The organism is Thioalkalivibrio sp. AKL9 (assembly GCF_000377825.1).
Lineage (GTDB): Bacteria > Pseudomonadota > Gammaproteobacteria > Ectothiorhodospirales > Ectothiorhodospiraceae > Thioalkalivibrio > Thioalkalivibrio versutus.
In genome coordinates this window covers 1-54,073 of record NZ_KB905114.1, presented here as the reverse complement: position 1 = coordinate 54,073, position 54,073 = coordinate 1, and the positions used below count along the sequence as shown (strand labels likewise).

Sequence of the window (54,073 nt, the reverse complement as noted above, 5' to 3'; positions counted from 1 at the left end):
GCGGAGACGCTGATTGCCGCCAAGAACGACGATACCGACGCCCTGGTGTCGGAAATGGCCGACCTGTGGTTTCATGCCCTGGTGGTGCTCGCGGCCTGCGGACGGCACCCGGACGATGTCCTCGATGAACTGGGCCGGCGTTTCGGTCTGTCGGGCGTCGCCGAGAAGGCCGCGCGCGAAATCAGTGGTCGCCGGTCCGACCATTCGTAGTCTGTACATTGGTCGGTGTTTCCCCGGGGGCCGCATTGAGTCGCCGGCTGTAAAGCGTTCGTTCATGTGGCGCGGCTACACTGCAATCACTGCGCCCTGTCCGCGAAGAAACAGCGACTCCAGCACACCGCCCACAGTGGCCGGTGTGCCCCAGAGTTGATTATGGGCCTGGCGCCGTTCAGGCTAACCCCAAAGTTGTATGACTGGAGAACAGAGTCCATGGGTATTGGTGGTATCAGCATTTGGCAGCTCCTCATCGTCCTGCTCATCGTCGTGCTGCTGTTCGGCACGAAGAAGCTGCGCAACATGGGTGGGGATATCGGCTCGGCGATGAAAAACTTCCGCCAGGCGGTCAAAGATCCCGACGCCGAGAAGAAGGAAGGCGAAGAAGGCGAAGAGCCGCGCGAGGTCGAGAACCAGACCGACAGCGAAGGCCGGGTGGTCGACGCCGAGGTGAAGAAGAGCAGCGAAAAGGATTCCGACGCCTCGCAATCGGACAAGAAGTCCTGAGCCGCGCGCCCTGCGCGGCGGCCAGGCTCGAGCGATAGCCCATGTTCGACATCGGCTTCTGGGAAATCATCATCATCGTGCTGGTGGCGCTTCTGGTCGTGGGGCCGGAGCGGCTGCCCGGGCTTGCGCGCGAAATCGGGCGCTGGGTCGGCAAGACCCGGCGTTTCGTCCATAGCGTGCGATCGGACTTCGAGCAGGAGCTGCAGACCGACGAACTGCGCAACATGCTGAAGAGCCAGGATCGCGAGATCCGCCAGCTCAAGAACATGATGGACGAGACCGAGACCAGTCTGCGCGAGGATATCGAGGATACCGAGCGGGACCTGCGCGAAGATATCGAGGGCAAGCCGAAGACCCGCAAGGATCTCTCCGGCAAGGAGCAAAAGGCCCTGGCCGAGAACAAGGCCAAGCCTGCGGTGCGGGACAAGCCATCCATGCGCAGCCCGGATGCGTCGGCGCGTGCTTCGGACACGGGTGCGCCGGAGGCAGCCGACGACGCGGATGCGCCCGAGGTTCGGCGTGTGCCCACCCAGGGCGATCTGGATGGCAACTTGATGACCGACGACCCGGCGCTGGCCGCCGAGCAAAAGGCGCGCGCCTCCGATGGCCCGCGTCCGGAGCGGACGAAACCGGCGGTGCGCGAACGGCGTACCCCGGACCCTGCCGAGTCACGGGGGGGCGAGGCCTCTGATCCCGAAGCGGATACCACCCACAACGACCAGACCCCTGACAAGCACTCATGAGCAAGACCAAACCGGGGGTCGAGCCGAGTCCGGAAGCGACCGAGACCCTGCTCACGCACCTGATCGAGCTGCGCGACCGCATCCTCAGGATGTTCATTGCCATCCTGGTGATGTTCCTGATCCTGTTCCCGTTCGCCAACCCGATCTACACCTGGCTGGCCGGCCCGCTGATGCAGCACCTGCCGGAAGGCACCAGCATGATCGCGATCGACGTGGCCGCGCCGTTCCTGATCCCGTTCAAGCTGACCCTGCTGCTGGCGGTGGTGCTCAGCATCCCCTACCTGCTGTATCAGGTCTGGTCCTTCGTGGCGCCCGGGCTTTACTCGCACGAAAAGAGCATGGCGCTGCCGCTGGTGGCGTCGTCCACCGCGCTGTTCTATCTGGGGATGGCGTTCGCCTACTTCGTGGTCTTCCCGCTGATTTTCGCGTTCTTCACGGCCACGGCGCCCGAGGGCGTGGCCGTGATGACCGATATCTCGCGCTATCTGTCGTTCGTCATCATGCTGTTCATCGCCTTCGGCATTGCCTTCGAGGTGCCGGTGGCAACGATCCTGCTGGTCTCCATGGGGGCCACGACCCCGGCCAAGCTGTCGCAGAAGCGCCCCTATGTGATCGTCGGCGTGTTTCTGGTCGGCATGGTGCTGACCCCGCCGGACATCATCTCGCAGACCCTGCTGGCGCTACCGATGTGGCTGCTGTTCGAGATTGGCCTGATCCTGTCGCGCATCATGGAGCGCAAGAAGGCGCAACGCCGCGCGACTGCGGGCGGTGACGATGCGGCCGACGCCGATGATGGTCCGGACGACGATGGACCGGGTGGCGGCGGTGGTACGCCGCGCGGTGGCCCCGGTGGCTCGGGCAAGGCGTCCGGCACCACGCGGGCCACTTCGTCCACGGCGGCCGCATCCGCCGGCGGGGGCGCGAGCGCCGCCGCGCGCACCGGGTACACGCCGTTGACCGACGACGAGATGGACGCCGAGCTCGACCGCATCGAGGAAGAGCAGGCCGAACTGCGTCGCCAGCGCGGGTCCGCGAGCACACTCGCCACGGACGCCCCCGCCGATCCGGCGCCCGAGGCGGACGAAAGCCAGAGTGGCGAGCGCCTAGCTGACGACGGCCAGCCCGACGCGGACGCATCGCAGGAGGATGGCAATACGGGGCGCGATCGCTGAGTCACCGCGCCGGCGGCCGTATTTGTGCAGGCCTGCGCCCCCGCCAAGCATCGGAAGTTGCTAAAATACCCGGGTAACCCATTGACCCAGGTAATGATCCCGCGATGGCACACCCGCGTCCCACCCCCCGCCGCCCTGTCCTGCTGATCATCATGGACGGGGTGGGCGTGAACCCGTCCAAGCTGAACAATGCCTACGCCGAGGCCGATACGCCGCGCCTCGACGAGTACCTCTCCACTCATACCCACACGACACTGGACGCCTGTGGTCGCGCCGTCGGGCTGCCGGATGGGCAGATGGGCAACTCCGAGGTCGGGCATCTGACCCTGGGTGCGGGCACCGTGATCAACCAGGACCTGGTGCGTATCGACGACTCGATCACCGATGGCAGCTTCTACGAGAACGACGCCCTGGTCAGTGCTGCGCGCGCCGCGGCCGCGAAGGACCAGCCGTTGCATCTGATCGGTCTGGTGTCCGATGGTGGTGTGCACTCGCATATCCGCCACCTGCGCGCCCTGGTGGAGATCTGCCAGCGCGAGGGCGCGCGCCCGATGGTGCACATGATCACCGACGGCCGCGATACCGCACCCCGTTCCGCGCTCCACTACCTCGATCCGCTGGAGGAAGAGCTGGCGAACGCTGGCGGCGCCATCGCCACCGTGTGCGGGCGTTACTACGCGATGGACCGTGACAAGCGCTGGAAGCGCACGGAAAAGGCCTTCCGCGCGATGGCCTACGCCGAGGGGGAGGCCGCCGGTTCCGCGCGCGAGGCGATCGAGGCGGCCTATGCGGCGGGCGAGGACGACGAGTTCATCAACCCGCGCATCATCAACGGTGGCGAGCCGCTGGGGCAGGATGCGGTCTGCGTGCTGTTCAATTTCCGTAATGACCGTCCGCGTCAGCTGACCGCGGCCCTGGGCATGGACGACTTCGACGGCTTCGACCGCGGTGACTTTCACCCGGTCTCCGAGACCTGCCTGACCGAGTACGACCCGCGCTTCCTGTCGCCGATCGCGTTCCCGCCGGAACGCCCGTCGACGACTCTGGGCAGCACCATCGCCTCCGCCGGCATCCCGCAGTTCCACTGTGCGGAGACCGAGAAGTACGCCCACGTGACCTTCTTTTTCAACGGCGGCAAGGAAGAGCCCTACGCCGGCGAACAGCGCGTGATGGTCCCCTCGCCGTCGGTGGATACCTACGACGAGCAGCCGGAGATGAGCGCGGTCGAGGTCGCCGACCAGACCATCCAGGCGATGGAGAGCGGGCGCTACGGGTTCGTCCTGGTCAACTTCGCCAATGGCGACATGGTGGGTCATACGGCCAAGCGCGAGGCCCTGATCGAGGCCGTCCAGGTCCTGGATCGTGAGGTCGGGCGGGTGCTGGATGCGGCGAAGAAGCTCGAATATTCGGCGATCGTCACCGCGGACCATGGCAACTGCGACGAATACGTGGATCCGGTGACCGGGGCCCCGCACACCCAGCACACAATCTATCCGGTGATGTGCATGATTACCGACTCGCAGCGCTGGCGTCTGCGCACCGGCGGCGGCCTGGCCGATGTGGCCCCGACCGTGCTGGAGCTGATGGGCGTGCCCAAGCCCTCTGCAATGGGCGGGCGCAGCCTCCTGTTCGAGGAAGTGCCGGCCTCGGCCTGAGGGAGCGCGCCATGCATACACGCTACAGCGACACACCGGCCTACGACACGAAGGACGGCTCCGAGATCCGCGAGCTGATGCACCCTGACGTGCACGGCAATGCGGCCCAGAGCCTGGCCGAGGCGGTGGTCGAGCCGGGTGCCGTCACGCGCCTGCATCGCCATGCCCGCACCGAGGAGATCTATCACGTGACCCGCGGGCAGGGCGAGATGCGTCTGGGTGAGGAGACCTTCCCGGTGGCTGTGGGTGACACCGTCTGTATCCATCCCGGCACGCCGCACAACATCCTCAATACTGGCACCGAGCCGCTGCACATCCTCTGCAGCTGCTCCCCGGCCTACTCGCACGACGATACCGAACTGCTGTAGCGCCGATCGGCGCACATGTCGCCACCCTGCGTAAACCCCTGCCCCGGTCCGCGTCTCCTAAACGCCGTACTCGGCGCGGTACGCGCGCAGGGCCTCCAGGTGTTCGGGCGCGCGGCCCGTATCCTCCAGCATGGTCACGAGATCGGTCAGCCGCGCGACGCGGATGACCTGCAGGCCCAGGTCGGCTTCGACCTCCTGGATCGCCGAGCGCTCGCCGCGGCCGCGCTCCTCGCGGTCCAGGGCGATCGCCACGCCCACTGGCGTCGCCCCGGCTGCGCGGATCAGGTCCACCGATTCGCGGATGGCGGTGCCGGCGGTGATCACGTCGTCCACGATCAGCACCCGGCCCTGCAGCGGCGCACCGACGATGTTCCCGCCCTCGCCGTGGTCCTTCGCCTCCTTGCGGTTGAAGGCCCAGGGGCGGTCCATGCCGTGGTCGCGGAACAGCGCTTCGGTGACCGCCGCCGCCAGCGGGATGCCCTTGTAGGCCGGGCCGAACACCAGGTCGAATTCGATGCCGGAGTCTTTGATCGCACGGGCGTAGAACTCGCCCAGGCGGGCCAGGTCGGAGCCGCGGTTGAACAGGCCCGCGTTGAAGAAGTACGGACTGGTTCGCCCGGACTTCAGCGTGAACTCGCCAAAGCGCAGGACGTCGCGTTGCAGGGCGTATTCCAGGAAGGCGTGGGCGGTCATCGGGGTGCTCCGGTCGTAAAACGCCGTATTCTGACACAGGGACACGCGGATTCCGCAGCCAGGCCCTTTCCTGCGCGTGCGCGCGCCGGTATCGTTCCTCGCCATGCGCATACTCTCGATGAACGCCAACGGCATCCGTGCCGCCGCCCGCAAGGGTTTTTTCGACTGGCTCCCGGGGACCGAGGCCGACGTGGTCTGCATCCAGGAGACCAAGGCCCAGATTCATCAGATCCAGGGCGAGCCCTTCCATCCACCCGGTTACCACAGTGTCTATGTCGATGCGGTGAAGCCCGGCTACAGCGGTGTGGCCCTGTACAGCCGCCGCCAGCCGGACGAGGTCGTGACCCGCATCGGCTTCGAGGAGGCGGACAACGAGGGCCGCTATGCCGAGATGCGCTTCGGCAACCTGTCGGTGGTCTCGCTGTACCTGCCCTCGGGTTCCTCCGGCGACCATCGCCAGGATTCCAAGTGGCGTTTCCTGGAGTTCTTCCGGCCCTGGCTGACCGAGCGCATGCAGGACGGGCGCGAATGGGTCATCTGCGGCGACTGGAACATCGCCCACCGCGAGATTGACCTGACCAACTACAAGTCGAACCGCAAGAATTCGGGTTTCCTGCCGGAAGAACGGGCCTGGTTGGACCACCTGTTCGACGAGATTGGCATGGTGGACGTGTTCCGCCGACTGGACGAACGCCCGGAGCAGTACACCTGGTGGTCCAACCGCGGCCAGGCCTGGGCCAAGAACGTGGGCTGGCGCATCGACTATCAGATCGCCACGCCGGGCATCGCGGCCACCGCGCATGACCCGTACATCCATACCGACGATCGCTTCTCCGACCACGCGCCGTTCTGGATCGACTATGACTACCAGCCCTGATCGGGGCATGTTCCTCGCATTCGGTAACGTCGGCGCATGACCGGAGTCGCTGAAGCGCAGCGTCCCCCGAGCCGCGACTGGCGCGCGGCCCTGGCGGTCTACCGCCACCCACGGGTCATCGGGATGCTGTTCCTCGGCTTCGCCGCGGGGCTGCCGTTGCTGCTGACCGGCGGCACCTTCACCGCCTGGCTGCGCGATCTCGGGGTGGAGCTGGCCTCCATCGGCTTCCTGTCCTGGGTCGGCATGGCCTACAGCATCAAGGTGTTCTGGGCGCCGGTGGTCGACCGCCTGGCCCTGCCGCTCCTGACCCGGATATTCGGGCGCCGCCGTGCGTGGATGCTGTTCGCCCAGGCCGTGATCATCCTCGGGCTGGTCGGCATCGCCTTGACCGACCCGGTCGAACAGCTCTGGCTGGTTGCGGTCCTGGCCGTGCTCACCGCCTTTGGCGCCGCCACCCAGGACATCGCCATCGACGCCTATCGCATCGAGGCCGTTAGCCAGGAGCGCCAGGGCGCCATGGCGGCGGCCTACGTGTTCGGTTATCGCGTCGCACTGCTGACCGCGGGGGCCGGGGCGCTGCACATCGCCGCCGTCGGTAGCTGGAGCCTGTCCTATGCCGCCATGGCCGCGCTGATGCTGGTAGGTGTCGTCTGCACGTTGATCGTGCGCGAGCCCGAGGTCGCGAAACGCGATGCCGCCACGGCCCGGCTCGAGGATCGCGTGGTCCATTACCTCAACAACACCTCGGATACCGGCTGGTGGCGGGACCTCAAGGCCTGGGTCATCGGCGCGGTGGTCTGCCCCTTTGTCGAGTTCTGGCAGCGTTTCGGCCGCATCGCCCTCGTTGTTATCGCGTTTATCGCGGTCTTTCGCATCAGCGACATCTTCATGGGGGTGATGGCCAACCCGTTCTATCTGGACATCGGATTCACCAAGGAAGAGATCGCCAATATTGCGGCCGCCTTCGGCCTGGCCATGACCCTGACCGGTGCGGCCCTGGGCGGATTGCTGGTGGTGCGCTTCGGCATCATGCGCATGCTGATCGCGACCGCGATCCTGGCGCCGCTGACCAACCTCACCTTCTCCTGGCTGGCGACGCTCGGGCCCGAGACCTATGGGCTGGTGTTCGCGATCATGGCCGACAATCTATCGGGTGGCATGGCGATTTCGGTGTTCATCGCCTATCTCTCCAGTCTGACCAACAGCGCCTACACCGCCACCCAGTACGCCCTGTTCAGCTCCATCATGACCCTGCCGGGGCAATTCCTCGCCGGCTTCACCGGCATGCTGGCGGAGCACATCGGATGGGTCTGGTTCTTCGCCAGTTCGGCCCTGATCGGGATCCCCACCATCCTGCTGGCGCTTGCCCTGATGCGCTGGGCCAACCCCGACCAAATGCCCCAGCCCGGCCGGCCAGACACCTCGCCGGCGTCCGCTCGCGAGTAGCCGCACCGCACCTGATCCAAGTGGCTTTCGGCGGCCACAAAAAAGCCCGCACCAGACGGCACGGGCTTTGATGACCCTTCCGGGGTTCGCGTCCTGTCAGAAGCTGTAGTGCATACCCACCATGAAGACGTTGTTGCTGCCGTCACCGGGGCCAAAGCCGGCTGGATCACTACCGGTGTCGCGGGCCTTCAAGGCAGGCACGGCGCCGGTGGACTCTTCTTCGTAGTAGTACTCGGCGAACAGGGACAGCCCGTCCATCCAGTTGAAGGCGTAGCCTAGGTGGAAGACGTCTTCACCGTAGTTATCCACGTTGGCGTAGGTACCATGGAAAATATGCTGACCCATCGTGTAGGACGCGTAGATGTTGGCAGCGATATCGCCGTCGTCACCAAAGGCGCCGGCATCCTGGTCACTTTCGATGTACTCCACCTTCGCGCCCATGGACCACGGACCCATGCTGTGCATCGCTGAAACACCCCAGATCCTGGTGTTTGCTACGCCGTTGGCATCGTCGACCCCGATCGACAGCGTGGTGTCACCAAAGCTGTACGAACCGGTCAGCTGGTAGCGATCGTCTTGAGACCCTGATGCGTCTGCATATCCTGCATTCGCACTGTAGGAGGCAGCGAAGGAGAAGCCGTTAAAGTCCGGCGAGTAGTACATCAGGCTGTTGCTCTCGCGGAACGTGGTGTAGGTCGCGAAGCCACTCTGGTAGGAGTAGAACATATCCACCGGGAAGGCGATGGCGTTGTAGTACGGGAGCCAGTCGCGGCCGTATGCAACGGTACCGAAGGCCCCACTGAGCCCGACCTTGCCGATTCGGATATCTTCGTTTTCGCCGTTGAAGGGGTCCTGGATCTTGCCGTTAGCCAGATCGATCGGCACCTCCAGCTGCGCAAAGGCGTTGAGGTCCGAGTTGATCTCGTAGTTGGCGTTAAAGCCTAGGCGCGAATAGGCGTCACGGAAGCCGTCGTAGCTGTCGACGCCTTCCGGGTCGGCGGCTTCATACTGCAGGCGTAGAGAGCCGTAGAAATCAAACTCCACGCCGCCTGCGCCTTCTTGCTGCGCGAAAGCGGCATGCGGGCCCAGGAACAGGGCCAGGGCAACGGCACCGGAAAGGGGTGCCAGGGTCCAGCTCATCGTCTTCTTCATTGCGATCCTCTCTGGTCGGGCGGTTCGGGTGTCGCCAGAGGCCATCCTGGGCGGACACGGAATGTGCGTCTTTGCGTCTTGATCGTAGCCGGCAACGTTTATAAGCAGTTTCTAATGCGTTGTAAACAAGATACGCGAGCTCGGCGCATTGTGGTGTGACCACCACACCCGCCCCGTGTTCCTCCTTGTGGCGCCGAGGGTTCGGGGGCCTTCGGTCGCGCGTCTCGCACCCGGCGGGGAGGCGGGTTTCTCGCCGGGGCAGGTACCCCAACTCACTTGTTTAGAGCCCGTGGCGCGATTTCGCCAGTTCGACCTCGAGTTGCAATAAAACTATTTTTGTACAAAAATAAATAGACGAATGATTTATTGCGAGAAGTTTTCATGACCTCCACCCAAGCCGTGCACCAGGCACCCCAGGATGAATCCGGTACCCCTGCCGGTGCGCCGGCCGAGCCGGATGTCGCGCGGTCGGTGATCCGCCAGCTGCGTGTGATCATCCGCGCCCTGCAGGGGCATTCGCGGTCGGTGGAGCGCGCCTGCGGCATCAGCGCCTCGCAGCTGTGGGCGTTGTGGGAGTTGCAGCGCACGCCGGGACTGAACGTCAGCGACCTGTCGCGCCGGCTATCGGTGCATGCCTCCACCACGTCCAATCTTCTGGACAAGCTGGAACACCGGGGTCTGATCGAGCGCCGGCGCCCGGAAAAGGACCAGCGCATCGTCCGGCTCTACGTCACCGATGCGGGGCTGGAACTGCTGGAGAGGGCGCCGGCCGCCCCGCAGGGCGAACTGAACCGCGCTCTGCAGTCGTTGCCGAAGGGACGTCTCGTGGAGCTGGACCAGGGCCTGGACCTGCTGGTCGAGGCGATGAACACCACCGAGCCCAAGGCCGGCCTGCAGCCGTTCGACGGCAAGTCCTGAAACGTCCGACGCGGAGGCCCTGATGCGATTGTTTCGCGTGCTGCTGCCGTTTCTTCTCTGCCTTCCACTGGCGGCGGGCGCGCAGCCCACGTTTGATGCGCCACCCGAGCGCTCAACGGATGGCGGCTTCACCCTGGCGTGGGCGGCAGATGGGCCCGTGGTACTGGAGCAGGCCTCGGGTCCCGACCACGCGGATGCGCGCATCCTCTATCAGGGCGGCGATACCAGCACGGTCATCAGCGGCCTGCCCGATGGTGACTACCGGTTTCGCCTGCGCGCCGCGGATGCCGATCCGGACACCTGGGCCGATCAAGCCATGGTGTCGGTGGAACATCACAGCCTGGCCCGAGCTTTCGGTTTTTTTGCCGTGGGCGCGGTCGTCTTTCTGGTCCTGATCGGGGCCATCCTGCGCGGGCGTCCGCGCAGCTGATTCACTTGGTCCAGCCCTGCCGATCCGTGTCGAGCTAACGTTCTCGCGTGATCCGGGGTGGGCCCGCTTTCGGAGGTATCCATGACGGATCTCAAGATCAACATGCAGCGCCTGCAGCAGGACATCAACGATCTCGCGCAGATCGGCCGCGATGCCGACCGGGGCCTGCATCGTCGCGCATTCAGCGACGGCGACCGCGCCGGGCGCGAGTGGTTTCGTGGGCGCCTCGAGGCCGCCGGCCTGGATGTCTGGCAGGACGGTGCCGCCAACCTGCACGGGCGCCTCGACTACGACGGCAAGCGGCCCGTAGTGGCCATGGGCTCGCATCTGGATACTGTGCCCGGTGGGGGGCCGCTGGATGGGGCACTGGGCGTGCTGATCGGGCTGGAGGTGCTGCGCACCGCCAAGGAGAACGCGGTCGACCTCGCGTACCCGCTCGAGGTGATCGACTTCACCGACGAGGAGGGCCGCTTCGGCGGCATGTTCGGCTCGCAGGCGATGGCCGGCAAGCTCACCCCGGAGAGCATCAGCCATGCGCGTGATCTCGAAGGCGTGACCCTGGTCGAGGCCATGGCCAACTGGGGGCTGAACGCCGACGACGCGCTGGCCGCGCGGCGCGATCCGCACAGCCTGCATGCCTTCATCGAGACCCACATCGAGCAGGGCCCGGTGCTGGACCGGCGCGGCCTCAGTGTCGGGGTGGTCGAGGCGATCACCGGCTTGTTCAAGTGGGAGGTGCGCCTGAAGGGCCAGCCCAACCACGCCGGCACCACGCCGATGGACATGCGTATCGATCCCTTCCAGGGTCTGGCGGAGTTCGGCGGCGAGATCAATCGCCTGATCGAGGAGCACGGCAGTCCGAACTCGCGCGCCACCATCGGCCGCGTGGAGCTGGCACCGGGGGCGGCGAATACCGTGCCGGGCATGGCGACCTTCTCCTTCGAGGTGCGCGACACCGACGAGAAGGTCCTGACTGCGCTGGCCCATGCGGCCCGGCGCACCCTGTCCAGCCTGGCGCGCCGACGCGACCTGATGTTCGAGTTCGACGTCCTCTCCGAGATCGATCCGGTGCGCTGTGACCCCGGCGTCGTGCAGACCATCGAGGCGCAGGCCGAACGCATGGGGCTGGAGTACATCACCATGCCCAGCGGTGCAGCCCACGATACCCAGAGCATGAGCCGCATCACCCGCACCGGCATGATCTTCGTGCCGAGCCTGCAGGGGCGTAGCCATTCCGCCGCGGAATGGACAAACTGGGAAGACATCGAGACCGGCGCCAATCTGACCCTGCAAAGTGCCCTGGCGTTGGCCGCTCGGCAATAAATCGCGACGAGAGGAAGCGCCCGGAATGGCCGAACACGACAACGTCACCCAGTTGACCGACTACGACTCCCTGGATCCGCTGCGCGAGCAGTACCAGGAAAGCCTGATCACCACGCCGGTGCTGCGTAAGGAGTTGCGGGAGCACCATGTCGCCCTGCTGTGCATCGACTTGCAGTATCTGGATGCCGCGCGCGGCCACGGCGTGTTCGCGAACTCCGCCGACTCTGGCGTGCCGCTGGAGGCCCAGGAGTATTACTTCAATCGCCTGGAGCAGACGGTGCTGCCCAATGTGCGCCGCCTGCAGGACGCCTTCCGCGAAGAGGGGCTGGAGGTGATCCATACCCGCATCCGCTCGCTGACGCATGATGGCCGCGACCGCAGCCCGGGCCACAAGCGCCTGAACCTGCATGCGGCCCCCGGCTCCAAGGATGCCGAGTTCGTCGAGCAGGTGGCCCCGGTCGGGGACGAGATCGTGCTGGACAAGACCGCCAGCGGGGTCTTCAACTCCACCAACCTCCACTACATCCTGCGCAACCTGAACATCAGCGCGCTGTTCATCGTGGGCGTGTATTCCAACGAGTGCGTATCCACCGCCGTGCGGGATGCCTGTGACCTGGGCTTTTATGTCACCCTGATGGACGACGCCACGGCCACGGTGACGCCGGAGATGCAGAAGGCCACGCTCACGACCATCAAGGACCGCTACGCCCGCGTGATGACCACCGACGAGGCCATCCGCGAGATCAAGAAGGTGCAGGAGGCTTCGTGACCGGTCTCGACGACCCGATCCTCCCGACCTCCATCGCCTGGGGGCTGCTGGCGGCGTTCAGCGTCCTCTGGGTGGTGCTGGGCTGGTGGTTGGGTCGTCGCAACAAGACCGCCGAGGATCACATGCTGGCGGGGCGCAACGTTGGCCTGGCGCTGGCCACCGCCACCGCGATGGCCACCTGGGTCACCGCCAACACCACGATGACGGCCCCGCAGCTGGCGCTGCAACTGGGCGTCTGGGGCATGCTTGGCTACTCGCTGGGTGCGCTGGGCCTGATCCTGTTCGCGCCGCTGGCGCGGCGCATCCGCGAACTGATGCCCGAGGGCTTTACCTCCGGCGACTTTATCCGGCTGCGCTACGGCAAATTCACCTGGCGGGTGTTCTTGGTGGTGTCACTGATCTACGCCTTCGGCTGGCTGGTCTCGATGGCGATGGCCGGCGGTGTGCTGATCAACGCCCTGGCCGGCATCGACTACCGCGTGGGCATGACCGTGATTTTGACCGTCTGCGTGCTCTACACCCTGCTGGGCGGCCTGCGCGCGGTGATCGGGACCGACTTCATCCAGACCGTCATCATCATCGCCGGTGCGGCGTTCATCGCCTGGCTGACCATCGACAAGGTCGGCTTCGAGGCGATCCACTTCAACCTGATGGAAGAGCGCCCGGAGCTGCTGAACCTGCTGTTCCCGGCCGCGATCATGTTCCTGTTCAACAATCTGCTGTTTGGCGTCGGCGAGATCTTCCACTCCAATGTCTGGTGGTCGCGCGCCTTCGCCTTTGGCCGCAACGTGGGTTTCCGGGCCTACCTCTTTGGCGGCCTGCTGTGGCTGCCAATCCCGATCGTGGCCGGCTTCATCGCCCTGGCCACGCCAGCGCTGGGCCTCAACGTGCCCGCCGCGGACATGGTCGGGCCGCTGGTGGCCGCCGAGGTGCTGGGCCTGACCGGGGCGATCGTGGTGTTCATCGTGGTGTTCGCCGCGCTCGCCTCCAGTCTCGACTCGCTGCTGGCGGCCACCTCGGACCTGGTGACCCGCGACATCTACCGCGGCCACATCCGCCCGCAGGCCAGCGAACAGCACCAGTTCCACGCGACCAAGGTGATCGTGGTGCTTCTGGGCCTTGTGACCTGGCTGGCGGCCAGTTACCGCGGCGAGCTGCCGATCGTCGGCTCGCTGGCCGAGCTTCTGTACTTCACCGGCGCCTTCGTGGCCTCCGCGATCTGGCCGATCGTTGCCGGGCTGTACTGGCAGCGGGCGAACCCGCAGGGCGCGGCCTGGTCGATGATACTGGGGTCGGGCATTGGCCTGGCCAGCTACTTCCTGATTGGATTTTATGTGGCCGCGCTGGTCGGGGCCGCTGTCTCGCTGGCCGTGATGGTGCTGAGCACCTGGTTGATGCCGCGGCCATTCGACTGGGGCCGCCTGGCCCGTCCGGACGGCGAGGTGGTCGCATGACGATCTCCATTACAGCCCTGTCCGTGATCGTGATCATCGCCACACTGGTGGCGAGCCTGACCCCGATCCTGCTGATTGCCCTGTTTATCCGCGACTGGAAAAAAGGATGCCTCTGGTGAACTACACCGAAGATCCCCTGCACGTGCTCCACCCGAAAGACGGCGCCGCCGGTACCGACCGGCCGAAGGCGTTGCTGGCGGCGGTGGAGGAAGACCCGGACCCGCTTCTCAAGCTGGCGGCCTCGCATGTGGTCTCCAGCCAGCAGTTCTCGCGCGACGAGCTGCTGCAGCTGTTCCGCCTGGCGGCGCAGTACGAGACCACGCCGGCGCTGATGCACCTGCCGCTGGCGGGCAAGATCCTGATCAGCGCGTTCTACGAGCCGTCCACGCGCACGCGGCTGTCGTTCGAGAGTGCCTGGCACCGCCTGGGCGGCTCGGTCATGTCGATTACCGATCCCAAGAGCACCGGTATTGCCAAGGGCGAATCGCTGGCGGACATCGCCGAGATGTTCAACAACTACGGCGATGTGCTGGTCCTGCGCTCCTCCGACGGCGAGGCCGCGCACAACATGCTGGAGAACCTGCGCATCCCGCTGGTGAACGCCGGCAACGGGATCGACGAACACCCGACCCAGGCGCTGGCGGACGTCTACGCCCTGGCCAAGTGGCGCCCGGAGCTGTTCACCGGCGAGGTGGCCCCGGAGCAGCGCATCAAGGTCGGCATCATCGGGGTGCCCTCGCGCATGCGCACGGTGCGCTCCCTGCTGCGCCTGTTGAGCCTGTTCCCGCAGGCGATCGACGAGATCGTGCTCGTCTCGCGCGAGGACGAGAATTTCGATCCGGGTCAGCGCGAGGAACTGGAAGAGGCCGGGATCTCGCTACGCGTGGTGCACGACCTGGACCCGGCGCTGCCGGATCTGGATGTCGTGTACATCAACGCGATCGCCTGGGTGGGTGACACCTTCGAGGCGATGGGCGAGGGGCTGAAGCTGGATCGCCACTCCCCGCTGAAGGAGGGCGCAGTGGTCCTGCATCCGCTGGCGCGAGGTGAAGAGCTGTCCACCGACCTCGATGCCACCCCGCACAACTGGTATTTCGCCCAGGCCCGCGGGGCCGTATTCGTGCGCATGGCGCTGCTGACCACGGTGGTACGCCGGATCAGCGCGGTGATGGATACCCCGGACGGCTGACGCCGCCTTTTAGTTGAACCGCGAGCGGCGTGGCGCGCCGGGCCTTCCCGGCCCGCGCCCCGCTCGCCCCGAACGGATAACCAAGGAGACATGCCATGTGTGGCATCGCAGGAGTCTTTCACGCCGACCCGACCCGCAAGGTCGACCCGCAAACGCTGGTCAACATGGCCGCGATCCAGTATCACCGCGGCCCCGACGGCTTCGGTTACCGTACCCAGGATGACCGCGGTGTGGGCTTTTCCCATGCGCGTCTGTCGATTATCGACCTGGACGAGAACCGCGGCCGTCAGCCGTTCTGCATGGACGACGGCGAGATCATGACCGCGGTCAACGGCGAGCTGTACGACTACAAGCGCATCCGCACCGATCTCACCTCGCGCGGGGTGAAGTTCCGCACCAAGAGCGACTCCGAGATGGTCATGCACCTGTACCAGCGCGAAGGGCTGGAGGACGCGGTCAAGCATTTCCGTGGCGAGTTCGCGATCTCGCTGTACGACCGCAAGCACGACCGGCTGATACTGATCCGCGACCGCTTCGGCATCAAGCCGCTGTACTTCACCGAGGCCAACGGCAGCTTCGTGTTCGGCTCCGAGCTGAAGGTGCTGTTCGCCAACCCCGATGTGCCGCGCCAGTTTTCCGATGACGGCCTCTACCACCAGCTGATGCAGACCATGGTGCCCGGCACCACCGCCTTCGAGGGCATCCAGCAGGTGAAGCCCGGCCACATGGTGATCGTCGAGCGCGCCCACGGGAAGCTGAAGATCCGCCAGGAGAAGTACTGGGACATGGACTTCCCGCTGGCCTCCGAGCGCCCGCCCGAGAGCGAGACCGACGAGGCGTACTGGATCGAGGGCGTGCGCGACCAGCTCATGGAGGCGGTGCAGTTGCGCCTGGAGGCCGACGTGCCGGTCGCCTGCTACCTCTCCGGCGGGATCGACTCCTGCATCACCCTGGGGCTCGCCTCGGCCAGCCAGCAGGCGCCGGTCAAGGCCTTCACCATCGGCTTCGACAACGACGACTATGACGAGACCGCGATCGCCCGCGAGATGGCCGAGAGCGTGGGTGCCGACCAGGACATCATGACCCTGGACGCCAACCACCTTTACGACAACTTCGAAGAGGCCCTCTGGCACGCCGAGCGCACCATCTACAACACCCTGGGTGTCGCCAAGTTGCTGATGAGCCGCCACGTGAACAAGGCCGGCTACAAGGTCGTCGTCACCGGCGAGGGTTCGGACGAGCTGTTCGGTGGCTATCCGGCCTTCCGCCGCGACATGTTCCTGCACGGCCTGGATACCCTGCCGGAGGCCGACCGCCAGGCCTGGCAGCAGATGCTGAACGAGTCCAACGAGCTGGTCTCCGGTGCGATGCTGGCCGAGGACGAGGTCAACGACCCCGACTTCACGCAGATGATGGGCTTCACCCCGTCCTGCCTGCAGCCGTGGCTGGCCGCGGCCGACCACGTGCCGGGCCTGCTGCACCCGAAGCGCCGCGAGCGCATGCAGGACTACAAGCCGGGCAAGGCGATCGCCAACGCCCTGGATGACGACATGCTGGAAGGCCGGCATCCGCTGGACAAGGCTCAGTACGTCTGGATCAAGACCATGCTGGAGGGCCAGATCCTGACCTGGGGCGGCGACCGCATGGACATGGCCAATTCGATGGAGGCGCGTCCGCCGTTCCTCGATCACCACCTGGCCGAGTTCGCCGCCCACCTGCCGCCGACCATGCGCATCAAGGGCAAGACCGAGAAGTACGTGCTGCGCGAATCGATGAAGGGACTGCTTCCGAAGGTGCTCTACGAGCGCGAGAAGTTCGCCTTCATGGCGCCGCCCGCGCACACCGACCCGGTCAAGTGGGCGGCGATGAAGGCCCTGGCCGATCGCTATCTGTCCCCGGAGAAGGTCGCCGAGGCCGGGTTGCTCGACCCGGAGGGCGTGCGTCAGGTGTTCGAGCTGCACGAGTCCGAGGACACGCCGGCCGCCACCCAGGTTCAGCTGGACGCGGTGATCAACCACATGATCGGGGTCCAGGTGCTGCACGACAAGTTCGTCGCCACCGACATCCCGGCGCTGGCGCGGCAAAAGGCCGAGGAGTTCGGCTGGCACGCCTGATCACGGGTACAAGCCCCGAGTGACCCAGAAGGCCCCGCGGATCTTGGTCCGCGGGGCCTTTTTCGTTCTGGCCAACAGGGCCGGTCGGGGGCTCGACGGGGGTGAGCGCCCTCATCCGTTGCTGGTTGCGCACGGATCGCGCGCGACCGGCACAAAAAAGCCGCCCGCGGCCAGGGGCCGGGGGCGGCTGATGGCTTCGCGGCCCTGAAGGGCCGGAAGCGGCTGCCTTACAGGCTGTAGTACATGTCGAACTCGATCGGATGGGTGGTCATGCGCATCTGCGTGACGTCTTCCATCTTCAGGTCGATGTAGGCATCGATCATGTCGTCGGTGAACACGCCACCCTGGGTCAGGTATTCGCGATCCTGGTTCAGGGCTTCCAGCGCCTGGTCCAGCGAATGGCAGACCTGCGGAATGCCCTTCTCTTCTTCCGGCGGCAGGTCGTAGAGGTTCTTGTCCATCGCATCGCCCGGGTGGATCTTGTTCTGGATGCCGTCCAGGCCGGCCATCAGCATCGCCGCGAAGGCGAGATACGGGTTGGCGGTGGAGTCCGGGAAGCGCAGCTCGACGCGACGGCCCTTCGGGTTCATGACGAACGGGATACGCAGCGAGGCGGAGCGGTTGCGGGCGGAGTAGGCCAGCATGACCGGTGCCTCGAAGCCCGGCACCAGACGCTTGTAGCTGTTGGTGGACGGGTTGGTGAAGGCATTCAGCGAGCGGGCGTGCTTGATGATCCCGCCGATGTAGTACAGCGCGGTCTCGGACAGGCCGCCGTACAGGTCACCGGAGAACAGGTTCTTGCCGTCCTTGGACAGCGACTGGTGCACGTGCATGCCGGAGCCGTTGTCACCAACGATCGGCTTGGGCATGAAGGTCGCGGTCTTGCCGTGGACGTGGGCCACGTTCTGGATCACGTACTTCAGGATCTGCACCTCGTCGGCCTTCTGCGTCAGGGTCGCGGGACCCACGCCAATCTCGCACTGGCCGGCGGTCGCCACCTCGTGGTGGTGCACCTCGGTCTCGAGGCCCATCTCGGTCATCACTTCGCACATGGTGGAGCGGATGTCGTGCAGGCTGTCGACCGGCGGGACCGGGAAGTAGCCGCCCTTCACGCCCGGGCGGTGACCGATGTTGCCGTCCTCGTAGACGCGCTCGGAGTTCCAGGAGGCCTCCTGGGAATCCACGCGGCAGTAGGAGCCGGACAGGGTGCTGCCCCACTTCACGTCGTCAAAGATGAAGAACTCGTTCTCCGGGCCGAACAGCGCGGTGTCGGCGATGCCGGTGCTCTGCAGGTAGGCCTCGGCGCGGCGCGCCAGGGAGCGCGGGCAGCGGTCGTAGCCCTGCATGGTGGCCGGTTCGACCACGTCGCAGCGGATGTTCATGGTCATGTCTTCGAAGAACGGATCGAGGACCGCGGACTCGGCGTCCGGCATCAGGATCATGTCGGACTCGTTGATTCCCTTCCAGCCGGCGATCGACGAGCCGTCGAACATCTTGCCTTCCTCGAAGGTTTCTTCGTCGATGTCGTGGGCCGGCACGGTCACATGCTGTTCCTTGCCCTTGGAGTCGGTAAAACGGAAGTCGATGAAGCGAACTTCCTTTTCCTTGATCTGGTTCAGCACGTCGGCTGCGGACATGGGGATCTCCTTGGTCTTTACTTGAGTCTTCAAAGGTGGCCGGCCGGCCCGTCGGGCGCTTGCGCGGCGTCGCGGTTCATTATGCAGGCATCATGCCATCCGGTCCTGTTTGGCCCGGGCGCGCGAAAAACGGGCAGCCGGGGCGCCCCGCCGCATCCTGTATGCACCAATCTGGTGCTTTATCTGCACAACTTTCGTGCGCATCGTGGTGGTCCGCACCTAATGAGTGCAGGGCCGATAGAGTAGCGTGACCTCGCCCAGCATGTCGCCTACCCCGGGATGGCGGTGCAGTCGGTCGGCCAGGGCCTGGGTGCGGGCCTCGAGGTCTGCCGGCGCGGCTGCCCCGTCAAGGCGCAGGGTCAGCGTCACGTGTACCCGACCGCCGAGATAATGCAGCGACAGGTGCTCCACCGCATCCAGCTCCGGGGCGTCCGCCCAGGCCTCGCGCAGCGCCTCCACCAGCGTCGGGCGCAGCGGCAGCATGGAACTCCGGGCCTGTTCCGCGTCGTTTTCCGGGTCCACGTGCACGGTGATGTCGTTCACCCGGTCATGTGCATCGGTCACCGCGTGGAACACCGCATCGGCAATCCGATGGCCCTCGGAGACCGAGATCATCGGCGCGACCTGGATATGCACGTCCACGACGACTTCGCTGCCGTGGCGGCGCGTGCGTAGCATGTGCGCATCCTTGACCCCGGGCACATCCATGATCGTGCGGTGGATGCGTTCGACCTTCTCCGGCTCCAGGGCCGTATCGATCAGCTCCGCCGCGCTGCGCACGATCAGGCGCCCGGCGATATGCAGGATGAACAGCGCCACGATCAGCGCCGCCAGGGCATCCGCCCACGGGAACCCGGCCACCGCAGCGGCCACCCCGGCCAGCACGAACAGCGACGAGATCGCATCCGTGCGGTGATGCCAGGCGTTGGCATCCAGCATCCGCGACTTCAGGCGCTTTGCCACCCGGTGGGTGTACTGATACAGGCCTTCCTTGGCCACCAGGGTCAGCAGGGCAAAGGCGATCGCCATGTTTGCGGGGCCGGTCATGGCCTCGGGCTCGACCAGGCGGTTGCCGGCAGCCCAGGCAATCGCCAGACCTGCGAGCGCCAGAAAGACCCCGACGATCACCGTGGCCAGGGTCTCGATCCGCGCGTGACCGTAGGGGTGTTCCTGATCGGGGGAGGCGGCCGCCTTGCTTGCCGCGAACAGCACCACCCCGTCGGTGATCAGGTCCGACAGGGTATGCACGCCGTCCGCCACCAGGGCCTGCGAGTTCAGCAGCCAGCCACTGACGAGCTGCGCCACGGCGAGGAAGCTGTTCACGGCCGCGCCGACCAACGTGACCCGGCGGGTATCACGATAGCGCTGGCCGCTCTCCGGCGTGACCGAAGGTCCGGAATTGGCGAGGGGGTCGCTCAGGGCCACTCTCCCGAACAGAATCAGGGCCCCAGTATGGGCGCGCTTTGGCTGCATGCAAAACGCCCGCGCCAACGCGAGCGGTGGCCGTGGCCGAAGCCGGGCCGATATACTGTCGGCTTTGCCCTGACCCGGGATCCCGCATGTCGCAAGAACGCACCCCGCCCAGCCGCAGCCCGACCTTCCAGGACCTGATCCGCCGCCTGCAGGACTACTGGAACGATCATGGCTGCGTGGTCCTGCAGCCCTACGACATGGAGATGGGCGCGGGGACCTTCCATCCGGCGACCTTCCTGCGCTCCATCGGGCCGGAGCCGTGGCGCGCGGCCTACGTGCAGCCGAGCCGCCGCCCGACCGACGGGCGCTACGGCGACAACCCCAACCGTCTGCAGCACTACTACCAGTTCCAGGTCCTGCTGAAACCCTCGCCGCCGGACATCCAGGCGCTCTACCTGGGCTCGCTGGAGGCGCTCGGGTTCGACACCCTGACCCACGATGTGCGCTTCGTCGAGGACAACTGGGAGTCTCCGACGCTGGGCGCCTGGGGGCTGGGCTGGGAGGTCTGGCTCAACGGCATGGAGGTGACCCAGTTCACCTACTTCCAGCAGGTGGGCGGGCTCGACTGCCACCCGGTCTCCGGCGAGATCACCTACGGCCTCGAGCGCCTGGCGATGTACCTGCAGGGTGTGGAGAGCGTCTACGACCTGGTCTGGACCAACGGCCCGGACGGCCGCGCGATCACCTACGGCGACGTCTACCACCAGAACGAGGTGGAGCAGTCCACCTACAACTTCGAGCATGCCGACCGCGACGCCCTGTTCGCCGCCTTCGACCAGCACGCGACCGAGAGCGATCGCATGATCGAGCTGGGCCTGCCCCTGCCGGCCTACGAGCAGATGCTGCGCGCCTCGCACAGCTTCAATCTGCTGGATGCGCGCGGCGCGATCTCGGTCACCGAGCGCCAGCGCTATATCTTGCGCGTGCGCGAGCTGTCGCGGAACGTCGCCCGGAAGTACTACGAATCGCGCGAGGCCCTGGGCTTCCCGCTGTGTGCCGAAGACGACGCGAACAAGCCCGACGCCGCCTGAATCCCGCAATCCCGCGCCGGCCGGCCCCCTGGGTCGCGCGGCGCGTACTGGACCCAACCTGGACCCGACATGGCCGAAGCCCGCGAACTCCTGATCGAACTTGGCACCGAGGAGCTGCCCCCGACCGCCCTCGCGCGCCTGCGCGACGCCCTGGCCGAGGGCCTGACCACCCGCCTGCGCGAGGCCGGGCTGGAGCCGGGCGAGCCCGAGGCCTTCGCCACCCCGCGGCGCCTGGCCGTGTTGTTCCCGAGCGTGCCCGCGCGCCAGCCGGACCAGCTGCAGGAGCGCCGCGGCCCGGCGGTGGCCGCGGCCTTCGACGATGCCGGCGAGCCGACCAAGGCCGTGCTGGGCTTTGCCCGATCCTGTGGCGTCGAGGTCGAGCGCCTGGAGCGCGAGACCACCGACAAGGGCGAATACCTGGTGTTTCGCCAGCTGCAGCCGGGGCGCGCCCTCGGCGAACTGCTGCCGGAGATGCTGGAGGCCGCGCTGGACGCCCTGCCCACACCCAAGCGCATGCGCTGGGGCAGCAGCCGTACCGAGTTCGTGCGGCCCGCACACTGGCTGGTCGTACTGCACGGGCCCGAGGTGCTGGAGATGACCGTGCTGGAACAAACAGCGGGTCGGGAGACCCACGGCCACCGCTTCCATCAGCCCGGCGCCCTGGAGCTCAAGCGCGGGAACGACTACGCCGAGCGGCTGCGTCGCCCGGGGTTTGTCGAGCCGTCTTTCGAGGCGCGCCGCGAGCGCATCCTCGAGCAGGTCCACGAGCAGGCGAAGGCCCTGGGCGGGCGCGCGCTGGTGGATGCGGACCTGCTGGACGAGGTGACCGCGCTGGTCGAGTGGCCGGTGGCGCTGACCGGCGGCTTTGATCCGCGTTTCCTGGATGTCCCGCAGGAGGCGCTGATCTCCACCATGCAGGACAACCAGAAATACTTCCCGGTGGTCGACGAGGCCGGCCGCATGCAGCCGCACTTCATCGTGATCAGCAACATCGAATCGCGTGATCCGCATGCGGTGCGCGACGGCAACGAGCGCGTGCTGCGCCCGCGCTTTGCCGATGCCGAGTTCTTCTGGCAGCAGGACCGCAAGAAGCGCCTGGAGGAACGCCTGGAGGCGCTGGACTCGGTCGTGTTCGAGAAGCGCCTGGGCACGCTGCGCGACAAGTCCGTGCGGCTGGAGGCCCTGATGCAGCGCCTGGCCGGGCTGATGGGCCTCGACGCACCCCTCGCTGCGCGCGCCGCACGTCTGGCCAAGTGCGACCTGGTCACCCAGATGGTGTTCGAGTTCACCGAGTTGCAGGGCACCATGGGGCGCTATTACGCCCTGCACGACCGCGAGGACGAGACCGTCGCCGCCGCGATCGAGCAGCACTACTGGCCGCGTCAGTCCGGTTCCGAGCTGCCGGACGCCCCGCTCGCCCAGGCGCTGGCGCTGGCCGATCGTCTCGACACCCTGGTCGGCATCTTCGCCATCGGCAAGCAGCCCAGTGGCACCAAGGACCCGTTCGCCCTGCGCCGCGCCGCGCTGGGGCTGGTGCGCATCCTGGTCGAGCGCGAACTGCCGCTGGCCTTGACCCCCTTGCTGCAGGCCGCCGCCGAGCCCATCCGCGAACGCGTGCCGGAGGCCGATCAGGCCGTGGAACCGGTACGCGAGTACATCCTCGAGCGCCTGCGCGGGTACCTGCTGGAACAGGGGCAGGCGCACGAGACTATCGAGGCGGTGGCCGCGGTCGCGCCGGATGCCCCGCTGGATTTCGTGCGCCGCGTGCGCGCGGTCAGCCTGTTCCGCGAGCGCCCGGAGGCCGAGGCCCTGGCTGCCGCGAACAAGCGGATCCACAACCTGCTGCGCAAGGCCGGCGAGGAGGCCGAGGCGGAACTCGATCCGGAGGCCCTGGCGCTGGACGAGGAGCGTCAGCTGTACCAGGGCCTGCAGGCCGTGCGCCCGGGGGTCGAGCAGGCGGTGGCCGATGGTGACTACCTGCATGCGCTCGGCGAACTGGCAGGCCTGCGCGATCGGGTGGACACCTTTTTCGACCAGGTGATGGTGATGGCCGAGGACGCCGCCGAGCGGCGCAACCGCCTGGCCCTGCTGCGTGAACTGCGTCGCGCGTTCGAGACCGTGGCCGATATCGGCCGCCTGGCGACGGGGTAGGGCCGGGCGATGCTGCCCCTGATCCGAGGTCTGCTGTTCCAGCTGGGGCTCGTTGGCTCCATCCTGGTCTTCGGGCTGCTGGTACCGCCGCTGATCTGGCCGTTTTCCCGCCCCGTCCGCTACCGTGTCCTGACCCTGTGGGGCCGGTTCAACGTCTGGTGGCTGCGTGTCAGTTGCGGCATCGATTACCGGGTGCACGGGCGCGAGCATATCGACCCCTCGCGCCCGCATGTGGTGCTGTCCAAGCACCAGTCGGCCTGGGAGACGGTGGCCTTCGTCGCGATCTTTCCCATGCAGACCTGGGTGCTCAAGCGTGAACTGATGCGGATCCCCCTGTTCGGCTGGACGTTGTCCATGCTCGATCCGGTACCGATTGATCGCGAGGGCGGACGCCAGGCCCTGGAGAACCTGGTGGCCGAAGGCAAGCAGCGCCTGGACCAGGGCCGCTGGGTGATCGTGTTCCCCGAGGGCACACGCGTGGCCCCGGGCGAACACGGGCGCTACCGTCAGGGTGGCGCGATGCTCGCAGTGCGCACCGGCTACCCGGTCCTGCCGGTGGCGCTGAACAGCGGGAGCTTCTGGCCGAAAAAGGGCCTGCGGCGCTATCCCGGCACCGTCGAGGTAGTGATCGGGGCCCCAATCGAGACCGCCGGTCGCAAGCCGGTCGAGGTGCTGTCCGCGGCCGAGAGCTGGATCGAGACCACCATGACCGAGATCGAACCTCGCCCCGCCACCCTGTCGACGGAGAAGCCCGATGGCCAGTGAACCCGTGATCAGTGCCCCACTGGTCGAACTGCGTGACCGGACCATCTACCGGATCGGCGATTCGGAACCGGCCGTGTGGCTGATCGACGACCTCGAGCTCGGTGGCATCCTGGTGAACGCGCCGATCTATTCCGAGTCGCTCCTGGAGGCGATCCGGGCCATCAGCAAGCCCGCGTACCTGTTCCTGCCCAGCCGGCATGGGGCGCAGGATCTGGATGCCTGGCGCGCTGCGGGGCTGGAGACCCTCACGTTCGAGGCCGAGGCCCCGGCGATCCGCGCGGCGGGGGGCGAGATCGACATCGCCTTCAACCGCAAGCAGCGCCTGTCGCGCACCATCGACTTCCTCCCGATGGCCGGCGTAACCGATGGCACCTGTGCACTGCGCCTGAAGAATCTGCCCGGCGTGGTCTTCTTCGGCCCTGCCCTGGCCCCGGGCGCGGACGGCTGGCCCACGCTGATCCAGAACCCTGAGGATCATTCCTTCGAGGCACGCCTGTTCGGTGCCCTCGGAGTGAAAGACCTGAAGTTTGCCTACGCCTTCTGCGACCGCTTTGATCCCGCCACTACGCAGTTCGGCCCGGACGCTGACCAGCACATCCAGGCCCGCATCGAGGCCATCTTCGAGGAATAGCCGGCTCGCCCGTCCTGGGCGTGGTCAGGCGCGGGTGATCAGGGTCTGGATCACGTGGCCAGCGGCGGTCAGGCCGAAGATCGCGGGCAGGTAGGAGATGGTGCCGTTGACCGAGCGCGGGCGCCCGCCGTCGCCGACCGGGCGGTGTTCGGTGCCCTTGCGCGGCTGCTCGATGGAAAACACCACGGGGTAGTCCAGGTGCGCGCCCAGGCGCCGCAGCCGCTTGCGCATCTGCCGCGCGAGTGGGCACACGCGGGTCTCGGTCAGCGGCCCCACGCGCACGGCCGTCGGGTCGATGCGCCCACCTGCGCCCATGCTCGAGATCACGGCCTGCCCGCGGGCCTGGGCGGTCGCGACCAGCGCGGCCTTGCAGACAATGGAGTCGATCGCGTCCAGCACGAAGTCGGCATCCTCGGGGACCAGGTCGCCGATGGTGTCGGGCTGGAGGAAGTCCTGGCGAATGATGACCTCGATGTCGGGATCGATGTCGCGGATGCGGTTCGCCATGATCTCGGTCTTGGGCCGGTCCACGGTGGAGCGCAGCGCGACGAGCTGGCGGTTCAGGTTGGAGGCCCCGACCACGTCGTGATCGGCCAGGGTCATGCGTCCGACCCCGGCCCGCGCGATCGCCTCGGCCGCGTAGCTGCCCACACCGCCCAGTCCGGCGATGAAGACATGCCGATCGCGCAGGCGCGCGGTGACGTCATGCCCCAGCAGCAGATCCGTGCGTTCGGTAAAGGGATTGTGCGGGGCGTCGGCGGGCGAGCTCATGCAGCGGAACCGGTCGGGAGCCGGAGGACCCGGCGTGCGTTTTGTGACGTGATTATAGCCATCTCGGCCGGATCCATGTCTCGCAGGGCCGCGAGCTGGCGGTTGACCTCGGCGGTCATGGCCGGTTCGTTGCGCTCGCCCTGGTGTCCGGCCAGCGGTTGGTCCGGGGCGTCCGTCTCCACCACCAGCGCCTGCAGCGGTGCGTCGCGCACCACGCGGTGCAGTTTCTTTGCGCGCTCGTAGGTCACGGGTCCGCCGATCCCGAGTGCAAAGCCGAGATCCGCCGCCTGCCGAGCCTGCTGCGGACTCCCGATGAAGGCATGCAGGATGCCGCTGATGCCGGGGTACTGGCGCAGGCCCTTCAGGACCTCGTCGAGCGCGCGTCGGCTGTGGATGATCACCGGCAGCTCGCGTTCCCGGGCGATGGCCAGTTGCCGCGTATAGAACCGCCACTGACGGTCCCAGTCGAGCTCCTGGTGGTAGCCGTCCAGTCCGATCTCGCCGACGGCGACGGTCTCCGGGTGCGCGTCCAGCCAGGGCTCCAGCGCGTCGAGGTCGTCATCCGCATGGTCCTGCAGGAAGATTGGGTGCAGACCGTAGGCGACATGCAGACCATCGTAGTGCCGGTGCAGGGCGTCCAGATCCGGCCAGCGGGCACGCGTGACGCCGGGCAGGACCAGTTCCTGCACGCCGGCGGCGCGGGCCCGGTCCAGCACCGCCGGGCGGTCCGGATCGAACGCGTCGAGGTCCAGGTGGACGTGCGTATCGATCAGGTGCAACGGATCCGACCTACGGACAGGGGTAGGTATAGCGGGCGTGGATCGCCTCGATGGCTTCCAGCACGGCGTCGGACAGGGTGATGTCGACGGTGGCGATGTTCTCGCGCAGCTGTTCCATGGTGGTCGCGCCGACCAGGTTGCTGGTCACGAACGGTTGCTGGTTGACGAAGGCCAGTGCCAGCTGGGTTGGCGTCAGCCCATGTTCGGCGGCGAGCCTGGCGTACTCGGCGGTCGCGGCCAGGCCGGATTCGTTGCTGTAGCGCTGGAAGCGCTCGAACAGGGTCAGGCGGGCACCTGCCGGCTTGGCGCCATCCAGGTACTTGCCGGAGAGCATGCCGAAGGCCAGCGGCGAGTAGGCCAGGAGGCCGGCGTCCTCGCGGATGGCCATCTCGGCCAGGCCCGCCTCGAAACTGCGGTTGAGCAGGTTGTATGGGTTCTGGATGGAGACAATGCGCTCGGACAGGCCGCGGTCATGTGCGCGGATCCATTCCATGAAGCCCCACGGGGTCTCGTTGGAGATGCCGATGGTCCGCACCCGGCCGCTGTCGACCATGGCCTTCAGGGCGGCGGCGGTCTCCTCGATCGGCGTGGCGTTATCGTCGGGCTGGTGGCTGTAACCGAGCTGGCCGAAGAAGTTGGTCGCGCGCGCCGGCCAGTGGACCTGGTAGAGGTCCACATAGTCGGTCTGCAGCCGCTTGAGACTGTCGCTCAGGGCCTGCTCGATGTGTTCGCGGTTCAGCTGGGGGCCGCCGCGCAGGTAGTCGATCATGCCGGGGCCGGCGACCTTGCTGGCCAGCACAACCTGTTCGCGATTCTGGCGCTGCGCCAGCCAGTTGCCAATGTAGGTCTCGGTCAGACCCTGGGTGTCTTCGCGCGGCGGCACCGGATACATCTCGGCGGCGTCGATGAAGTTCACGCCCTGCCCCAGCGCGTAGTCGAGCTGCTCGTGCGCCTCGGCCTCGGTGTTCTGCTCGCCCCAGGTCATGGTGCCCAGGCCGATCAGGCTGACTTCGATATCGGTACGTCCCAGCTTGCGGTACTGCATGCCTTCTCCCGGGGTGTGGTGGAGTGCGTTTCAGGTGAACAGGGTCAGGACCCCGGTGTAGCCGTACAGGCGGTTGGCGAAGATCTCGCCATTGGCGAAGAAGCCGACCAGGGGTACGTCCCCCAGCCCCTTTTGCACGATAGCCAACTCCGCGCCTTCCTGCCCGAACTGGTGGCGTCCGCGCCCGACACAGGAGACGTAGAGCGCCCCGCGAATACCGTTGGGTGCCTGGGCGCGCACCTGTTCCAGCATGCGTTCCAGGTCGTCGCGGGCGGCCTGGCCGTCGCGGCGCACGAACAGGATCTGCGACCCCGGTTCCAGCATCTCGCCGATCGCGAGGACCTCCTGGTCCAGGTCCACCCCGATGATGTTGCGCACGCGATAGTCGCCGGTATCCGAGCCGGCGATGGGAAAGCCGACCAGGATGTAGCCCAGCGCGCGTTCCAGATCGCGCGACAGGACATCGCCGATGATGCCCTTGAATGCCGGCAGCGCCTGCTGCCCGTCCAGACGCACAATGATGTTGCGCCAGGTCTCGGTCAGCTCGTGCTGGCCGGGCAGCGGTGTGCAGCCCTGGCTGTGGCGCGCGGCGATGGCGACATCGTCGCGCAGCGCCAGGCCGGTGATGCCCGAGGCGGAGACCCCGTCGGCGATCTGTACCACGCCGGGCTCGCCGGAGTTGACACCCCCGGTGGCGAACCAGGCGGTCTGCTCGCCGATCTCCGTCAGTATGTCTTCCAGGCCCTCCGTTTGGGGGTCGGCATTCAGGATCAGACGCCCCGGGGTCTGCGGGTCGAGGAAGCCGTCCAGTTCCTGTACCAGATCCTCGAAGCGACGTACCGGATGGTAGATGACCCGAACACTGGATGCCGGGAACTCGCCGATCATCAGGGTCACACCGGGCTGCTCGTAGAGCTCGTCGCGCGGGCCGATGATTGCCATGGCCATGCCGCCGACGAAGTGATCGATCCCGAGGCCTTCGCGCAGGTGTTTCAGTAGGCTGCGGGCGTGGCGGCTCAGGGGGTCGGAGAGATAGATGAAGCCGACGCGTACCTCATCATCGCCACGCACCGGCTGTTCGCCGAGCTCGGCGATCAGGGTGGTGGCCAGGGCCCCGGGCTCGTCGCCGCGGGCGGTGGCGCTGCGAAAGGGTGTGGTCATAAACCGAGATGCTCCAGCATGCTGAGGGCCTCGTTGTCGTCGACCGGCAGGCCGGTGTGCACGTGCAGGCCGCCGTCTTCCGCGAAGACCAGGCGGGCGTGGTGGCGAGTGTCCAGTTCCTCCAGAAACCAGGCGATCTCGGAGGGGTGCACGGCATGCTGCCCGCGCGTCAGGTGGCGCACGAGGATGGCGTCCTCGCGTACGTCCAGAAACAGTGGCTGAGGGAGCTCCAGCGGCAGGATGTAGGTCTGCACCAGCCATTCCACCGGGGTGGGGCGCCGCCGCGGCAGCGGTCGGCTGTCCATGCGGAAGTGGCCCCCGCCGCCCGGCTGCTTGATGAGCTCCTCCAGCCAGTCTCCGTTGAAACCCTGGTGCACGATCAGCGAGCGTCCGTCGTAACGGCTGCGAAAGCGCTCCATCTGTTGGGCCGGCCGTGGCCCGAAGAGTCCGATCACGCCAACTCCGTCCTGTTGGTTAAATCCCGAATCCTAGCGGAATGCCCGGCCTTGAACGAAAAAAGCCCCGCCGGAGCGGGGCTTGGGAACTTCTCTTGGGCTTGCGGATCAGCCGCGACGCGACAGCATCTCGTGGATGATCGGGGCCAGAATGACCTCCATCGCGAAGCTCATCTTGCCGCCCGGGACCACCAGGGTCTTGGGATCGGACATGAAGGAGTCCGGGATCATGTTCTGCAGGTACGGGAAGTCGATGCCGAGCTTCGCCGGATCCTTGAAGCTGATCACCACCATCGACTCGTCCGGGGTCGGCACCGCGCGGGCGATGAACGGGTTGGAGGTGTCCACCGTCGGCACGCGCTGGAAGTTGATGTCGGTGTAGCCGAACTGCGGGGTGATGTAGTTCACGTAGTCCGGCATGCGGCGCAGGATCGTGTCGACGATCGCCTCGGCGGAATAGCCGCGCTCGGCGTTGTCGCGGAAGATCTTCTGGATCCACTCGAGGTTCACGATCGGCACCACGCCGATACCCAGGTCCACGTGCTGCGCGGCGTCCACTTCGCCATTCACGACCAGGCCGTGCAGGCCTTCGTAGAACATCAGATCGGTGCCCGGCTGGATCTCTTCCCAGGGGGTGAACTCGCCCGGTCCAAGGTTGGTGCCAAGGCGCTCGTTGTGCTCGGCGGCCTCTTCGTCGGAGTGCAGGTAGTAGCGCTTCTCGCCCTGGCCGGTCTCGCCGTAGGTCTTGAACAGCCCCTCGATGCGATCGAACAGGTTGGCTTCGGGGCCGAAGTGCGAGAAGTGATCGTTGCCGTCGGCGGCGGCCTTCTGCATCGCCTCCTTCATTGCCTTGCGGTCATAGCGATGGAAGCTGTCGCCCTCGATCACAACCGGGCTGATCTGCTCGCGACGGAAGATGGACTCGAAGGAGCGCTTGACGGTGGAGGTGCCGGCACCCGAGGAACCGGTCACCGCAATCACGGGATGCTTCTGGGACATGGGATTTCTCCTTGCAAACGGGTTGCTAAAGGTTGCGTTTAACAGACTAGAAAATCAGGTTGAGCATGAACATGGCGACCACGGCGAACAGGATGGTCATGATGCCGCCCGCCTTCATGAAGTCCTTCACCCGATAGCCGCCGGGACCCATGATCAGGGCGTTCACCTGGTGGGTCGGGATCAGGAAGGAATTCGAGGTGGCGATCGCCACGGTCAGCGCGAACACGCGCGGGTCGGCATCCATGCCCGCGGCCTGCGCGGCGATCGCGAAGTTGATCGCCAGCGGCACCAGCAGCACGGTCGCGCCGACGTTGGACATGACCAGGGTAAAGAACGTGGCCAGGGCGAAGATCGTCGCCTGCAGCACCCAGGGCGGTACGGTCCCCAGCATCTCCAGCGTGTTCTGCGCGATCCAGGCGGCGGTTCCGGTGTTCTCCACCGCCATGCCTAGCGGGATCAGTGACGCCAGCAGGAAGACGGTCTTCCAGCTGACGGCGCGATAGGCGTTGTCGAGGCTGATGACGCCGGTCAGGATCATGCCCAGTGCGCCGGTCAGCAGTGCGACCGAGAGCATCAGGTCGGTGAACACGATCAGGCCCACGGTCAGCGCCAGGAAGAACAGCGCATGCGGCACCTTGGACGGTACCAGTTCCTCGCGCGGATAGTCCGACGTGATCACCACGAAATCGCGGTCCTGCTCCAGCCGGGCCAGCGATTCCCAGGTGCAGTGCACCACCAGGATATCGCCCGGTTCCAGGGGGATGTCGCGTAGCCCCTCGCCGTAGGTCTCGTTGCCGCGCTGGATGCGCATCACCGACAGGCCGTAGGTCTGGCGCATCGCCAGTTCGGTGACCGTCTTGCCGGCGAGGTTCGAGCCCGGCGCGATGGCGACCTCGGCGACGCCGGAACGCCCACTGTCCAGGGCGTTGGCGAACACGTCGAGATGGGTGCTGGGACGCTTGCGCGTGCCCTCGCACAGCTTTTCCATGCGTGACGGGCTGGCCAGCACGGCCAGGTGCGAGTTGGCCTGGATCTCGTAGCCGGTCCACGGTGCCATGCGCAGCTCGTCGCGCATGTAGGTGCCGACGATCGCGATCCCGGTCTCGCGCTCAATCTCGGCCACCGTGCGCCCAACCATCGGGTCGTTCTCCGGGACGAACAGCTCATGGATCTCGTAGGACAGGCCGTACACGCGCTGGAAGTAGTCCTGTGCACTTTCGCGCTGGGTGGCCTTGCTCTTGACCGACGGCAGTACGAAGCGGCCCAGCAGCACGAAGTAGACGATGGCGGTGGCCAGCAGGGCCAGGCCGATCGGGGTCACGTCGAACAGCTGGAACGGTTCCATGTCCGACGGCAGCAGGTCGTTCAGCAGGATCAGCGGGCTGGACCCGACCAGGGTGATGGTGCCGCCGACGATCGCGGCGAAGCCCATCGGCATCAGCAGGCGCGACAGCGGGATGTTCAGGCGATTGGAGATGCGGCTCATCACCGGCATGAACAGCGCGGCTGCGCCGATGTTCTGCATGAAGCTGGAGATTACGCCGACGGTTCCGGAGACGGTCGGGATGATGCTTTTTTCGGTGGTGCCACCCACGCGCATGATGAACGCCGCCACCTTGTGCATCACGCCGGTCTTGTCCAGGCCGGCGCCGATAATCATCACCGCGATGATCGAGATCACCGCATTGGAGGCGAAGCCGCTGAACAGCTCTTCCTGGCCGACCAGCATCCCGAGTCCGGGCACCAGAGTCAGCAGGCCGAGCAGGACCATCACCGAGATCGCCGCCAGGTCGACCCGGATGATCTCGGAGACAAACAGGAAGATCGTGAACGCGAGCAGCGCAAGCACCACGATCATCTCGGTGGTCAGCGTAAGGTTTTCCATGTTCCAGTCGTGTCCTGAGGACCCGCGCCGGACGGCGCGTGGCCAGAAGCCGAAAAAGGGGACTCGCGCCGGGCGCAGGCGCCGAGGCGGGTCGGAGGAAACAGGTTCCGCCTTTCCCTTGAAAGCGCGGGATTATTTCATCCCGCGGGCACGGACGCAAAAAATGCGCCGGCGTCGGGTTGGCGGTTCGGTCGGCGCGGCCCCGAGTGCTGGCGTTTGCCGGCATGTCGGTTATGCTTGGAAAAAAGTCCAGGTGGAGACCCCAGCATGTCCGAATCCGATGCCCCGATGTGCCGTTTCGAGACCATCGTCCTGGCGACGGATGGCTCCGAATTCAGCGAATCCGCCGAGAATGTGGCGCTGGATCTGGCGCAGCGCTGTGGTGCGCGCCTGATCGTCGCACGGATTATCCGCACCGATACCCAGCACGATGCGTTGTCTCCGCCGCGCAGCCACGAGGCGAGCGTTGCCGGCCAGACCGATCTGGACGCGCTGGAAAAGCGCGCCCGCGAGGTGGGCATCGATGCCTCCATGATCCTGCGCCACGGGGTCGACCGGCACCAGGAGATCGTTGCCATTGCCGAGGAGTTCAAGGCCGGGCTGATCGTCATCGGCCGACGCGATCGCGGTGACCTCTCGCGCCTGATGGTGGGGGACGCCACGCGCAAGGTCGTGGGGCTCGCACCCTGCAACGTGATGATCGTCCCGCGCGGCGCCCAGGCGCCGCATCGCGGGCTTCTAGTGGGGACCGACGGCTCCGACCTTGGGGACCAGGCCGCGCGCGCCGCAATCGAGCTGGCCGGCTATTGCAAGCTTCCGATCACGATCGTGTCGGTGGCGGTCCCGGGGCAGAACGAGGAGCGGCGTCAGGAGGGTGTCCAGGCCATCCAGCGTCTGCAGGGCGAGGCCCGCGAGAAGGGGCTGGAGGCCGATGCGACCTTCGAGGAGGGGCGCCCCGAGGTCACCCTGCTGGAGGTCGCTGCGCGCGACCATCGCGATCTGGTGGTGGTCGGCAGCCACGGGCGTACCGGGCTCAAGCGCCTCCTGATGGGCAGCGTGTCCGAGCGCGTGATTGGCGGGGCTGACTGCCCGGTCCTGGTGGTCAAGAACGTCTGATCCGACCCGGCATCGCGCCGGGTATCATCAGGCGGGTTCGTCGGTGCGCCGGTAGAGCAGATCGGCGACCTTGTGGCCGCGTTGCTCCCCGCGCCGTTCGAACTTGGTCACCGGGCGCTCCGGCGGCCGGCCGGGAGCCGGGATCGGACCATCCGGCACGAACCATGGCCGGCATTCCTCCAGCACCACCATTATGTGTTCGGCGTATTCGGCCCAGTCGGTCGCCAGATGCAGCCGCCCGCCCGGCCGGATGCGCGTCGCCAGGTGGCGCACGAACGCCGGCTGGATCAGGCGCCGCTTGTGGTGGCGCTTCTTGTGCCAAGGGTCGGGGAAGAACACCTGCACGCAGTCCAGGCTGGCGGGCGTCAGGTAGTGCTCCAGCAGTTCCACCGCATCGACGTCGCTGACGCGCACATTGGTCAGGCCGCGCTGCTCCACCTCGCGCAGCAGATGCCCGACCCCCGGCCGGTGCACCTCGGTACCGATGAAGTCGCGTTCCGGCTGGTTTTCCGCCTGCTCGGCCAGGCTCTCGCCGTCCCCGAAGCCGATCTCCAGCGTCACGGGTGCCGTGCGCCCGAAAACGGAAGTCAGGTCCAGCGGTGCCGCGGGTTCCGGTAGCTGCAGGCCAAAGCGCGGTAACAGGTCGTCCAGGGCCCGCTGCTGGCCCGGCGTCAGCCGGCCCTCGCGGCGCACGAAGCTGCGGATACGGCGGTAGAACGGCTTGTCGTCCGTCTCGGCGTTGGCGTGGTCGCTCATGCTCAGCTGAAGAACAGGCCGGTCTGCGGCGAGGAGGCCGAGGCGTAGCGCCGCGGCGCCATGCGCCCGGCGCGAAAGGCCTGGCGCCCACCGATGATCGCGTGGCGCATCGCCGAGGCCATCAGCACCGGGTCGTCGGCCGCGGCGATGGCGGTGTTCATCAGCACGCCGTCGCAGCCCAGCTCCATTGCGATCGCGGCGTCCGAGGCGGTGCCGACTCCGGCATCCACCAGCACCGGAACCGAGGCGTTCTCCACGATCTCGCGGATGTTGTAGCGGTTCTGGATCCCCAGGCCCGAGCCGATCGGCGCGGCCAGCGGCATGATCGCCAGGCAGCCGATGTCTTCCAGGCGCTTCGCCAGCAGCGGGTCGTCGGTGGTGTAGACCATCACGTCGAAGCCTTCGGCCACCAGCGTCTCGGCGGCCTTCACGGTCTCGAAGACGTCCGGGTACAGGGTCTTCTCGTCGCCCAGGACCTCCAGCTTCACCAGGTTGTGGCCGTCGAGCAGCTCGCGTGCCAGGCGGCAGGTGCGGATCGCATCCTCGGCATTGAAGCAGCCGGCAGTATTCGGCAGCAGCGTGTAGCGCTCCGGCGAGATCACGTCCAGCAGGTTGGGTTCGTCCGGGTTCTGGCCGATGTTGGTGCGGCGGATGGCGACGGTCACGATCTCCGCGCCGCTCGCCTCGATGGCGTCGCGGGTCTGGTCGAGATCGCGGTACTTGCCGGTCCCAACGAGCAGGCGGGAGGTGAACTCGCGCGTGCCTACGCGGAACAGGTCGTCGGCGGACGCGGCCGATTCGGTCATGGTCATTCCTTCGTTGAAAAGTGGTCGCAGGCCGGGCGGCTGGGCAATCTAGCCGCCCCCGATTGCCTGCACGATCTCCACGCGATCCCCGGGTTTCAGGGGATGGGCCGCGTGCTCGCTGCGCGGGACCAGCTCTTCGTTCACCTCCACCGCCAGACGGCGGCCGCCAAGGCCGCGTGCCTCGATCAGCGCGGCCAGGGTGGCCTCGCGATCATCGGGGAGTTCAAAGGGTTCGCCGTTCAGCTGAATCTGCATGGTTCTTCGACTGCTCAGTTTACCGTTGAGCCGGAGGCCGACAAGGCCTACAATCGGCGGCGCAAGCGGGTGTAGTTCAATGGTAGAACGGGAGCTTCCCAAGCTCTTAATGTGGGTTCGATTCCCATCACCCGCTCCATTCTATCAGGCTTCCCGGCCTCACCGGTCCCCGGAAAGCGGGATATGGACTTGCTCCAGATCCCTGTTATATCGTCGGAATCATGAACATCGACTCCAACAACCCGGATCTGCTCTCGGTCCACGCCGCGCGCGAAATGCTGCGCGAGCACGCGATCTCCCCGACCGAGCAGCGCGTCGAGATTGCCCGTGTGATGTTTGCCCGCCATCAGCACCTCAGCGCCGAGCAAATCCTCGGGCAGCTAATGCGGCATGCCTCGCGGGTGTCCAAGGCCACGGTGTACAACACCCTGAACCTGTTCGCCGAGAAGGGGCTGGTGCGCGAGGTCGTGATTGATCCGGCCAAGCTGTTCTACGACTCCAACCTGAATCCGCATCACCACCTGTTCCATACCGATACCGGGCAACTGGAAGACGTGGATCCGGCGCGGATCGACATCTCCGATCTGCCCGCCCTGCCGGAAGGCAAGGAACTCGAGGGTGTGGACGTCGTCTTCCGCGTGGGCCGCCGCCGCTCCTGAGCCGGTGATCGGTCGATTGTCCGGGCTCGCCGGATTGTGGTCGGCACCGGCCCTCGCTATCATGTCGCGCTTCGCCGGTGTAGCTCAGTTGGTAGAGCAATCGATTCGTAATCGATAGGTCGGAGGTTCGACTCCTCTCGCCGGCACCATCTTTTTCTGTGGTTTTCCCGCGTCCGCTCAGCCCCGGTTGCCGCTGCGCTGCGGGCGGCCGCCTCCGCCGGAGCGTGGGCCACCGCGCCGATCGTCGCGCGGCTTGCGCGGGCGTGGCTTCGGCTTGACCGCATCCTGGAACAGGCGTGCCGGGTCCACGCTCGCGGTGGGGATGCGCTCGCCCAGGTAGCTCTCGATATCCGGCAGGTAGAAGGCCGAGTCCTCGCAGCCGAAGCTGATCGCGTCACCTTCGGCGCCCGCACGTGCGGTGCGCCCGATACGGTGCACGTAGTCCTCGCCGGACTGCGGCAGATCGAAGTTGAAGACATGCGTGACCGCCGGGATGTGCAGCCCGCGGGCGGCCACGTCGGTCGCCACCAGGTAGGTGTATTCGCCAGCGGCGAAGTGTTCCAGCAGCTGCGAGCGCTTGTTCTGCGGCACGTCGCCGGACAGCAGCGCGGCCTTCTGGTCGTTCACGTTCAGCCAGTCGCAGACCTTCTCGGCGCCGTGCTTGGTGTTCACGAACACGATGGCGCGCTCCGGCTTGAGGTCGCGTGCGAGCCCGAGGAGCAGCGGGATTTTTTCGTCGTTGGCCGGGTAGTAAATCACCTGGCGCACGCGGTCGGCAGTCAGGGTCTCGGCCTCGACCTGGACCTTTTCCGGATTGTTCATGTGCTCGTACGCCAGCTCCATCACGCGGAAGGACAGCGTGGCGGAGAACAGCATCGACAGGCGTTCGCTGGCCGGCGCGCAGCCACGCATCAGAAAGCGCACATCCTTGATGAAGCCGAGATCGAACATGCGATCCGCCTCGTCCAGCACCACCACCTCCGTGTGCTTGAGCCCGAAGACCTTCTGCTTGAAGTAGTCGATGATGCGTCCGGGCGTGCCGATCAGGATGTCGGCGCCGGCCTCCAGCTGTTCGCGCTGGCTGTCGTAGCCGGTGCCGCCGTAGGCCAGCGCGAGCTTCAGCCCGGTCTCGGCACCCAGCGATTCGGCATCCTTGTGGATCTGGATCGCCAGTTCGCGGGTCGGGGCCAGGATCAGGGCGCGCACGTCCGTGGGCCGCCGGTTGGGCGAAGGCTGCTGGCGCAGCAGGCGGTTGAAGGTCGCGATCAGGAAGGCGGCCGTCTTGCCGGTCCCGGTCTGGGCCTGGCCGGCGACGTCGTGGCCGGCCAGCGCGATCGGCAGGGTCTGTGCCTGGATCGGGGTGCAGGTTTCGAAACCGGTGGCGCGGATGCCCGCCTGGACGGGTTCGGGCAGATCGAGCTGGTCGAAGCGGGGTGTGTCCTGCACGGTTTCGGTCATGGGGTTCCTCGGTTCCTGCGTATTACTTGAACTGTCCGGCGTTGATCGTCGATAGTAAGGGCCGTGCAGCCGGCGGTGCGGGCTGCTCCCCCAACCCAAGTCATGAGGGCTCGGAGTGAGCGACAAAATTGTGTACACATCGGACGCCGGTTTCGACGAGGACGTCCTGAAGGCGGATCAGCCGGTCCTGGTGGACTACTGGGCCGAGTGGTGCGGGCCCTGCAAGATGATCGCCCCCATTCTGGACGAAATCGCCGAAGAATACGCCGGCAAGGTCAAGGTCGCCAAGCTGAACATCGACGAGAACCCGTCCACGCCGCCGAAGTACGGCATCCGCGGGATCCCGACGCTGATGCTGTTCAAGAACGGCGATGTCGAGGCCACCAAGGTCGGTGCCCTGTCCAAGTCGCAGCTGACTGCGTTCCTGGATCAGCACCTGTAACACCCGGGCCTGGCGGTTAACCGCCAGGCCTCGCAGGCGCCCGGCTTCACCGGGGTTGCCCCGCGCCGCCGCCTCGCTTACCATCGAACCAGTTCGAGTGGCCGCCAGGCCATTCCCTGCCTCCTTCCAGTCAATCCGAGTGACCACCCCCGGTCGCCGATCATCCACGTTGAACACAGCATCCCACGCATGAATCTGACCGAATTGAAGCGGATGTCCGCTGCCGATCTCGTGGCCTTTGCCGAAGAAAAAGGCATCGAGAACATGTCCCGTGCCCGCAAGCAGGAGATCATCTTCGCCCTGCTCAAGGCTCACGCGAAGAGCGGCGAAGCCATCTTTGGCGACGGTGTCCTCGAGATCCTCTCCGACGGCTTCGGCTTTCTCCGCAGTGCCGACAGCTCCTATCAGGCCGGGCCGGACGACGTCTATGTCTCGCCCAGCCAGATCCGACGCTTCGGACTGCGCACCGGCGACACCATCTCCGGCAAGATCCGCCCGCCCAAGGACAACGAGCGCTACTTCGCGTTGTTGAAGGTCTCGGAGATCAACTTCGAGCCGCCGGAGAACGCCAAGCACAAGGTGCTGTTCGAGAATCTCACCCCGCTGCATGCCAACAAGCGCATGCGCATGGAGCGCGGCAATGGCTCCACCGAGGACATCACCGCGCGGATCATCGACATCGTCTCGCCGTTCGGCAAGGGCCAGCGCGGCCTGATCGTCTCCCCGCCCAAGGCGGGCAAGACGCTCATGCTGCAGAACATTGCCCAGAGCATCGCCGGCAACTACCCCGAGTGCTATCTGATCGTCCTGTTGATCGACGAGCGCCCGGAAGAGGTCACCGAGATGGACCGGATGGTCCAGGGCGAGGTCGTCTCCTCCACCTTCGACGAGCCGGCCCAGCGCCACGTGCAGGTCGCCGAGATGGTGATCGAAAAGGCCAAGCGCCTGGTCGAGCACAAGCGCGACGTGGTGATCCTGCTGGATTCCATCACCCGCCTGGCGCGCGCCTACAACACCGTCTCGCCCAGCTCCGGCAAGGTGCTCACCGGTGGTGTGGATGCCAACGCCCTGCATCGCCCGAAGCGCTTCTTCGGTGCCGCGCGCAACGTGGAAGAGGGCGGCAGCCTGACCATCATCGCCACCGCACTGGTCGAGACCGGGTCGAAGATGGACGAGGTGATCTACGAGGAGTTCAAGGGCACCGGCAACATGGAGCTCCAGCTGGAGCGCCGCATCGCGGAGAAGCGCATTTATCCTGCGATCAACGTGAACCGTTCCGGTACCCGCCGCGAGGAACTGCTGACCGCACCCGACGAGCTGCAAAAGCTCTGGATCCTGCGCAAGTTCCTGCACGGCATGGACGACATCGAGGCCATGGAATTCCTGCTCGGCCGCATGCAGTCGTCCAAGACCAATTCCGAATTCTTCGACCAGATGAAGCGCAGCTGACAGGGGGCGGGCGCAGCCCGCCCCCTGTCAGCGCGAGCGCCAGCGAAGCGATCGCCCCGCGCAGCCCCGGTCCCTTCCCGGGCTGGCGCTCCGAGCCCTCCTGGTTGCCCGCAGAGGGCACGGAGCGCATAGAGAAGGCCCATTCTGGTCCAGCGGGATTGCAGGGCTGTTGATTCGCAGGGGATGGCAAGTTGCCGGAGCCCGGTTACGGGCGTACCCCAAAAGGGTCCACGCCTTCCGCGTTGTGCATGATCCAGCGGTGTCTACCGCCCCCGACACCCCCCCTGCGCCTTTCTCCGTGTCCGCTGTGCCCTCTGTGGTGCGGCGATCAGACGAGCCTCCTCGCCGGTCGCAGCCCGGATGGCGTTCAGCCCGGGACCGGCTCGAAGCTGATCAGCCGGTCCAGGCGCCACCATTGCCGCCGGCCCTCGGCGTCACGCAGGATCAGGTACTCCGCGCTGCGCCGGGTGCGCAAGTCCAGCGGCCGCACGATCGCGATGCGGTCCATCTCCCCGCGGCGCCAGTGCGTGCGCAGGGACTGACCGCGCAGGATGGCCAGCTCCAGCTCGGAATAGCGCTCGCAGTCGATCGGGGTATACGGTGGCGCCGCGCTCACTCGCCCTCCCGCTGGGCAGCGACGCGCGGAATCTCCTCGTCGCCGGCATCCTCGCGGCGGAACACGATGGGGGCACAGCACACCGCGCAGTCCTCGACCCATTCGCGGTCATTGCTGACCATGTCCACCGTGATCTCGCCGGGCTCGCCGCACCAGGGGCAGGCGAAATCAACAAACTCGACGGGACGCATTATCGACCCTCCTCCCGGCCCGCGGGCCAGGCTATCGGCGTGGCGATCGAGTCCTGCGGAGTCCCTTCCGGAAGAAAACGCTCCAGCACGTCATTGAGAAACGCCAGGCCCCGTTCCGTGGCCTGCAGGCGCTCCGTATCCGCCCCCAGCAGCCCGTCCGCGCGCAGTTCGGAAAGCGCCGGCTCGAGCGCCGCCAGCGGCAGGCCGCAATGCGCCTCGAAGCTCGCGGCCGGAACCCCTTCCACCAGTCGCAGCGCGTTCAGCATGAACTCGAAGGGGCGCTCCGCCGTCGGCACGGTCTGATCGTTGTGCTGCAGCGGCCCGGCGAGATAGGCCTCCGGCTGGCGCGGCTTCACCCGCCGCAGGATCGTGCCATCGCGCACCTGCGTCAGCTTGCCGTGGGCCCCGGCGCCAATGCCGAGATAGTCGCCGAAGGTCCAGTAATTGCGGTTGTGGCGACATTCCTGCCCCGCGCGTGCATAGGCGGATATCTCGTATCGAGTATAGCCAGCCGCCGCCAGATGGGACTGGCCGCGGGTGAACAATTCCTCGATTGTGACGTCCTCCGGCAGTTCGGGTGGGCGCGCCGCGAACAGGGTGTTCGGCTCGAGGGTCAGCTGATACCAGGAGATGTGCCCCGGGTCCTGTTCGATGGCCGCTTGCAGGTCCGCCAGCCCGGCCGCCACCGACTGACCCGGCAGGCCGAACATCAGATCCAGATTGATCGCCTCGAAGCCGGCGGCCCGGGCATGTTCCACCGCGTCGCGGGCCTCGGTGGCGCCGTGGATGCGGCCCAGCCGGGCGAGCATCGCATCGTCGAAGCTCTGGACACCCAGCGACAGCCGATTGACCCCGGCCTCGCGGTAGCCGCGAAAGTAGGCGCGATCGGCGGTGCCAGGGTTGGCCTCCAGGGTCACCTCGCAGTCCGGGCGCAGCGGCAGCCGGGCACGCAGACCGGACATGAGAGCGTCCAGCGCCTCCGGCGGGAACAGGCTCGGGGTCCCGCCACCGATGAACACACTCTCCAGCCGCCGCCCCCATACATCCGGGAGCTGGCCCTCCAGATCCCGCAGCAGCGCCGCCACGTAGTCGTCGAAGGGCGCCTCGCCGCGGGGCTCGTGGGAGTTGAAGTCGCAGTACGGGCACTTGCGCACGCACCAGGGCAGGTGCACGTACAGCGCCAGTGGCGGCGGATGGGTCAGGGCGGAGTTCATGTGCGGAGCATAGGCGAGCCCCCGGGTGGCGTCGAAAGCACCCAGTCCCGTCATTGCGGCACCCGGCGTCTGGGTTTTCGCGCCGATCGCCACGGCGCTGCGCGCCGCGCGATGACAGTGCTTTTGTCCCCGTCGTTGAACGGCCGCAGGCCGAGCGCAGCGAGTAGCCGCCCGACGACACCCCGGCGCATGTTCGGGCCCGCATCGGGGCCAGGCCCGGGAGATCGCCACGCGCCTGCGGCGCTCGCGATGACGGTGCTTCCGGTCCCCGTCATCGCGAGGCGCGCAGCGCCGTGGCGATCTCCCTGGATGCGCCCCGGAGCCAGGCAGGACCGGGTGTCAGGCCGGAGCGTGGCCCATACGGTTGCGCAGGCTGGCCACGAGCTGTTGCAGGGCCTGGCCGCGGTGGCTCAGGCGGTTCTTGGTCGCCGGGTCCAGTTCGGCCGAGGTGCGGCCTTCCTCCGGAACGAAGAACAACGGGTCGTAGCCGAAGCCCTCGGCGCCGCTGGCCTGCTCGGCGATGCGTCCGGGCCATACGCCCTCGGCGATGATCGGGGCCGGGTCCTCGGCGTGTTCCAGGTACACCACCACGGCGCGGAAACGCGCACCCCGCTGTTCCGGTGGCACGCCTTGCAACGCCTCCATCAGCCGCGCGTTGTTGGCGGCATCGTCGGCGTCCGTACCGGCGTAGCGCGAGGAGTAGATCCCCGGCTGGCCGCGCAGGGCCTCCACCTCCAGCCCGGAGTCGTCGGCGATCGCCGGCAGTCCGGTGTGCCGGGCGGCGTTGCGCGCCTTCAGGATGGCGTTTTCCACGAATGTCAGGCCGGTCTCCTCGGCCTCGGGCACGTCATGCTCCGATTGCGGTTCGACCGCGAGGCCCAGCGGCTCCAGCAGGGTGCGGATCTCGCGCAGCTTGCCGGGGTTGCCGGTGGCCAGCACAACGCGTTGGGGTTCGCCGACCATGGCCCAAATCAGCCTTCGGCCAGAACGGCGCGCTGGGCGTCGCAGATCTCGCGGATGCCCTTCTCGCCCAGATCCAGCATCTGGTCCAGCTCGTCGCGGCGGAAGGCGTGGCCCTCGGCCGTGCCCTGGATCTCGATCACCCCGCCGGCCTCGTTCATCACCAGGTTCAGGTCGGTCTCGGCCTGGGAGTCCTCGTCGTAATCGAGGTCCAGCACCGGCGTGCCATTGAAGATGCCCACGGAGACCGCTGCCAGGTGTCCGTGCAGCGGGTCCTTGCGGATCAGGCCCTGTTCGCGTGCCTTGCGGATGGCATCGCGCAGCGCGACGTAGGCCCCGCTAATCGCGGCCGTGCGGGTTCCGCCATCGGCCTGGATCACGTCGCAGTCGACGATGATCTGGCGTTCGCCGAGGGCCTCGAGATCGACCGCGGCACGCAGCGAGCGCCCGATCAGGCGCTGGATCTCCATGGTGCGACCGCCCAGCTTGCCCCGGGCGGCCTCGCGCACCATGCGCTCGTGGGTGGAGCGCGGCAGCATGCTGTATTCGGCGGTGACCCAGCCGCGGCCCTTGTTCTTCAACCACGGCGGCACGCGCGACTCCACCGTGGCGTTGCACAGCACGCGCGTGTCCCCGAATTCCACCAGTACGGAACCCTCCGCGTGACGGGTGAAATGGCGGGTAAAACGCACGGGGCGCATCGCGTCGGCTGCTCGGCCACTGGGTCGCATGCTGTGATCCTTGCTAGATTTGAGAGGGGCGCAGTATACGGGCCATGAGTGTAGTGCGTCGCCCAGTGGGGTAACGCACTACACTCATGCCTTGCGCAGCAGGGACCGCAACGGGGGAATAATGATTACCAGCATGACCGGATTTTCCCGGCACGCCATCACCCTGGACGGGGGCGTGTTCGACTGGGAGCTCAAGAGCGTCAATCACCGCTACCTGGAGCTGCGGATCCACCTGCCGGATCACCTGCGCTCGCTGGAGGCCGAGGTGCGTAAGCGCCTCAAGGGCCACTTGGCACGCGGCAAGGTGGACGTGGTGCTGCGCGACCGAGGCCAGGCGGACAACGCCCCGGAGGCCTTCGATCAGGAGCGCGCGCAGGCACTGATCGATGCCTGCGCGGCGATCGAGCGAAGGATGCGCAATCCGGCCCCGGTCTCGCCGCTGGACGTGCTGAGCTGGCCCGGCGTCCTGCAGGGCGCCTCGGATGCCGGCGAGGTCCTGGCGGAGCCGCTACTGGCCGGCTTCGACACCGCGCTGGAGGCCCTGGTCGCGATGCGTACGACGGAGGGGGCGGCCCTGGCCGATGGCATGCGCACGCGCCTGGAGGCCCTGGCGGAGCATGCCCGGACGGTCCACTCGCGGCGTCTGCCGATGCTCGACGAGCAGCGCGAACGCATCCTGGCGCGTATCCGCGAACTGGACCTGCACCTGGACCCGAAACGCCTGGAACAGGAGGTCGCGTTGCTGGCCCAGCGCATGGATATTGCCGAGGAGCTGGATCGCATTGACGGTCACGTGGCGGCCGTGCGCGAGATCCTGGACCAGGGCGGGCCCAGCGGTCGGCGGCTCGACTTCCTGATGCAGGAGTTCAACCGCGAGGCCAACACCATCTCCTCCAAGTCGCACGATCTGGAGATCACGCGTGCCACAGTGGAAATGAAGGTCCTGATCGAGCAGCTGCGCGAGCAGGTGCAAAACCTGGAATAACGCGATGCGCCGGTTTCGCCTGCGCCTGGCGATCTCGCGCCAGGAGATGGAGGACTACTACACTGGCCGCGCCGCAGTGGTCTTTGCGCAGGCCGACAGCGGCGAAAGCGTGCAATTCCCGGCGCGGCTGCTGCGCAGCCATCTGGATCAGCGCGGCGTGCATGGCGTGTTCGAACTGATCACCGACGATGACTACAAGCTGAGGGAGTTTCGCCGTGTGTAAGGGAGGCGTTCCTCAGCCTGCACAATCGGCGCGAGTGCGGGCCAGTACAGTGAGCGCCGTCTCTCTCAGGCCCTTGAAAACGCGGGAAGTGTCCCCTAACTGTAAGGGTGAGTCAGATGACACCCACACAGGAGGGAATGCCATGACCATGACCCGCTACGAACCGTTCAGCCTGCTCGGTCAACTGTCGCGCGAACTTGGGCGCATGCCGGACATGCCCGGCACCGAGGACTCCGCCGCGACCTCCGACTGGGCCCCCGCAGTGGACATCCGCGAAGAGACCGATGCCTACGTGCTGCATGCCGATATCCCCGGGGTAGACCCGAAGGACATCGAACTGAACATGGAGAATGGCGTGTTGACCCTGCGCGGCGAGCGCAAGCACGAAAGCGAGGAAGAGAAGGATGGCTACAAGCGCATCGAACGCGTGCGTGGCACGTTCTTCCGCCGCTTCTCGCTGCCGGATACGGCGGATGCCGAAAACATCTCCGCGCGCAGCGAGAACGGCGTGCTGGAGGTGCGCATCCCGAAGCAGGCCCGCGTGCAGCCGCGCCGGATCCAGATCGAGAACTGATCCGGCCTCACGTGCCCGGTGGGGATGCTCGCCCACCGGGCGAGACACGGGCGCTGCCCCGGGTTCCACCCGCGGTGGCGCCCGTTTTTTTGAACCTAGGGAGGCACGGATCTTTTTCTGCGGCTCGTGTTTCCCGGGGTGACAGCCGCATCCCGGCTATCATGTGGCGGGATCCGGGTGTCACCCGAGGACTCAGCCGCAATCGCTCGAGGAACGCAATGGAATACAAGGATTACTACAAGGTCCTCGGTGTGAGCCGCGACGCGAGCCAGGACGAGATCAAGAAGGCCTACCGCAAGCTGGCGCGCAAGTACCACCCGGATGTCAGCAAGGACCCGGACGCCGAGACCCGCATCAAGGAGGTCAACGAGGCCTACGAGGCCCTGGGCGACGCGGAAAAGCGCAAGGCCTATGACCAGCTGGGCTCTAACTGGCGCCAGGGACAGGACTTTCGTCCGCCGCCCGGATGGGACGGCCGGGCGCAATACGGCGGTGCCCGCGGGGGCGCCGATGCCGGTGGCTTCTCGGACTTCTTCGACTCGATCTTCGGCGGTGGCGGCATGGGTGGGGGGCGTCGCCGTGGTGGGGCCGGCTTTAACATGCGCGGCGCCGACCGCGAGGGGCGCGTGGACATCAGCCTGGATCAGGCGCTCAAGGGCACCGAGGTCTCGGTTCAGGATGCCGAGGGCCGGGTGCAGCGCGTGCGCATCCCCGCCGGGGCCAAGGATGGCTCGCGCCTGCGGGTGCGCGGCCAGGGCGACCCGGGCGTTGGCAGTGGTGGCGCCGGCGACCTGCTGCTGGAGATCCGGGTGAAGCCGGACAATCGCTACACGCTGGACGGTCGCAACCTCTACCGCGACATCCCGATCACCCCGTGGGAGGCCGCGCTGGGCGCGACGATCGAGGTGCCCACGCCGCATGGCTGGGTCAACCTGAAGGTCCCGGCCGGTACACAGTCGGGCAAGCAGATGCGCCTGAAGGGCAAGGGACTGCCGGGCAAGCCACCGGGTGATCTCTACCTGAAGCTGCTGGTGCAGGTCCCGCCGGAGGACGAGGCCGGTGACTGGTACCGCAAGATGGCCAAGGAGTCGTCCTTCGCCCCGCGCGCCAACCTGGCGCCCTGATCGAGGATCGCCCATGCGTCGGCTGGTTCCCCTTCTGATCCTGGCCCTGGCCCTGGCCCTGCTCGGGGCCGCACCGGCCGCCGCCCAGCTCCCGGCCGCGGTGGACGGTGAGCCCCTGCCCTCCCTGGCGCCCATGCTCGAGCGCACCATCCCCGGGGTGGTGAACATTGCCACCCGCGCGCGGGTGGTGGAGTCGGTCAGCCCGCTGTTCGACGACCCCTTCTTCCGCCGGTTCTTCGATGTCCCCGAGCGTTCGCGCGAGCGGGAACGCCAGGGTCTGGGCTCCGGCGTGATCGTGGACGCCAAGGCCGGCACCATCCTGACCAACAGCCACGTGATCGCGCGCGCCGACGCGATCCTGGTCACGCTCTTCGATGGCCGCCAGTACGAGGCCGAGGTGGTGGGCACCGACCCGGCCACCGACGTCGCCGTGATCCGCATCGACGCGGAGGACCTGCAGGCGATCCCGCTGGCGGACTCCGACGCCCTGCGCGTGGGCGACTTCGTGGTCGCCATCGGCAACCCCTTCGGCCTCGGCCAGACGGTGACCAGCGGCATCGTCAGTGCCCTGGGCCGCAGCGGACTGGGTGGTGACGGCTTCGAGGACTTCATCCAGACCGATGCCTCCATCAACCCTGGCAACTCCGGCGGGGCGCTGGTCAACCTGCGTGGCGAGCTGGTCGGAATCAATACCGCCATTCTCGCGCGCGGCGGGGGCAACATTGGTATCGGCTTCGCGATCCCCGCCAACATGGCCAGCCAGATCCGCGACCATTTGCTGGCGGAGGGTCGCGTCGAACGCGGCGCGCTGGGCGTGGAGATGCAGGATCTGACCCCGGCGCTGGCTCAGGCCTTTGAGTTGGATATTTCCCAGGGCGCCGTGATCACGCGGGTGGTGCGTGGATCCGCCGCCGAACGCGCCGGCCTCCAGAGCGGAGATATCGTGCTGCGGGCGGACGACCAGCCGGTGCGCAGCGCCGGCGACCTGCGCAACCGGCTTGGCCTGCTGCGCGCCGGTTCCGATGTGCGCCTGGATGTCCTGCGTGACGGGGCCGAACAGCGGATCGTGGCCCGCCTGGATCGCCCCGAAGAGCGGCGCATCGAGGGCGCGGCCGTGCACCCGCGGCTGGAAGGTGTTCGCTTGTCCGAGGCCACCGGGCGTGACGGGGGTAGTCGCGTGGCTGTGATCGCGGTGGAGCCCGGCACCCCGGGGGCGCGCGCCGGCCTGCGCGCGGGCGACGTGTTGCTGGCCATCAACCGCCAGCGCATCCAGCGCCTGTCCGACCTGCCGCAACAACTGGCCGCACACCAGACCCTGGAGCTGCAACTGCGTCGCGGCAACCAGACCCTCTTCCTCACCCTGCGCTGAGGACCGGCCGTGTTCCATTGCGCCCAAGGCCGCGCGCAACTCCGTCACCCGGCGCACCCCCGTGTCCACTGTTAAGCCGGCCTTATCCTCCGGCCCACCCCGTCATCCCGGCCGGAGCGAAGCGGAGAGCCGGGATCTCCCGCGCTGGAGCCTCCGCGGACGCCCGGCTCATCTCCGGCGGTGGCGATCCCGGATAACCGCTGTGCGGTTTCCGGGATGACGATGTGGGGGCGGCCGGGATGCCCCATGTCCTGAGCTGGGCTCCTACGGGGGTGCGAACAGGGTGGCGGGGTTCAGAAACCGGGGGTGTTTTTCTCGACCCAGCGGTCGGTGCCGTCGGCCAGGGTCTCGCGTTTCCAGAACGGGGCCTCGTGCTTCAGGCGTTCGAGGATGTCACTGCAGGCGTCGCGGGCTGCGATGCGGTGGGCGGACCAGGTGGCCACCAGCACCAGGGCATCGCCGGGACGCACATCGCCGACGCGGTGGGCCACATGGCAGCCCAGCAGCGGCCAGCGCGCCTCGGCCTCGGCGACGATGCGCTCCAGCTCGCGCTCGGTCATCCCCGGATAGTGCTCCAGGAACAGGCCGGTCACGTCCTCGTCTTCGTTGAAGTCGCGCATGCGGCCGACGAACACGCTGGCCGCGCCGCGGGCGTTCGCCGGGATGGCCTGTTCGGCCTGGCGGACGACCTCCCAGGGATCGAAATCGCCGGTATAGATCTCGACCGCCACCCTAGCCCCCGGTCACCGGCGGGAAGTAGGCGACCTCGTCGCCATCGCGTACCGGGGTATCCAGGCTCGCCTGTTCCTGGTTGACCGCGGCCATCAGGCGTTCCGGGGGGGCATCCTGGTGCAGGTGCCGCCACAGCTCGCCGACGGTCAGGCCTTCTCCGGGCAGGGCCACTTCTTCGCCCTGGCGGCCCAGTTCCTCGCGCAATCGCGCGAAATAGTGAACGCTTACGGTCATTCCGGCCCCTGTAAAGATAACTGCGAGTCAAGCATTATAGCCGGCATGAACGAATTCACTCACTTCGATGCCGAAGGCCATGCGCACATGGTCGATGTTGGCGAAAAGTCCGTCACCCATCGCGTGGCGATCGCCGAGGGCCGGATCCACATGCAGGCGGACACCCTGCAGCGCATCCGCGAAGGCCGCCATGCGAAAGGGGACGTCCTGGGTATTGCCCGCGTGGCTGGCATCATGGGGGCCAAGAAGACCGGCGACCTGATCCCGCTTTGCCACCCGATCGGACTGACCCGGGTGGCCCTGGAGCTGGAGACGGAAGACACCGCCGTGCGCGTGCAGGCCACCTGCGAGGTGCACGCCCGGACCGGGGTGGAGATGGAGGCGCTGACCGCCGTGTCCACCGCGCTGCTGACGGTCTACGACATGTGCAAGGCCGTGGACCGCGGCATGCAAATTGATGGTGTTCGCCTGCTCGAGAAACGCGGGGGCCGCAGTGGCACCTGGCGGGCCGAACCGAAAGGAGATTCCGAATGAAATGGATCAAGCGCCTGCTGGGCCTGATCGCCGTACTGATCCTGCTGGCCATCATCGTGGCCGCCTACCTGCTGATCACCTTCGATGCCAATGACTACAAGGAGCGCATCGAAGCGGAGGTGCAGGAAGCGACCGGTCGCGAGCTGACCCTCTCCGGGCCGATCGGCCTGACCCTGTTCCCCAGCCTTGGGCTGCGTCTGGAAGAGGTGCGTTTTGGCAATGCCGAGGGCTTTGGCGACGAGCCGTTCGCCGAGGTCGACGTGGTGGATGTCGCGGTGGCTGTGATGCCGCTGCTGCGCCGCGAGCTGGAGGTCCAGCGCGTGCAGGCCGACGGTGTGCGCCTGAACCTGGCACGCGACGAGCAGGGCCGCAACAACTGGGACGACCTGCTGGATCACGCGGGCGCCGCCCGCGACGAGGCCGTGGGTGCGGATGACGACGAGCGCACCACGACCGAGACGCGGCTGGCCCTGCAGCGCATCGACGTGGCCGGAATCTCCCTGACCAATACCCGGGTGCACTGGGATGATCGCGAGACCGGCATGCAGGCCACCCTGGACCCGTTCGAGCTGCAGATTGGGCGCTTCCGCCCGGGCGTCGAGACGCGGCTGGATCTGGAAGCGGTCGTGCGCGCCGAGGGCGGCGATCTGGCCGAACCCGTGGAGCTCGCGCTCGACCTCGGCGGGCTGATGAACGTCGACCTGCTCAACGAGCGCTACTCCGTGCGTCGTCTGAACGCCACCCTGGGCCTCGACGGTGGTGGCTTGCCGCGCGCCGTGGGCATGACCCTGGAAACCGATGTCGCCCTGGAAATGGCCGACGCGATGTCCCTGCGCCTGGAGCGTCTGACGCTGGGTGTCGCCGGCGTGCGCATGACCGGGTTTGCCGAGCTGTCCGAGCTGGATGGCGAGCAGCCGCAGATCCGTAGCGAGATGCGCACCAACACCTTCAACCTCAAGGACGTGTTGACGGACCTGGGAATGGACGCCCCCAAAACCAGCGATCCGGATGCCCTGGCCCGGGTTGCCCTGGACCTGTCCGCCCACGGCAGCTTCCAGGCGTTGAACATGGACCCGTTCCTGATCACCGTGGATGACGCCATGCTGAGCGGTTCCGCGGGCTGGGATGGCCGCGGCGAACGCCCGCTGATCACCTTCGATGTCTCCGGCGAGCGCCTGAATCTCGACCGCTACCTGCCGCCGGAAGTGGAAGAGGCGCGCACGGAAAACGGCAATGGCAATGGCGAAGCCGACGAGGATATCGCCATCGAGTTGCCGCTGGAGGCCCTGCGCAGCGTCGATATGGATGGCAGCGCGGCGCTGGGCCGCCTCGACGTGATGGGCATGGTCCTGCGCAACATCGAGCTGCAGATCCGCGCCGAGGCCGGTGACTGGAATATCCAGCCCCTGAATGCCGAGGCCTACGACGGCGAGCTGAGCAGCCGCCTGCGCCTGGATGCGCGCCACGATGCCCCGCGCTACGAGCTGGCAGCCGACCTGCAGGCGCTGGATATCGGGGCCCTGCTGGAAGACTTCCAGGGCGACGATGCGCGCCTGATGGGTACCGGCAACCTCGAGCTGGACATCGCCACCCGGGGCGAGCTCCTGAGCGAGCTGAAGGGTGCCCTGAACGGCTCCGGCAACATGCGCTTCGAGGATGGCGCGGTTCGCGGCATCAACGTGGCCCAGATCATCCGCCGGGCCGAGGCGCGCCTGCGCGGCGAGCAGCTGGAAGAGGAAGAGCCCAACCAGACCGATTTCAGCGAACTGACCGGCAGCTTCACCATTCGCGACGGCATCGTGCGCAACGAGGACCTGGCGGCCAGCTCGCCCTTGCTGCGGGTGAGCGGCGAAGGCCAGGCCGACCTGAACGACGACACCCTCGACTACCGCGTGAATAGCACCGTGGTGGGTACGCTGGAGGGCCAGGGCGGCCGGGAACTCGACGATCTGCGCGGCGTGATGCTGCCGATCCGCATCAGCGGCACGTTCACCGACCCGAGCTTCCGTCTCGACCTGGAGGATGCCCTGCGGGACCGCTACGAGGACGAGGTCCGCGAACGCGTGCAAGAGGAAGAGGATCGTGTCCGCGAACGCCTGGACGAGGAAGAGGAACGCGCCCGCGAGCGCATCGAGCAGGAGTCCGACCGGCTCCTGGATCGCTTCCGCAGTCGCTGATCACCCGCGGTGCCCGCCCCCGGTGCGGGTGCCGCCATGGTCGATTCGCCCATGAACGCCTTCGCCGAGCGGCTGCTCGCCTGGTTCGATCGCCACGGCCGTACGGACCTGCCGTGGCAGCATCCGCGCACGCCCTACCGGGTGTGGGTCTCCGAGATCATGCTGCAGCAGACCCGGGTGGAGACCGTCGTCCCCTACTTCCTGCGCTTCATGGAGCAGTTCCCCGACGTGCAAAGCCTTGCCGCGGCCCCGCAGGACGCCGTGCTGCACCAGTGGTCGGGGCTTGGCTATTACGCCCGTGCGCGCAACCTGCACCGCGCCGCACAGGTGGTGGTCGAGGAACACGGGGGCGTGTTCCCCGCCGATCGCGAGGGCCTGGAACAACTGCCGGGCATCGGGCGCTCCACCGCCGCGGCCATCATCGCCCAGGCGCACGACGTGCCCGAGGCCATTCTGGATGGCAATGCCAAGCGCGTACTGGCCCGTCACGCGGCGATCCACGGCTGGCCGGGCAGTACCGCCGTCCAGCGCGAACTGTGGGCCGAGGCCGAGGCGCGCACCCCTGCTGCACGCTGCGCGGATTACACCCAGGCAATCATGGACCTGGGCGCCCTGCTCTGTTCTCGCAGCCGCCCCGCCTGTGAGGCCTGCCCGGTGCACGTGGACTGCGGCGCCGCGCAGCAGGGCCTGACCGGCACGTTGCCTTCGCCCCGGCCGCGCCGCGATCTGCCCACACGCACGCGCTGGGCCGCCTGTCTGCGGGCACCGGAGGGTATCGCCTTGATCCAGCGCGAACAGGACGGCATCTGGGGCGGTCTCTACAGCCTGCCCGAGGCCGAAACCGCCGAGGCCCTGGAAGACTGGGTGCTCGTCCAGTGGCCCGGCGCCACCCCGTCCGCTGCCGATCACGGGCTCCAGCACAGCTTCAGCCACTACCGCCTGGATCTGCGCATCCGGCCCTTCGACCTCCCGGCTGGCGCGTGTGGGATCATGGAAGGGAACAGGGTGATTTGGTATAAACCCGGCACATCACGGGCGGTCGGCATCCCGGCCCCCATCCAGCGTTATCTGCACGACGACAAGGATCCCGGCAATGGCACGAACCGTTAACTGCGTGAAACTCGGCAAAGAGGCGGACGGGCTCGACTTCCCGCCCTATCCCGGCGAGATGGGCAAGAAGATCTACCTGAACGTGTCCAAGGAGGCCTGGCAGGCCTGGCTGAGCCACCAGACCATGCTGATCAACGAATACCGCCTGACCCCGGTCGACCCCAAGGCGCGCAAGTTCCTCGAAGAGGAAATGGAGAAGTTCCTGTTCGGCGACGGTTCGGAAAAGCCGGAAGGTTTCGTCGACCCGAACGCCTCCTGAGTCGCAGTTTTCCGCGGCTCGTATCGATCTGGCGGTCCCGCGCGCTTGACGTGGGGCCGCTGGACGGCTTTAATACCGCCCTTCGTCCGCAGGACGATTCCCCCGAAGTATGGCCGGGTAGCTCAGTCGGTAGAGCAGGGGATTGAAAATCCCCGTGTCGGCGGTTCGATTCCGTCCCCGGCCACCATTATTTCCCCCTTGTGGCACCATCTTTCCCATGAGCGTTCGCCATATCCTGCGCATGGGACACCCCGACCTGCGTCGCACCTGCGACCCGGTACCCGAATCCGATTTTGACAGCCCCCGGCTGCACGCCCTGGTGGACGACCTCGTCGACACCATGCACGCCAACGAAGGGCTCGGCCTGGCCGCCGCCCAGCTCGGTGTGCCTCAACGCGTTGCCGTGATCGAGATCGAGCCCGGTAACAGCCGCTACCCCGATGCCGTGCCCTCCGGCCGCCTGGTCCTCGTCAACCCGGCCGTGACCGTGCTCGACCCGACGCCGCAGCGCTACTGGGAAGGTTGCCTCTCCGTACCCGGCCTGCGTGGCGAAGTCGCGCGACCGCGGCACATTGCCGTGGACTACCGCGAGCCGGACGGAACGCCGCGCCACCTGGAGCCCGAAGGCTTTCTCGCCACCGTCTTCCAGCACGAGATCGACCACCTCGACGGCAAGCTCTACATCGACCGCGTCACCGACCCCACGCGCCTCGCCTTCCTCGACGAATACCGCGAATTCCACGCCACTGACTGACGGTGCGGATGAACTGCTACCGCTTTACGTTCGCGCTTCCAGGCGAACCATCCACTCCGTCCTGGATTCCGGGGCGAATCTCTATACGCGACTGATTTGCCGCTCAAAAAGGCTTAACAATCTGGTCTGGAGCCGGTGAAAGACCGTTTTTTCGCGCAAGATGCGGCGAGAGTGACCCGTTAGCCAGGACGTGGCGTTTAAGCCGTTAAAATCGCTGGCAAGCCCGAAATAAGGGATAAGGATGGATTACGGTTATGGATCCGCAGCTTACTGTGGTCCGATCCTATTAGCCGGGAACGGCTTGGAGGGATGCTTCAGGGAGGGACGCCGCAGGGCAAAAGGCAAGGTTTGACCCCGTGGTTCCCGTGGTTCGCCGCAACTCCTTTAATGACTGACTCAAACTCCTTCAGTAACCCTCCAGCGTCCACCAGAATGGCTGCTTTAAACATATCAATGTCGATACTCCCGGAGAGCTCCAGCGCTTGACGAATCCTGATTAGCGACGAGAGTCAGCCAGGCTCACTGGGTGAGCCACCCCCGGGCGTACGCTGAGGCTACACAGCGAGCGGAGGGTGCCACCATGGCGCAGAATCGGATTCAGTTTCAGCAGGGGATGTCGTTGCCGGCGTTCATCGCCCAGTACGGCACCGAGGCCCAGTGCGAAGCGGCGCTGGAGCGGGCCCGCTGGCCGGACGGCTTTCGCTGTCCGCGGTGCGGGGGGCAGGCCCACTGCGTCCTGCACGGGAGCCCGCGCAAGATGTTTCAGTGCAATGCCTGTCGGCATCAGGCCTCGCTGATCGCCGGCACCGTGATGCAGGGAACAAAGCTGCCCCTGACCACCTGGTTTCTGGCCATCCATCTGCTCAGCCAGGCCAAGACCGGGCTCTCTGCGCTGGCGCTGAAAAGGCAGCTTGGAGTGAGCTACCGCACGGCCTGGGCACTGCAGCACAAGCTGATGCAGGCGATGACCGAGCGGGAAGCGCGCTATGAGCTCAGCGGCACCGTGCAACTGGACGATGCCTACCTGGGCGGCGAGCGGACCGGCGGCAAGGCCGGGCGCGGGTCGGAGAACAAGGTTCCGTTCGTGGCGGCGGTGTCGCTCAACGACGCGGGGCATCCCCTGCGGGTCAAGCTGACCCCGGTCGCGGGCTTCAGCTTCCAAGCTGTTACCGAATGGGCGCGGGCGTATCTGGCTCCGGGAAGCACGGTCCACTCCGATGGCCTGGCGTGCTTCCGCGCAGTCGCAAGGGCCGACTGCCGGCACCAGCCGACGGTCGTGGCTGCGCGCAAACCCCGGGATCTGCCCGAATTCCAATGGATCAACACGGTGCTCGGCAACCTCAAGACCAGCCTGAGCGGGAGTTACCATGCGTTTGCGTTCACCAAGTACGCGGTCCGTTACCTTGCAGCATTCGCCTACCGGTTCAACCGGCGCTTTAACTTGGCCACGCTGCCGGCGCGACTGCTGGTCGCCGCCGTGCACTGCCGGCCAGTGCCCGAGCGCTCCCTGCGACTGGCTGACTCTCGTTGCTAATCAGG

General features: G+C 66.8%; 57 protein-coding genes and 3 tRNA genes (1 of these 60 cut by a window edge). 38 read left to right on the top strand and 22 right to left on the bottom strand.

Features of this window, described 5'->3' with window-relative positions:
* The 6 genes from D573_RS0111245 to D573_RS0111220 form a co-directional block, all read left to right on the top strand.
* Positions 1-210, top strand: partial view of a phosphoribosyl-ATP diphosphatase gene (locus tag D573_RS0111245; RefSeq protein WP_018938646.1) — the 3' portion only. 159 nt of this gene lie to the left of the window's left edge; 210 of the gene's 369 nt are visible here — the last part of the coding sequence; its start codon lies off the left edge, out of view; the stop codon is at positions 208-210.
* A gap of 219 nt (positions 211-429) precedes the next feature.
* Positions 430-720, top strand: coding sequence for a twin-arginine translocase TatA/TatE family subunit (gene tatA / locus D573_RS0111240; RefSeq protein ID WP_018938647.1), 291 nt, complete (start codon positions 430-432; stop codon positions 718-720).
* Between the two features lie 41 nt (positions 721-761).
* Complete coding sequence (tatB, locus tag D573_RS0111235) at positions 762-1,463, top strand: Sec-independent protein translocase protein TatB (protein WP_018175909.1); 702 nt, start codon at positions 762-764, stop codon at positions 1,461-1,463.
* Complete coding sequence (tatC, locus tag D573_RS0111230; RefSeq protein WP_018938648.1) at positions 1,460-2,635, top strand: twin-arginine translocase subunit TatC; 1,176 nt, start codon at positions 1,460-1,462, stop codon at positions 2,633-2,635. The genes tatB and tatC overlap by 4 nt, the downstream gene beginning before the upstream one ends.
* Before the next feature lie 104 nt (positions 2,636-2,739).
* Positions 2,740-4,290, top strand: coding sequence for a 2,3-bisphosphoglycerate-independent phosphoglycerate mutase (gpmI, locus tag D573_RS0111225; protein WP_018649593.1), 1,551 nt, complete (start codon positions 2,740-2,742; stop codon positions 4,288-4,290).
* Between the two features lie 11 nt (positions 4,291-4,301).
* Positions 4,302-4,658 carry a cupin domain-containing protein gene (locus tag D573_RS0111220; RefSeq protein ID WP_018168770.1) on the top strand — a complete coding sequence of 119 codons (357 nt, stop codon included), beginning with the start codon at positions 4,302-4,304 and terminating at the stop codon, positions 4,656-4,658.
* Positions 4,659-4,715: 57 nt separating this feature from the next.
* Here the strand turns inward: D573_RS0111220 and pyrE are convergent, their stop codons facing one another.
* Positions 4,716-5,351 carry an orotate phosphoribosyltransferase gene (gene pyrE / locus D573_RS0111215; protein WP_018938649.1) on the bottom strand — a complete coding sequence of 212 codons (636 nt, stop codon included), beginning with the start codon at positions 5,349-5,351 and terminating at the stop codon, positions 4,716-4,718.
* A gap of 103 nt (positions 5,352-5,454) precedes the next feature.
* On the opposite strand from pyrE, the gene D573_RS0111210 reads away from it, so the two are divergent.
* Both D573_RS0111210 and D573_RS0111205 read left to right on the top strand, forming a co-directional pair.
* Positions 5,455-6,228, top strand: a complete 774-nt coding sequence (locus D573_RS0111210) for an exodeoxyribonuclease III (protein ID WP_255346780.1) — start codon at positions 5,455-5,457, stop codon at positions 6,226-6,228.
* 36 nt (positions 6,229-6,264) lie between these two features.
* On the top strand, positions 6,265-7,674 hold the full coding sequence (locus D573_RS0111205) for an AmpG family muropeptide MFS transporter (RefSeq protein ID WP_018938650.1): 1,410 nt from the start codon (positions 6,265-6,267) through the stop codon (positions 7,672-7,674).
* Positions 7,675-7,770: 96 nt separating this feature from the next.
* Here the strand turns inward: D573_RS0111205 and D573_RS0111200 are convergent, their stop codons facing one another.
* Complete coding sequence (locus tag D573_RS0111200) at positions 7,771-8,826, bottom strand: porin (RefSeq protein ID WP_018939204.1); 1,056 nt, start codon at positions 8,824-8,826, stop codon at positions 7,771-7,773.
* A gap of 381 nt (positions 8,827-9,207) precedes the next feature.
* Between D573_RS0111200 and D573_RS0111195 the strand changes: the two genes are divergently transcribed.
* From D573_RS0111195 to asnB, 8 genes are all read left to right on the top strand, one after another.
* A complete protein-coding gene (locus D573_RS0111195) occupies positions 9,208-9,744 on the top strand; it encodes a MarR family winged helix-turn-helix transcriptional regulator (protein WP_018168765.1) in 537 nt (178 codons plus the stop codon).
* Between the two features lie 22 nt (positions 9,745-9,766).
* Positions 9,767-10,174, top strand: a complete 408-nt coding sequence (locus tag D573_RS0111190; RefSeq protein ID WP_018938652.1) for a hypothetical protein — start codon at positions 9,767-9,769, stop codon at positions 10,172-10,174.
* 81 nt (positions 10,175-10,255) lie between these two features.
* The gene (locus D573_RS0111185; protein ID WP_018144912.1) at positions 10,256-11,497 is read left to right on the top strand and encodes a Zn-dependent hydrolase; all 1,242 of its coding nucleotides are present in this window, start codon (positions 10,256-10,258) and stop codon (positions 11,495-11,497) included.
* Between the two features lie 25 nt (positions 11,498-11,522).
* Positions 11,523-12,266: a cysteine hydrolase family protein gene (locus tag D573_RS0111180; protein WP_018938653.1), complete on the top strand. Its 744-nt coding sequence runs from the start codon at positions 11,523-11,525 to the stop codon at positions 12,264-12,266.
* Positions 12,263-13,720 (top strand): sodium:solute symporter family protein, encoded by a 1,458-nt coding sequence (locus tag D573_RS0111175; RefSeq protein ID WP_018144910.1) that lies wholly within the window; start codon positions 12,263-12,265, stop codon positions 13,718-13,720. Before D573_RS0111180 ends, D573_RS0111175 begins: the two co-directional genes overlap by 4 nt.
* On the top strand, positions 13,717-13,839 hold the full coding sequence (locus D573_RS14905; protein ID WP_018168760.1) for a hypothetical protein: 123 nt from the start codon (positions 13,717-13,719) through the stop codon (positions 13,837-13,839). Before D573_RS0111175 ends, D573_RS14905 begins: the two co-directional genes overlap by 4 nt.
* Complete coding sequence (locus tag D573_RS0111165; protein WP_018144908.1) at positions 13,827-14,909, top strand: aspartate carbamoyltransferase; 1,083 nt, start codon at positions 13,827-13,829, stop codon at positions 14,907-14,909. The genes D573_RS14905 and D573_RS0111165 overlap by 13 nt, the downstream gene beginning before the upstream one ends.
* Before the next feature lie 95 nt (positions 14,910-15,004).
* Entirely contained in the window at positions 15,005-17,023 is a 2,019-nt protein-coding gene (asnB, locus tag D573_RS0111160; protein ID WP_018938654.1) for an asparagine synthase (glutamine-hydrolyzing), read from the top strand.
* Positions 17,024-17,250: 227 nt separating this feature from the next.
* On the opposite strand, the gene glnA is transcribed toward asnB, so the two are convergent.
* Together glnA and D573_RS0111150 are read right to left on the bottom strand one after the other, a co-directional pair.
* Positions 17,251-18,660: a glutamate--ammonia ligase gene (gene glnA, locus D573_RS0111155; RefSeq protein WP_018175903.1), complete on the bottom strand. Its 1,410-nt coding sequence runs from the start codon at positions 18,658-18,660 to the stop codon at positions 17,251-17,253.
* Between the two features lie 219 nt (positions 18,661-18,879).
* On the bottom strand, positions 18,880-20,133 hold the full coding sequence (locus D573_RS0111150; protein WP_026287974.1) for a cation diffusion facilitator family transporter: 1,254 nt from the start codon (positions 20,131-20,133) through the stop codon (positions 18,880-18,882).
* 86 nt (positions 20,134-20,219) lie between these two features.
* Here D573_RS0111150 and glyQ point away from each other — a divergent pair, with 86 nt between their 5' ends.
* The 4 genes from glyQ (at position 20,220) to D573_RS0111130 (ending at position 24,711) form a co-directional block, all read left to right on the top strand.
* Positions 20,220-21,164: a glycine--tRNA ligase subunit alpha gene (gene glyQ, locus D573_RS0111145; RefSeq protein ID WP_018938656.1), complete on the top strand. Its 945-nt coding sequence runs from the start codon at positions 20,220-20,222 to the stop codon at positions 21,162-21,164.
* A gap of 69 nt (positions 21,165-21,233) precedes the next feature.
* Positions 21,234-23,315 (top strand): glycine--tRNA ligase subunit beta, encoded by a 2,082-nt coding sequence (gene glyS / locus D573_RS0111140; protein ID WP_018938657.1) that lies wholly within the window; start codon positions 21,234-21,236, stop codon positions 23,313-23,315.
* A gap of 9 nt (positions 23,316-23,324) precedes the next feature.
* Entirely contained in the window at positions 23,325-24,080 is a 756-nt protein-coding gene (locus D573_RS0111135; protein WP_018938658.1) for a 1-acyl-sn-glycerol-3-phosphate acyltransferase, read from the top strand.
* Complete coding sequence (locus D573_RS0111130; RefSeq protein WP_018938659.1) at positions 24,070-24,711, top strand: hypothetical protein; 642 nt, start codon at positions 24,070-24,072, stop codon at positions 24,709-24,711. The genes D573_RS0111135 and D573_RS0111130 overlap by 11 nt, the downstream gene beginning before the upstream one ends.
* Before the next feature lie 24 nt (positions 24,712-24,735).
* Here the strand turns inward: D573_RS0111130 and D573_RS0111125 are convergent, their stop codons facing one another.
* From D573_RS0111125 to D573_RS0111095, 7 genes are all read right to left on the bottom strand, one after another.
* Complete coding sequence (locus tag D573_RS0111125) at positions 24,736-25,482, bottom strand: ThiF family adenylyltransferase (protein ID WP_018649586.1); 747 nt, start codon at positions 25,480-25,482, stop codon at positions 24,736-24,738.
* Entirely contained in the window at positions 25,479-26,261 is a 783-nt protein-coding gene (locus D573_RS0111120; protein WP_018938660.1) for a TatD family hydrolase, read from the bottom strand. The genes D573_RS0111125 and D573_RS0111120 overlap by 4 nt, the downstream gene beginning before the upstream one ends.
* A 10-nt stretch (positions 26,262-26,271) precedes the next feature.
* Entirely contained in the window at positions 26,272-27,306 is a 1,035-nt protein-coding gene (locus D573_RS0111115; RefSeq protein WP_018938661.1) for an NADP(H)-dependent aldo-keto reductase, read from the bottom strand.
* A 30-nt stretch (positions 27,307-27,336) separates the two neighbouring features.
* Positions 27,337-28,467 (bottom strand): FIST C-terminal domain-containing protein, encoded by a 1,131-nt coding sequence (locus D573_RS0111110; protein ID WP_018938662.1) that lies wholly within the window; start codon positions 28,465-28,467, stop codon positions 27,337-27,339.
* Positions 28,464-28,922: a hypothetical protein gene (locus D573_RS0111105; protein ID WP_018144896.1), complete on the bottom strand. Its 459-nt coding sequence runs from the start codon at positions 28,920-28,922 to the stop codon at positions 28,464-28,466. Before D573_RS0111105 ends, D573_RS0111110 begins: the two co-directional genes overlap by 4 nt.
* Positions 28,923-29,030: 108 nt before the next feature.
* Positions 29,031-29,921, bottom strand: a complete 891-nt coding sequence (locus D573_RS0111100) for a phosphoribulokinase (RefSeq protein ID WP_018144895.1) — start codon at positions 29,919-29,921, stop codon at positions 29,031-29,033.
* Positions 29,922-29,967: 46 nt separating this feature from the next.
* Entirely contained in the window at positions 29,968-31,806 is a 1,839-nt protein-coding gene (locus D573_RS0111095) for an SLC13 family permease (protein ID WP_018144894.1), read from the bottom strand.
* Positions 31,807-32,073: 267 nt separating this feature from the next.
* Here D573_RS0111095 and D573_RS0111090 point away from each other — a divergent pair, with 267 nt between their 5' ends.
* The gene (locus D573_RS0111090) at positions 32,074-32,922 is read left to right on the top strand and encodes a universal stress protein (protein WP_018938663.1); all 849 of its coding nucleotides are present in this window, start codon (positions 32,074-32,076) and stop codon (positions 32,920-32,922) included.
* A 27-nt stretch (positions 32,923-32,949) separates the two neighbouring features.
* Here the strand turns inward: D573_RS0111090 and trmB are convergent, their stop codons facing one another.
* The 3 genes from trmB to thiS are packed head-to-tail and all read right to left on the bottom strand — an operon-like array spanning position 32,950 to position 34,739.
* Positions 32,950-33,678, bottom strand: a complete 729-nt coding sequence (trmB, locus tag D573_RS0111085) for a tRNA (guanosine(46)-N7)-methyltransferase TrmB (RefSeq protein ID WP_018938664.1) — start codon at positions 33,676-33,678, stop codon at positions 32,950-32,952.
* 2 nt (positions 33,679-33,680) lie between these two features.
* Entirely contained in the window at positions 33,681-34,484 is an 804-nt protein-coding gene (locus D573_RS0111080) for a thiazole synthase (protein ID WP_018168745.1), read from the bottom strand.
* Between the two features lie 48 nt (positions 34,485-34,532).
* Positions 34,533-34,739 (bottom strand): sulfur carrier protein ThiS, encoded by a 207-nt coding sequence (gene thiS / locus D573_RS0111075; protein WP_018175889.1) that lies wholly within the window; start codon positions 34,737-34,739, stop codon positions 34,533-34,535.
* 65 nt (positions 34,740-34,804) lie between these two features.
* On the opposite strand from thiS, the gene D573_RS0111070 reads away from it, so the two are divergent.
* From D573_RS0111070 to D573_RS0111060, 3 genes are all read left to right on the top strand, one after another.
* A tRNA-Gly gene (locus D573_RS0111070) sits at positions 34,805-34,878 on the top strand.
* An 82-nt stretch (positions 34,879-34,960) separates the two neighbouring features.
* A complete protein-coding gene (locus D573_RS0111065) occupies positions 34,961-35,398 on the top strand; it encodes a Fur family transcriptional regulator (RefSeq protein ID WP_018144889.1) in 438 nt (145 codons plus the stop codon).
* 73 nt (positions 35,399-35,471) lie between these two features.
* Positions 35,472-35,547, top strand: a tRNA-Thr gene (locus D573_RS0111060).
* Positions 35,548-35,575: 28 nt separating this feature from the next.
* Here D573_RS0111060 and D573_RS0111055 read toward each other — a convergent pair.
* Positions 35,576-36,856 carry a DEAD/DEAH box helicase gene (locus D573_RS0111055; RefSeq protein ID WP_018938665.1) on the bottom strand — a complete coding sequence of 427 codons (1,281 nt, stop codon included), beginning with the start codon at positions 36,854-36,856 and terminating at the stop codon, positions 35,576-35,578.
* 115 nt (positions 36,857-36,971) lie between these two features.
* Here D573_RS0111055 and trxA point away from each other — a divergent pair, with 115 nt between their 5' ends.
* A complete protein-coding gene (gene trxA / locus D573_RS0111050; RefSeq protein WP_012983830.1) occupies positions 36,972-37,298 on the top strand; it encodes a thioredoxin TrxA in 327 nt (108 codons plus the stop codon).
* 189 nt (positions 37,299-37,487) lie between these two features.
* A complete protein-coding gene (gene rho, locus D573_RS0111045) occupies positions 37,488-38,747 on the top strand; it encodes a transcription termination factor Rho (protein WP_018168683.1) in 1,260 nt (419 codons plus the stop codon).
* 367 nt (positions 38,748-39,114) lie between these two features.
* On the opposite strand, the gene D573_RS0111040 is transcribed toward rho, so the two are convergent.
* From D573_RS0111040 to rph, 5 genes are all read right to left on the bottom strand, one after another.
* A complete protein-coding gene (locus D573_RS0111040) occupies positions 39,115-39,363 on the bottom strand; it encodes a transcriptional antiterminator, Rof (RefSeq protein WP_018168682.1) in 249 nt (82 codons plus the stop codon).
* Positions 39,360-39,554, bottom strand: coding sequence for a CPXCG motif-containing cysteine-rich protein (locus D573_RS0111035; RefSeq protein WP_018649577.1), 195 nt, complete (start codon positions 39,552-39,554; stop codon positions 39,360-39,362). Before D573_RS0111035 ends, D573_RS0111040 begins: the two co-directional genes overlap by 4 nt.
* Complete coding sequence (gene hemW / locus D573_RS0111030; protein WP_018938666.1) at positions 39,554-40,822, bottom strand: radical SAM family heme chaperone HemW; 1,269 nt, start codon at positions 40,820-40,822, stop codon at positions 39,554-39,556. Before hemW ends, D573_RS0111035 begins: the two co-directional genes overlap by 1 nt.
* Before the next feature lie 285 nt (positions 40,823-41,107).
* Positions 41,108-41,731, bottom strand: coding sequence for an RdgB/HAM1 family non-canonical purine NTP pyrophosphatase (gene rdgB / locus D573_RS0111025; protein ID WP_018938667.1), 624 nt, complete (start codon positions 41,729-41,731; stop codon positions 41,108-41,110).
* Positions 41,732-41,739: 8 nt separating this feature from the next.
* Complete coding sequence (rph, locus tag D573_RS0111020) at positions 41,740-42,459, bottom strand: ribonuclease PH (protein WP_018938668.1); 720 nt, start codon at positions 42,457-42,459, stop codon at positions 41,740-41,742.
* A 121-nt stretch (positions 42,460-42,580) separates the two neighbouring features.
* On the opposite strand from rph, the gene D573_RS0111015 reads away from it, so the two are divergent.
* From D573_RS0111015 to D573_RS0110995, 5 genes are all read left to right on the top strand, one after another.
* Positions 42,581-43,444, top strand: a complete 864-nt coding sequence (locus tag D573_RS0111015) for a YicC/YloC family endoribonuclease (protein WP_026287975.1) — start codon at positions 42,581-42,583, stop codon at positions 43,442-43,444.
* A 4-nt stretch (positions 43,445-43,448) separates the two neighbouring features.
* Positions 43,449-43,667, top strand: a complete 219-nt coding sequence (locus D573_RS0111010; protein WP_018144873.1) for a DUF2835 family protein — start codon at positions 43,449-43,451, stop codon at positions 43,665-43,667.
* Positions 43,668-43,809: 142 nt separating this feature from the next.
* Positions 43,810-44,241, top strand: coding sequence for an Hsp20/alpha crystallin family protein (locus D573_RS0111005; protein ID WP_018938670.1), 432 nt, complete (start codon positions 43,810-43,812; stop codon positions 44,239-44,241).
* A gap of 218 nt (positions 44,242-44,459) precedes the next feature.
* Positions 44,460-45,365 carry a DnaJ C-terminal domain-containing protein gene (locus D573_RS0111000; RefSeq protein ID WP_018144871.1) on the top strand — a complete coding sequence of 302 codons (906 nt, stop codon included), beginning with the start codon at positions 44,460-44,462 and terminating at the stop codon, positions 45,363-45,365.
* A 13-nt stretch (positions 45,366-45,378) separates the two neighbouring features.
* On the top strand, positions 45,379-46,734 hold the full coding sequence (locus tag D573_RS0110995; protein ID WP_018938671.1) for a Do family serine endopeptidase: 1,356 nt from the start codon (positions 45,379-45,381) through the stop codon (positions 46,732-46,734).
* A 293-nt stretch (positions 46,735-47,027) separates the two neighbouring features.
* Here D573_RS0110995 and D573_RS0110990 read toward each other — a convergent pair whose 3' ends face one another.
* Positions 47,028-47,465 (bottom strand): molybdenum cofactor biosynthesis protein MoaE, encoded by a 438-nt coding sequence (locus D573_RS0110990; protein ID WP_018649571.1) that lies wholly within the window; start codon positions 47,463-47,465, stop codon positions 47,028-47,030.
* 1 nt (position 47,466) lies between these two features.
* Complete coding sequence (gene moaD / locus D573_RS0110985) at positions 47,467-47,700, bottom strand: molybdopterin converting factor subunit 1 (RefSeq protein ID WP_018939202.1); 234 nt, start codon at positions 47,698-47,700, stop codon at positions 47,467-47,469.
* Between the two features lie 45 nt (positions 47,701-47,745).
* Here moaD and moaC point away from each other — a divergent pair, with 45 nt between their 5' ends.
* The 7 genes from moaC to D573_RS0110950 all read left to right on the top strand — a co-directional run bounded on the left by moaC (position 47,746) and on the right by D573_RS0110950 (position 54,068).
* Complete coding sequence (moaC, locus tag D573_RS0110980) at positions 47,746-48,234, top strand: cyclic pyranopterin monophosphate synthase MoaC (protein WP_018938673.1); 489 nt, start codon at positions 47,746-47,748, stop codon at positions 48,232-48,234.
* Positions 48,231-50,411, top strand: a complete 2,181-nt coding sequence (locus D573_RS0110975; RefSeq protein WP_018938674.1) for an AsmA family protein — start codon at positions 48,231-48,233, stop codon at positions 50,409-50,411. The genes moaC and D573_RS0110975 overlap by 4 nt, the downstream gene beginning before the upstream one ends.
* Before the next feature lie 51 nt (positions 50,412-50,462).
* Positions 50,463-51,521: an A/G-specific adenine glycosylase gene (gene mutY / locus D573_RS0110970; RefSeq protein WP_026287976.1), complete on the top strand. Its 1,059-nt coding sequence runs from the start codon at positions 50,463-50,465 to the stop codon at positions 51,519-51,521.
* On the top strand, positions 51,505-51,780 hold the full coding sequence (locus D573_RS0110965) for an oxidative damage protection protein (RefSeq protein ID WP_038032041.1): 276 nt from the start codon (positions 51,505-51,507) through the stop codon (positions 51,778-51,780). Before mutY ends, D573_RS0110965 begins: the two co-directional genes overlap by 17 nt.
* Before the next feature lie 111 nt (positions 51,781-51,891).
* Positions 51,892-51,967: transfer RNA gene (locus D573_RS0110960), tRNA-Phe, on the top strand.
* 30 nt (positions 51,968-51,997) lie between these two features.
* Positions 51,998-52,534 (top strand): peptide deformylase, encoded by a 537-nt coding sequence (def, locus tag D573_RS0110955; protein ID WP_018938676.1) that lies wholly within the window; start codon positions 51,998-52,000, stop codon positions 52,532-52,534.
* A gap of 580 nt (positions 52,535-53,114) precedes the next feature.
* Positions 53,115-54,068 (top strand): IS1595 family transposase, encoded by a 954-nt coding sequence (locus D573_RS0110950; protein ID WP_018938035.1) that lies wholly within the window; start codon positions 53,115-53,117, stop codon positions 54,066-54,068.
* Positions 54,069-54,073: the final 5 nt, after the last annotated feature.

Excerpts from the sequence above, each read along its gene's own strand:
- D573_RS0110950 (WP_018938035.1), top strand. The coding sequence starts at position 53,115 with ATGGCGCAGAATCGGATTCAGTTTCAGCAGGGGATGTCGTTGCCGGCG.
- D573_RS0110995 (WP_018938671.1), top strand. The coding sequence starts at position 45,379 with ATGCGTCGGCTGGTTCCCCTTCTGATCCTGGCCCTGGCCCTGGCCCTG.
- D573_RS0111035 (WP_018649577.1), bottom strand. The coding sequence starts at position 39,554 with ATGCGTCCCGTCGAGTTTGTTGATTTCGCCTGCCCCTGGTGCGGCGAG.
- D573_RS0111210 (WP_255346780.1), top strand. The coding sequence starts at position 5,455 with ATGCGCATACTCTCGATGAACGCCAACGGCATCCGTGCCGCCGCCCGC.
- D573_RS0111015 (WP_026287975.1), top strand. The coding sequence starts at position 42,581 with ATGATTACCAGCATGACCGGATTTTCCCGGCACGCCATCACCCTGGAC.
- D573_RS14905 (WP_018168760.1), top strand. The coding sequence starts at position 13,717 with ATGACGATCTCCATTACAGCCCTGTCCGTGATCGTGATCATCGCCACA.
- D573_RS0111115 (WP_018938661.1), bottom strand. The coding sequence starts at position 27,306 with ATGCAGTACCGCAAGCTGGGACGTACCGATATCGAAGTCAGCCTGATC.
- D573_RS0111180 (WP_018938653.1), top strand. The coding sequence starts at position 11,523 with ATGGCCGAACACGACAACGTCACCCAGTTGACCGACTACGACTCCCTG.
- moaC (WP_018938673.1), top strand. The coding sequence starts at position 47,746 with ATGAACGAATTCACTCACTTCGATGCCGAAGGCCATGCGCACATGGTC.
- moaD (WP_018939202.1), bottom strand. The coding sequence starts at position 47,700 with ATGACCGTAAGCGTTCACTATTTCGCGCGATTGCGCGAGGAACTGGGC.
- tatC (WP_018938648.1), top strand. The coding sequence starts at position 1,460 with ATGAGCAAGACCAAACCGGGGGTCGAGCCGAGTCCGGAAGCGACCGAG.
- D573_RS0111125 (WP_018649586.1), bottom strand. The coding sequence starts at position 25,482 with ATGAGCTCGCCCGCCGACGCCCCGCACAATCCCTTTACCGAACGCACG.
- rho (WP_018168683.1), top strand. The coding sequence starts at position 37,488 with ATGAATCTGACCGAATTGAAGCGGATGTCCGCTGCCGATCTCGTGGCC.
- D573_RS0111010 (WP_018144873.1), top strand. The coding sequence starts at position 43,449 with ATGCGCCGGTTTCGCCTGCGCCTGGCGATCTCGCGCCAGGAGATGGAG.
- rph (WP_018938668.1), bottom strand. The coding sequence starts at position 42,459 with ATGCGACCCAGTGGCCGAGCAGCCGACGCGATGCGCCCCGTGCGTTTT.
- trmB (WP_018938664.1), bottom strand. The coding sequence starts at position 33,678 with ATGAGCGACCACGCCAACGCCGAGACGGACGACAAGCCGTTCTACCGC.
- D573_RS0111135 (WP_018938658.1), top strand. The coding sequence starts at position 23,325 with ATGCTGCCCCTGATCCGAGGTCTGCTGTTCCAGCTGGGGCTCGTTGGC.
- D573_RS0111195 (WP_018168765.1), top strand. The coding sequence starts at position 9,208 with ATGACCTCCACCCAAGCCGTGCACCAGGCACCCCAGGATGAATCCGGT.
- D573_RS0111095 (WP_018144894.1), bottom strand. The coding sequence starts at position 31,806 with ATGGAAAACCTTACGCTGACCACCGAGATGATCGTGGTGCTTGCGCTG.
- D573_RS0111055 (WP_018938665.1), bottom strand. The coding sequence starts at position 36,856 with ATGACCGAAACCGTGCAGGACACACCCCGCTTCGACCAGCTCGATCTG.
- gpmI (WP_018649593.1), top strand. The coding sequence starts at position 2,740 with ATGGCACACCCGCGTCCCACCCCCCGCCGCCCTGTCCTGCTGATCATC.
- D573_RS0111080 (WP_018168745.1), bottom strand. The coding sequence starts at position 34,484 with ATGACCGAATCGGCCGCGTCCGCCGACGACCTGTTCCGCGTAGGCACG.
- D573_RS0111165 (WP_018144908.1), top strand. The coding sequence starts at position 13,827 with ATGCCTCTGGTGAACTACACCGAAGATCCCCTGCACGTGCTCCACCCG.
- D573_RS0110975 (WP_018938674.1), top strand. The coding sequence starts at position 48,231 with ATGAAATGGATCAAGCGCCTGCTGGGCCTGATCGCCGTACTGATCCTG.
- D573_RS0111150 (WP_026287974.1), bottom strand. The coding sequence starts at position 20,133 with ATGCAGCCAAAGCGCGCCCATACTGGGGCCCTGATTCTGTTCGGGAGA.
- hemW (WP_018938666.1), bottom strand. The coding sequence starts at position 40,822 with ATGACGGGACTGGGTGCTTTCGACGCCACCCGGGGGCTCGCCTATGCT.
- D573_RS0111110 (WP_018938662.1), bottom strand. The coding sequence starts at position 28,467 with ATGACCACACCCTTTCGCAGCGCCACCGCCCGCGGCGACGAGCCCGGG.
- asnB (WP_018938654.1), top strand. The coding sequence starts at position 15,005 with ATGTGTGGCATCGCAGGAGTCTTTCACGCCGACCCGACCCGCAAGGTC.
- def (WP_018938676.1), top strand. The coding sequence starts at position 51,998 with ATGAGCGTTCGCCATATCCTGCGCATGGGACACCCCGACCTGCGTCGC.
- rdgB (WP_018938667.1), bottom strand. The coding sequence starts at position 41,731 with ATGGTCGGCGAACCCCAACGCGTTGTGCTGGCCACCGGCAACCCCGGC.
- glnA (WP_018175903.1), bottom strand. The coding sequence starts at position 18,660 with ATGTCCGCAGCCGACGTGCTGAACCAGATCAAGGAAAAGGAAGTTCGC.
- D573_RS0111000 (WP_018144871.1), top strand. The coding sequence starts at position 44,460 with ATGGAATACAAGGATTACTACAAGGTCCTCGGTGTGAGCCGCGACGCG.
- mutY (WP_026287976.1), top strand. The coding sequence starts at position 50,463 with ATGAACGCCTTCGCCGAGCGGCTGCTCGCCTGGTTCGATCGCCACGGC.
- tatB (WP_018175909.1), top strand. The coding sequence starts at position 762 with ATGTTCGACATCGGCTTCTGGGAAATCATCATCATCGTGCTGGTGGCG.
- D573_RS0111090 (WP_018938663.1), top strand. The coding sequence starts at position 32,074 with ATGTCCGAATCCGATGCCCCGATGTGCCGTTTCGAGACCATCGTCCTG.
- D573_RS0111220 (WP_018168770.1), top strand. The coding sequence starts at position 4,302 with ATGCATACACGCTACAGCGACACACCGGCCTACGACACGAAGGACGGC.
- D573_RS0111205 (WP_018938650.1), top strand. The coding sequence starts at position 6,265 with ATGACCGGAGTCGCTGAAGCGCAGCGTCCCCCGAGCCGCGACTGGCGC.
- glyQ (WP_018938656.1), top strand. The coding sequence starts at position 20,220 with ATGTCGCAAGAACGCACCCCGCCCAGCCGCAGCCCGACCTTCCAGGAC.
- D573_RS0111005 (WP_018938670.1), top strand. The coding sequence starts at position 43,810 with ATGACCATGACCCGCTACGAACCGTTCAGCCTGCTCGGTCAACTGTCG.
- D573_RS0110965 (WP_038032041.1), top strand. The coding sequence starts at position 51,505 with ATGGCACGAACCGTTAACTGCGTGAAACTCGGCAAAGAGGCGGACGGG.
- pyrE (WP_018938649.1), bottom strand. The coding sequence starts at position 5,351 with ATGACCGCCCACGCCTTCCTGGAATACGCCCTGCAACGCGACGTCCTG.
- D573_RS0111190 (WP_018938652.1), top strand. The coding sequence starts at position 9,767 with ATGCGATTGTTTCGCGTGCTGCTGCCGTTTCTTCTCTGCCTTCCACTG.
- D573_RS0111200 (WP_018939204.1), bottom strand. The coding sequence starts at position 8,826 with ATGAAGAAGACGATGAGCTGGACCCTGGCACCCCTTTCCGGTGCCGTT.
- D573_RS0111130 (WP_018938659.1), top strand. The coding sequence starts at position 24,070 with ATGGCCAGTGAACCCGTGATCAGTGCCCCACTGGTCGAACTGCGTGAC.
- thiS (WP_018175889.1), bottom strand. The coding sequence starts at position 34,739 with ATGCAGATTCAGCTGAACGGCGAACCCTTTGAACTCCCCGATGATCGC.
- D573_RS0111185 (WP_018144912.1), top strand. The coding sequence starts at position 10,256 with ATGACGGATCTCAAGATCAACATGCAGCGCCTGCAGCAGGACATCAAC.
- D573_RS0111065 (WP_018144889.1), top strand. The coding sequence starts at position 34,961 with ATGAACATCGACTCCAACAACCCGGATCTGCTCTCGGTCCACGCCGCG.
- glyS (WP_018938657.1), top strand. The coding sequence starts at position 21,234 with ATGGCCGAAGCCCGCGAACTCCTGATCGAACTTGGCACCGAGGAGCTG.
- D573_RS0111100 (WP_018144895.1), bottom strand. The coding sequence starts at position 29,921 with ATGTCCCAGAAGCATCCCGTGATTGCGGTGACCGGTTCCTCGGGTGCC.
- tatA (WP_018938647.1), top strand. The coding sequence starts at position 430 with ATGGGTATTGGTGGTATCAGCATTTGGCAGCTCCTCATCGTCCTGCTC.